Raw genomic sequence first — 43,168 nt, 5'->3', positions numbered from 1 at the left:
GCAGCGCCCCGTCCGGTGAAAAGCCCTCTAGGCATACCAATTGAGTCGGTCAACTAGAAAATTACAGAAAAACGACAAAGATCCGAACCCACCCCCTCGCCCACGCCTTCGCCCGAAAACAAAAGCTTCCGCCAAGCGACGCGGCGCATCCCCCACACCAAACTAGCGCCCCGGCGCGTCCCCAACAAACCAGGAAACCGGTCGGCTCCAGACCGTCGGCCAAATCTCGTCCAGCCTCAGAGGATCATAAAGGCTGGTCATATCCCTTGTGCGAGGAAGTCATGACGGCTGGAATCCTGATCTGAAATTTCAGGCCCACTTCCGATGGCATGATCTCGATCGTGCCGCGATGCGCATGAACGATCGCCCGTACCATGCTCAGCCCCAGTCCATGCCCCGGTTTCGATCGTGCGGGATCCAGGCGGACCAGACGCTCAAAAACGCGCTCCCGATCTTCCGCTGCTATGCCCGAACCATTGTCGCTGACGATCAGGACAGCTTCATCGTCGCCGGCATCCAGGGAAATCATGGCATCGGCGCCATCACCAGCATGGGCAAGGATATTTTCCAGCATGTTCGCGACGGCCCGTTTGAGCAGTTGGGCATCACCCCATACCGCGACATCCGACAGCGATACGCTTATCGTTCGATTTTCATCGTCGAAGGCAGGACGATAGGCTTCGACGATTTCACCGACAATCTCGGAGAGGCGGAGAGGAATGAAGCGCTTGCGCGCGGCCAGTCCCTGCACTTCGGAAACGCCCAGCAGCCCCGCAAACAGGTCCAGCAGCGCGTCCATATCGGCAATCGTCCGCTCCAGAATATCGGTGGTGGCGCCATCCAGCCCGCTGAGCAGCAGGACTTCCATGTCCCGCCTGATACGTCCCAGCGGTGTCCGCATATCGTGCGCGATATCGCTCGACACCTGACGCAGCGATCGCATCAGTATGTCGATCCGTCCCAGCATCGTGTTGAGGATGATGGAAATGCGATCGAACTCACTGCCTGAACCGTCGATGGGGATGCGGCGGGTATAGTCGCCCTCTATGATGCCCTGGGCGGTCCCGCTGATCAGAACCAGGCGACGTCGGACGAGGCGGCCGAAGCCGATCGTGCTGACCGTGCCCGTCAACAGGATGACACCAAGCCCCATCAGCGCCGCCATGAGAATCCGATCATCGGCCCGGCGGAGCGCGTCGCGGTCGCCCGCGATCACGATCTGGCCACCGTCGGGCAATCGGCGGCTGAGCGCTTGCGCAACGCCTTTGGACCCATCCGGGCGGCGGATCGGCAAGAACTCGGTCCAGCCGCTCGGCGGGATATGGGGGATCAGATTGCCGGCGATCCGACGTCCGTCCGCATCGGCCAGGGCATAGAGCATCAGACGCCCATCCTGGCCCCGATCGGCAAGATAGCCCGTATTATATGTCCCGGCTCCGTCGCGCATGCGCACAAGCCGCGCCAACGCTACGGAACCGCCCGTAGCGTGATAATCAAACAGCGCATCCATCTCGAGTTCGAGACGATGGTCGATCTGCGCCTCGATCTCATGATGGGAGATGAAGATGGCGGCTGCTGCCACGGCCAGTATCACCAGGCCGGATATGCTGGCCGACAAGATGGACAGGCCCTTGATCGTCCGGGGCATGAACATGTCTATGACTCGCTGCTGACGATCATATAGCCTGAACCACGAATGGTGCGGATCAGATTCTCGGCCCCGCCCTCGTTCAGCTTCGTGCGCAGGCGACTCATATGCGTCTCGACGATGTTCGTCTTGGGATCGAAGCCAAAATTCCACACCCGGTCGAGCAGCATGGTCCGCGTCACAAGCCGGTCCGGATTGCGCAGAAGATATTCGAGCAGACTGAATTCCCGCGGTTGCAGATCGATGGTCCTGCCAGCGCGCCTGATCGTCCGGCGCACAAGATCCATTTCGACGCTGCCTACCCGTAGCAGCAGTTGAGATTCCGCCCTTTCCCCCGGCGGCGGCCGCCGGGCAAGAGCGCCGAGGCGTGCTGCAAGCTCTGCAAAGGCGAAGGGCTTGATCAGATAATCGTCCGCTCCGCCCTCAAGACCCGCCACGCGATCCTCGATGCCCGACATGGCCGACAGGATGATGGCGGGCGACTGGCACCCGGCTTCCCGCGCGAGCTTGAGCATGGTCAGGCCGTCCAGCCCGGGCACCATGCGATCCAACACCAGAATGTCGAAAGCTTCCGCCAGAGTCCGGGCGAGCGCCGCCCTGCCCTCGCGCTCGACGACGAGATGGTGCCCCAGTTCCTTCAATCCCCGCGTGAGATAGTCCCGCGTCTCCTGATCATCTTCCAGCAGCAATATCCGCATCGCACCCGCCCGCTCATTCCCGTCCTCCATGCGCCAAACCGCCCCCATTTAACATTGGCGTTTCTATACCATTTCCCAATGTTGTCCGAATTGATGGACCTGCCGTGCCGTATCAGTAAACACGCGCCATCTGCGAGTCATTATTATTATCGTTCGCAACATGGGGTTGAAGTGGCGGGAAACAGAGACATCTTCGGAGGATATTTCTGCATCCGCGCTGCCCTGATCACGATGATCGGGAGTGATGAGGCATGAAGTCCGGCCGCGCGCTCAATCGGCGCAATGTCCACGAAAAGCAGGTCATCGCATACTTGCGGGGCAGCGGCGCGTTCGAATTGCGCAATGTTACCGACGGTCGACAGGCGTTCGCATCGTTGATCGCTTTTGCCCGCAATCGCGGCGTTGCCATCTTCCCGCCGGGCGCGCGCTTCATCAGTGATGGCGAGGTCGAACTTCTTGCCAATCTTGCCGCCGCGCAACGGCAGGCCGGTCGCGCCTTCGTGGATGTCGACGAGCAGGAATTTGAAGCGCTGCTCCGATGCGCGACGGTGCTGCTCGAAGCAGGCATCCGACTCCCGATGGCCGGATTGCAGTGCGTGGCGCTTGGCCTGCCCGAATCCGAGAAGATGCTATTTACGAGGGATCGTCCAGCGACCGGGATAGCCCGCGCCCGCGCGCTTTCCCTCGTGCGCTCGCGCGAGGTCGCAAGCACCAACGAATTCTTCAGGATCGGCGTATCGCGCCAATATGTAAGCCGCCTCTGCAAAGACGGTCTTATCCAGCGCATTCGACATGGCTGGTATCGCGCCATGCCAATTCCGCCTCGCGGTCCGTCCGATCCATATCTCCACGCATAATTTTCAAAAGAGCCGGGCCAACCGGCTCCTTTTTTTACGCCAGAAAGGGGCAATAATGAATTCTTCCAACACGCGCGATCGCGCGCCTGCATCAACCAGCTTCCTCGCCTTGAGTTGCGTTGGCCTGTTCGTTTCGGCCGCGCCTGCAATCGCCCAGAGCAGCGATCAGCCCGCCGATGAAAGCCAGGCCCGCAAGCTGGGCAGCATGGTCGTCACCGACACGGCGATCGACGAGCAGGGTTACAAGGTCGACAAGGCGGATTCGCCCAAATTCACTGCGCCGCTGGTCGACACGCCCCGCTCCATCACCGTCATTCCCGCATCGGTCATCAAGGACACGGCATCGGCGTCCCTGACCGAAGCGCTGCGCACTGTGCCGGGCATCACCCTGGGCGCCGGCGAAGGCGGCAACCCGCTGGGCGACCGGCCGTTCATCCGGGGTTTCGACAGCCAGGCCAGCACCTATCTGGACGGCGTGCGTGACGTGGGCGCGCAAAGCCGCGAGATATTCGCCGTCGAACAGATCGAGGTGGTGAAAGGGTCGGACAGCACCACCGGCGGGCGCGGCGGCGCGGGTGGTTCGCTGAACCTGGTGTCCAAGACGCCGAAGTCGGATCGCTTCGTGGCGGCGAGCGGCAGCCTCGGCAATGCCGACTACAAGCGCGCGACGATCGACATCAACCAGTCGATCAACGAATTTGTCGGCGTGCGGCTGAACGCCATGTGGCACGATCAGGACGTTGCCGGTCGCGATGCCATCTGGTCCAAGCGCTGGGGTATTGCGCCGTCGATCAAGCTGGGTCTGGAAGGCCCGACCAGCCTGACGATCAGCTATTATCACCTCGATACCGACGAGCTGCCGGATTCGGGCATTCCCTATCTCTACACCATCGGCAACGCGCCCGCAGGCGTCACCGAGACCGGCCCGGCGCAGGATTTCACGTCGTTGGGCGGGACGCAGATCAGCGTGCCGCGCGGCGCCTATTATGGCCTGAAGGATCGCGACTTCCGCAAGACCAAGGTCGACAATTTCACCATCCGTGCGGAACATGATTTCGGCGGCGTGACGCTGCGCAACACGTCGCGTTACGGCCGCAGTCAGCAGGGCTATGTCTGGACTCAACCCGACGATCAGCAGGGCAACGTCGCCAACGGCCTGGTCTGGCGCCGCAACAACAATCGCTACAGCGAGACGGACGGTCTGCTGAACCAGACCGACCTGTTCGGCGAATTCACCGTGGGCGGCATCAAGAACAGCTTCGCCGCCAGCGTCGAGTTCAGCGAGGAAAAGGCGGCCAATGGCAGCTATGTCTCCAATGCAGCGCTCGGCACGGCGATCGCGACCGGCACGACAGCGGACGGCGGCCGCTGCGGTGCGGCGTCGCTCGCCCGCTACAACTGCACGACACTCGCCAATCCCAACCCGAACGATCCGTGGGTTAGCTACGCCAGCGATGCGTCTTCGGTAGTCTCGCCGATCGAACGCAGCCTACGCAAGACCTGGACCCTGTCGAAGACGACCACCAAGGCCGTCTCCTTCTTCGACACGATCAACCTGAGCGACAGCCTGCTCATCAATCTGGGCGGTCGTTACGATCATTATGAAACCAGCGTCAGCCCCGGCCTGACGGCGACGTCGACCGCGAACAGGGTCTATTATGACCGGACCGACGACCTGTGGACCTATCAGGCCGGCATCGTCTTCAAGCCGACCGCCAACAGCAGCATCTATGCCTCGACCTCGACGTCGGCGACGCCTCCCGGTTCGTTCATCGCCAATGGCGCGGAGGGCAATGCGCTCAACACGACAAGCCAGGCGCTGACCGACGCGCTCAAGGTCGAAAAGACGAAGTCCTATGAAATCGGCGCCAAGGCCAATTTGTTCGGCGACAGCTTGTCGCTGACGCTGGCCGCCTTCCGCACCGAGACGAAGAATGCCCGCGCCACCAACGACGCTGGCACCGTCGCCTTCATCGGCGAACGCCTCATCAAGGGCATCGAGGTCGGCTTCAACGGCAACATCACGCCGGAATGGAACGTCTTTGGCGGCTACACCTATATGGACTCGGAAATCGTCGATGGCGGCTTCACGGCGACGACGGTGAGCGGTGTCACTCTCTATGCCCCGTCGGTCAACACCGGCAAGCAGTTCCCCAACACGCCCAAGCACAGCCTGACCGCCTTCACCAACTACAAGATCACCCCGGCCTTCACCGTGGGCGGCGGCGCGATCTACATGGCGAAGGTCTATGGCGGCTATTCCGACACCCGCACCATCACCAACGGGGCGGTCGTGATCACCAAGGAACTGGCGCGCATGGTGCCGAGCTACTGGCGCTTCGACGGCAATGCGTCCTACAGCTTCAGCGACGCGATCAACCTTCAGGTCAACGTCAACAACGTCTTCAACAAGCGTTATTACGACAAGGCCTACTCCGCCCATTATGCCAATCAGGCGGCCGGGCGGACTGCGATCGTAACCCTGAACATCAAATACTAAGCCTGCCCCGTTTCTCGGAAGGCAAGCATGGCCCGCCCCATATGCTGGGGCGGGCCATTCCCATGAAAGTCCGCATATGACCAGCCAGCCCCGTCTGATCGCCATGACTCAAGTCGAACGCGAAGCCGCCCTTGCGGGACCGCCGGAAGATGTGGCTGCCCTGCTGCTGGAGGCGGCAGAAGCGGGCCATGACGAGGCGCAGTTGCTTGCCGGCCAGATCCACCTCGATGGACGAGGCGTCGGCCGCAATCCCGCTGAAGCGCTGCGCTGGTTCGGCTTGGCGGCAAAAGCGGGCAATGCGATGGCGATGAACATGGTCGGCCGCTGCTGCGAACATGGCTGGGGCACCGCCATGGACAAGGGGCTGGCCGCCCAATGGTATGCGTCGGCCGCCGATCATGGCCTGGATTGGGCCATGTATAATCTCGCGACCCTCTACACGCTGGGAGACGGGGTGAGCGAGGACAGGGAAGAGGCGCTGCGATTGTTCGAGCGGGCTGCGGCGCTCGGCCACGCCAAGTCGAGCAACATGATCGGAAGCTTCTACGAAGATGGCTGGGTCGTCGAACGCAATCGCGTGACGGCGGCCGATCATTACCGGACCGCCGCCGAGGGCGGCGATTTCCGCGGCCAGTTCAACCATGCCCGGATGCTGGCCGGCGCTGGCGACATGGATGGCGCACAATATTGGCTGGCACAAATGACTCAGACGGCAACGCCGGCCTTTCGCGAAAAGGCCCGAATCTGGATGACGGCGCACGGGTTCGACCGCGCAGGGTGATGAAGTTAAGCCTCAAAGACCGCCTATTTTATGCGGAACCGTAACAGGGTCAAACGGCGGTCTTGAACCGTTCCTGCGAGGCGAGACGGACACCCGCATTGGGCGCGCCATACCCCTCGTAATTTCTGCGTTTCACAAATTCGAAGAAGAACCGCTTCTGAAAGGCGCGACTGTAGAGCTGCCAATATTCGCCTTCTGCGCTGCGGTCATATAATATATGTGCGGCCGCCAGTTTTCCCCGCATTCCAGCATCGAAGCCATAACGCGCCGACAGGTCGCAATAATAATTGTTGGAGATAGGCAAGGTTTCTGCCTTGCGCTCTTCCAAATCCCTGGCCTTGTCCACCAGACCCGATGTTGCGAAGGCGACATGCTGATAACCGCCGCCGAAATTATGTTCGACGAAACGGGCCGATAATGTCCCAACCGCATCCGAAGCATTGAGCGTCAACCGAAGCGCGCCGTCTGCCGATTGAAGTGGTTGGCTCAGGACCAACCCGGATGGATCGATGACATCCGCCTGCGAACTTTGTTCGAGCCCGAACAGCGACCGCCAGTAAAGCTGCCAGGACAGATATTCCTCGATCCGAACGACTGCCGCCAGATGATCGATCTCAAGGAAATCCGAATCGGCGTCTACCCCGGTCGGCGTGAATTCGTCCGCCCACATGGCGTCGACTTCCCCTTCCCCGACCAGATAGATCAGACTGCCTCCAATGCCGCGTAGCGCGGGAACCGCCAGATTGCCCGGCGCATCCCGATCATCCACCGCATGAATGCCCAGATAGGCTGCGCGGGAGGCGACGGCATCCCGGTCCGGTACGACCAGCCCGACGGCACAGATCGATGGACCATGCGTGACGGAGAAGCTGTGGCCAAAGCCCGCCTTTTCTCCATTGATTATCAGATTGACCGATCCCGCCTGCCATCGCGTCACCGCCTTGGTATGATGCACCCCGGTCATGCTGAAGCCGAGCGATCGGAACATTTTCTCCAGTTCCGGGACGTTCTGCGGCTCGACGGCAAATTCCACAAATTCGGGACGCAACCTGGCTGGAGGCGCCGGGACAGAGGCAACACGACCTGACAGGCGTCCGGCAGCATCCTCGACATGGCGCAGCGAGCGCAGTCCATCCGCAGCGATCAGGTCGGCCGACCATCCCCGGAAACGATCGTTGAAGATTTCCAGTGACAATGGCCCCTGGTAGCCGGTTTTCAGTATCTCCGCGACATAGTTGCTGACGGCAAGGCCGCCCTGACCCGGGAAATTGCGGAAATGACGGCTCCAGTACAGCAGATCCATATCGAGCATCGGCGCGTCCGCCAATTGGACGAAGGCGATCTTCTCGCCGCGAATGGCACGGATACTGTCGCTGGGGATACCGCGTGCAAGCGAGTGAAAACTGTCGAGGATGATGCCGATGGCGGGATGATCGACTTCCTCCACGATCGCCCAGGCATCGCGATGATCGAAGACATGGCGCCCCCAGGCGAGCGCCTCATAACCGACGACGATGCCGCGTTTGGCCGCGCGCTCCCCCAGTTCGCGCAGGTCTGCAACGATACGGCTGCGTTCGCCAAGGGCTTGGGGTGCACAGTTGGAACAGACCAATATCCGATCGGTTCCCAATTCCGCCATAAGGTCGAACTTGGCTTCGACCCGGTCCAGCGCCTGTTGTCGCAGGGCGCCGGGCATCCCCTCGAAATCGCGAAAGGGTTGGTAGAGCAGGCAGGCAAGGCCCAGGTCGTCCATCAGCGTCCGGACTTCGCATGGGCTGAGGGGAGAGGCGATCAGATCATTCTCGAAAATCTCGACCCCGTCGAAGCCAGCAGAGGCCGCAGCGCGCAATTTCTCCTCCAGCGTGCCGCTCAATGAAACCGTGGCGATGCCATATGTCATGCGCGTCTCCCTTGTCCGATCAGATCAGACTTTCAGTTCACTCCGAAAGCTCGCGGCCATCCGTTCGGGATCAGCCTTCCTTCCCGTAAAATGCTCGAACGCGCGGACCGCCTGATAAACGGTCATCCCGCTACCGTTGAGCGTAGTGCATCCCGCCTCCCGCGCCTCCGCCAGCAATTGGGTTTCGAGCGGGAAATAGACGATATCCGTTACCCAGAGCGCGGGCCGCAGCAAGGCACGAGGGATGGCGGAGCCGGGATATCCCTCCATGCCCAGCGGCGTTGCGTTGACAATGCCATCGGCCGCCGCGACGACCGATGCGAGGTCGCTTCCGACAACCGCCCTGTCGGCTCCGTGAATAGCGCAGAGGGCAGCACAAAGTTCTTCGGCGCGTCGGCGGTCCAGATCGAAGAGGGTCAACCGACCGACGCCAAGGTCCATCAGCGCATGCGCCGTTGCCGCCCCGGCTCCCCCGGCTCCCATCTGAACCACCTGGCCAAATCGCGACGCAGGCGGCAGACCCGAGCGGAGATTTTCGGCAAAACCATAGACATCCGTATTATAGCCAATGCGCCTTCCGCCGCTGAACACCACCGTGTTGACCGAGCCGATCTGCCGCGCCTGGGGCGACAATTCGTCGAGATGGGCGATGATCGCCTGCTTATAGGGATGAGTGACATTGACGCCCGCAAAGCCCGCAAGTTGCAGGGCGTCGATCAGGCGAGGGATATCCTCCGCATCCATCCCCTCCGCCGCAAGATCGAAGAGGCGGTAGATCAGCCTGATCCCCTGCGCATCCGCTTCGCTTTCATGCAGCCAAGGAGACAGGGATGCCTGAATATCGCGACCGATAAGACCGGTCAGATAACGGGCAGCGGCGGAACGGGACTGGGTCAAGATCATGATATCCGGTAAGGGAGAAAGCCGCCTCCACCGCACAGGCGGAGGCGATGACAGGTCAGAATTTGAACTTCGCACCGACATAGAAGGAGCGCCCGACCATATCGTAGGTGCCCGCGTCGGTGCCGTTCTGCGAACTGGCGACGAAGGGAATGGCCTTGTCGAACAGGTTGGTGATGCCGCCACGCAGCTGAAAATTTTCGGTAATGTCCAGCGTCGAGAAGACATCGAACAGATTATAGGGCTTTACACCCACCTGTTCCGCTGCGGGCGTCGTGATCGCGCTGATGTCGCGCAGCTTGCCCTGATAACGCCAGCGCAGACCGATACCGAAGACGTCGGAGCTGTAACCGACGGTGGTCAGCGCCTTCCACTTGGGCAACGGGCGACCGGGCGTGCTGGTGCCGACAAAGTCCTGCGACGATGTGCCGGGCAGGGTCTGAACCTTGTAATGGTTGAGCCAGCCGATCGCAGACGAGGCATAGATCTTGCCCGATCCGTCGCCGATACCGGCTTCGGAAAGCCGGAGCGACCAGTTGACCTGAACATCGACGCCATCGGTGTCCAGCGCGCCCAGATTGAGATAAGGCTGGGCAATGGCGACTAGCTGCCCGGTCGGATCGCGCTGGATCAGCTGGCAGAATTCATTGCTGTTGGAATAGCTGCTGTTGGATCCGTCCAGATTATAGCATTTGGCAAGCACGGTGAGGCCGTTGATGGTCGATATGACATTGCTGATCTTGATGTTGTAATAGTCGATGGACAGCGAAAAGCCTGACAACCAGGGCGAGGAGAATTTCGGGTTGAGGACGAAGCCGACGTTGAAGGTGTTCGCCTTTTCAGGGGTCAGCGCGCTGTTTCCCTGAATATTGCCGCCCGTCGCCGTGGTTGCAAACTGATAGGCGTCGATCGCGGCGGCCGGGATACCCTGCGCCAGGCAGAGGTCACGCACTTGCGCCCCATTGACTCCGGTCCGCGCCGACGAGCGAACATCGCACGGATCGCCGATTGCGGCCGGTGGCGTGCCGATCGCCAGCTGCGATCCGGTGACAGGCGAGAACAACTCGCCGATATTGGGAGCACGCACCGCGCGTTGATAGCTGCCGCGGATCAGCAAGGCTTCGACCGGCTGCCACCGTGCGTCGAACTCGTAGCTTTTCACGCTCCCGGTCGGCTTGTAATCGGAATAGCGGAACGCCGCGCCTACGCCCAGTTCATGGAAGAAGGGCGTATCCGACAGCAATGGTACGTCGATCTGCGCCGCAAATTCCTTGACGCTGATTTCACCTCGCGCCGGGTTGGAGCCGACCACGGACTCGACATTGTTGGAAACCAGGTCGGGACTGGGATCATATTTATAGCTGTTCTTGCGATAGCCGGCGAGCAGCGCCAACTGGACCGGCCCGGCGGGAAGGTTGAACAGCGGGCCGTTGACCTGCCCCTGAAATTGGGTCTGGGTCAGCCTTTCGCGGCTGTTGACCGTGGCGGTGACATAATCCTGGCATTCCTGCGACAGGCTGGTGGCGTTGGTGATGCCGAAGGGATTGAAGCCGCCAGCACAGAGCGAGGCGCCACCATCCGGCGCGTTGAGCAAGGTCTGCACACGCGACTTCAGCACGGCGTTGAACATCGACTGGTTGTGGACCGTCTCGTCATAGGAGGCGAAGGCGTCGAACTTCCAGGAGCCGGCGATCGTCCCCTTGAGGCCACCCAGATATTGCTGGACCCGGTAATTCTCGTCCCAACCCTTGTCATCGATGCCGACATAGCGCGCACTCCAGCGGAAGGGCGCCGTCGGGTTCGCGCGCGATGCCAGCAAAGTGCGCAGATCAGCGGGAATGAGGGGGTTAGTGACCGGAATGCTGGTGAAGGGCGCGAACTGCGTCAGGCTGCTGCCGCTTTCCGTCGTGACGGTGGAATCGACATAGAGGAACTGGCCATAGGCGGTCAGCGATTCCGTCAGGTCGAACTCGCCCTTGGCAAAGGCGGACTTGCGCTCGAACTCATTGAGGATCTGGAGTTGTGGCCCCACCGGCATGCGAACATTGCCGCCGACCACGGCATAGGCGCCCATCGTCGGCCCTTGATAGTTGATCGCACCGGTCTGGACGAACAGCGATCCATTATTGTTGAAGCCCAGGTTCAGCGTGCGATTGATCGGCGTCGTTAGGCCATATTGGGCGAACACGCCGTTGAGCGCCGTCTGGCTCGGCAGATTGAGCGCATCGGGTACGAAGGCGCCGCTGCCGATGAAGGACGACGGCACCTTATCCGAGAAGAAGCTGCGCTGCGAGCCGGAAAGTGGATCGCGATGGCCATAGCTGAGCGCCAGCATCAGCCGGCCGCGATCGTCGGCAAACTTGGTGCCGAGCGCGAGCGATGCATTGAACTTGCCATAGTCGCCACGGAAACTGTCACCATTCTGGATGTCGACGCGAACGCCGTCGAAATATTTGTCGGTCTTGAAATTGACCACACCTGACATGGCGTCCGACCCGTAAATGGCCGATGCGCCGCCGGTGATGACGTCGACCGATCCGATGATCGATTCCGGCAGGATGTTGATGTCGACATTGCCGTTGATGTCCGACAGCGGCAGGCGGCGGCCGTCGAGCAGGACGAGATTGCGGTTGGATCCGAGGCCCCGCAGGTTGAGCGTGGCGCGTCCACCAGCGCCCTGACCGCCGGTGCCGGCATTGCCGGACGGCGTGAAGCCGGGAAGCTGGTTCAGCGAATCCTCCAGCGTGATCTGTCCGCTCTGCTGCACCAGTTCATCGGAAACCGTGACGATCGGGCTGACCGCGACATTGTTCGGACGCGCAATCAGCGATCCGGTGACGACGATGTCGGCCGTGGCTGGCTCATCCACAACATTCCCGGCGCTGCTCGCGACGTCGGCGGGCACTTGATCCTGAGCCCAGAGCGGCGTGGTGAGCGCGCTCAGGGCGATGGCCGCCACAGAACTGCCGAGGCGCAACTGCATATCCAAACCCAACTTCATCCTGTCCTCCCATTTTTATTACGAACTAGTTCGTACACTGATTGACATGCACTGGATGACGAAACTTTCTTCAGTCCAGTTCGACCCGGCGCACATCCCCCACGATGAAAATATAAGCCGCAGCCCCCACCAGTGCGAGCACGCCGATAAAGGCCAAAGCACCGTAGAAAGAGCCGGTCTGCCCGACGATCAGGCCCACAACGATGGGCGTCACGATCCCTGCCAGATTGGCGCAGAGATTGAACACGCCGCCCGTCAGGCCGATGAACTGCCGGGGCGCCACATCCGAAATCAGCGTCCATCCCAGATTGACCATGCCTTGCCCGAAAAAGGCGACGGACATAATCGCAATCACCAGCGTATTGCTCTGCACGAAATTGGCCGCCACGATAGTAGACGCCAGCAGCAGCCCGGCAACGATCGGCAACTTGCGCCCAATATTGGCCGAACCGGTACGCCGGATCAGCAAATCCGAAACCTGCCCGCCCAGCAACACCCCTGCCGACGCCGCGATATAGGGAAGCACCGCGAAAGTACCCGACTTGAGCCAATCCATCCCGCGCTCCGTCGCCAGATAGGTCGGGAACCATGTCAGGAAGAACACCAGCGTCGAATTGCCGCAAAACTGCCCGATCGACGCGCCCAATATCTGGCGCCGCGACATAAGCCTGCGAACATTAGCCCAGGAAAAAGGAATCTTCTCCGCCTGGCTGGAGACGGCCAGGCCGCCACCCGCGCGGATATATTCCAGTTCCGCTGCATTGACATGCGGGCTTTCGCCCGGATCGCGATAGCGCGCATACATGAGCAGTCCGAAAGCCACACCCAGACCACCCGCAATCAGGAACAGCGCCCGCCAGCCGAAACCGCCAACCACCCAGAACAGCACTGGACTGAAAAAGGCGAGTCCCGCATATTGCCCGACAGCGTAGACCGAATTGGCGCGCGCCCGCTCATCCTGCGGGAACCAGCTGCTGAGGATACGGCTATTGCACGGATAGCAAGGCGCTTCCGCAACGCCCAGGGCCAGCCGGAAGCCGAACAACATTCCCACATTGGCTGCAAAGCCATGCAACAGGGTGAAGATGGACCACAAAACCAGCGATCCGGCATAGGTGATCCGCGTCCCCAGTCGGTCCAGCGCCAATCCGCCAGGAATCTGCGCCGCAGCATAAGTCCAGGAGAAAGCGGAGAAGATGAAGCCCATCATCTCCGGCGAAATCCCCAATTCTGCCGTCAACGACGGCGCGGCCACGCCCATCACGGCGCGGTCCATATAGTTGATGAGCGTGGCGACGCTGATCAGCGCCAGTATGCCCAGCCGCGCCTTGGTCGGCCGCAGCATGCCGGTCGCCGCCCTCATGCCGCGTTCCGCCGGTCGATCCGGAGCATATGGCGCACTGCCAGCGCATAGCCATCCACGCCCATCCCCGAGATCATGGCCGTCACCGAACGCGTCATGATCGAACGCGAACGCCACTCTTCTTCACGCCTGTGAATATTGGAGAGATGGACTTCGATGATCGGGCAATCGCACATTTTGAGTGCGTCCAGTACCGAATAGCCGGCGTAGGAAAAGGCGGCGGGATTGATGACGATCCCGAAGGCTCCAATTCTGGCCTCATGCAGCCAGCCGACCATCTCATGTTCGGCATTGGTCTGGCGAAAGATCAGGCCCACGCCCGTCCCGTCCAGTTCCCGCAGGCAGGCGGCCTTCACATCGGCCAGAGTATCACGACCGTAAATCTCCGGCTCCCGCACCCCCAGCAGATCGAGATTAGGTACGTTCAATATATGAATGAAACGCTGGCCCATGATCGGCCCTATCCTCCCCACGCCAGTCGGGAAGCATTGCCCGATCTTGCAGAATCATCCTTACGCCGAACCGATCACCTCGGCAAGGAAAATGTACGAACTAGTACATGCAATATCATGGCAATGACCGGATTGCGATGCGGTCCGCCTGATAAGAACCCAGCCACAGTTCCCGGCCGACGATCACCGCTGCCGACACGCCGTTGAAGACAGGGTCGGGCGCGCCATAAGCGAGCAGGGAAAAGCGCCGCGTCGTCACGTCGAGTTGCGCCACGGCATAACCGCGATGACAGTCCATGCCGTCGGCCACGCCATGGACGATCTGCCGCAGCCCTCCGCAGGCCGGCTCATCCCGCACCATGCCCGCCAGCAACAGCCGGTCACCATCCCAATGGATGTTGTCCGGCATGAATTCCGGCGCCTGCGCCCGCCATAAGGGCTGCGCCGTGTCGCGCCGCGCATAGGCGACGACTTCGCGCGATCCAAAGGCGATCACATAGAAGCCGCTATCGTCCCGCGCAGTTTCCAGCCCGTTATTGCCCGGCAATTCCGTTCCCGGCAACAGGCGGAACATGCCCTCGCCCGGCCTGCGTTCGTAAACGCCGCCGGTTGCGCGGCCCAGCACGAAATCCGTGATGCTCGTCCCCGGCCGGGTGAGTACGGTCGCGACGACCGCACCGTCGCTATAAGAGGCGACACTGTTGGCGACATGCCCGTCCGGCATGGCCAGACAACCTTGCCAGCGCAATTCCGGCGAAGCCAGCGGATCGCGATAATCGACGGCGAAGACCTCGATCGCCTCCCGCCCGCCATGATTGACAACCAGCAGCCGCGCCATGCCCGGCCCGATCACGCGCAGACTGAGACCGCGTGCCATAAACCGGGCGGGATCGGGCGGTGTCGCGCAATCGGAATAAAGCGGATCGCGTGCGACCTGTTCCGCCGAACCGCTGAACCACAGGGAGGCCCCGTGCGTCCGGCTGTCGATGATCTTCAATCCCGCGCCGGGCGCAAAGCCGCTCGCGATTACCCAGGGCGAGTCTGGAATATGAGCCAGATCCTCTGGCTTCACCGTACCGCAAATGAAGGAAAACTGGGCGGTAGACGAGCATGTGCCGAGGACCTGTGCCGCCTTGGGCACGGACGCGCACCCGCCCAGCAACAGGAGCAGAAAGACACAAATGCGCCTCATGTCACTCGATAGACCCGTATACGGACAGAGGGACGAGGCATATCCTCCGTCGGCGCCCCCAGAGTGCCGACAAACATTGCTTGATTGAGCCAGCTATGCGGTCCTTCGGGCGCCTCGAAACTGGGAATGGTCCGCAGATAGCGCTGCGTCGCACCCGGCACCCGGCTGTTGGTCAGCCCGACATTGCGGACATGGATCAACGTGCCGTCATCGGCTTCCATCATATAATCGGCCTCGATGACCGTCCAGTTATCAGATCGCTGCAACTGCCAGTCGGCGCCGCCGCCCAGCACTTTACCCCGTATGCACGGCCCGGCGAAACTGCCGCCCGTGATCGGCACACGCCGCCGCGTGCCGATCGGTGTCCGGCCAACTTCCACCGTCGGCGCCAGCGTGACGATGGCTTCATAGACGAATTCCAGACCCGGCTCATCCCCTGCCGGCCCCGCCGCGCGCGCCGGTCCGCGCGAACCCAGTACCAGCGCGGCGCCGCCGCCCGCCAGCAAGACGCGCCTGCTCATGTCGGCCATCGCGCTCAATCCCTGATCCTTCGCCGTTCCGCCGATGTCGGCAGTGCACCGTCCTTGAGCAAGGGCAATGTGCCGGAATGCGGCCAGTCGATCATGCCGCCCTCTTCCCCAAACACATGGACGCGGGGCTGCGACGCTTTCCACGCAGGCCAGTCGTTCCCGGGACGTCCGCTGCGCGCAAAGGCCAGCAGCCGGTCCATCATGTCCGCAGACAATTGTCGATCATCCGCCGTCCAGTCGCGGGTCATGCGGAAGAGATTGAGGCTGTCCAGCGTCCCCAGCCAGAAGGGCACGTCAGCGGTATGATAGGCACCCACCGTAGCTGGATCATGATCGGCAAAGCGGACGCCCGGTCGGTAGGAATGGGTGCGGGTGAACAAATAGGTGTAGACTGGCACCTTGCCCCTGACGGACTGACCCTTCGCCCAATCGAACATCTGCAGGCCGACTGTCGAGTCTCGCTCGACATCGCGCGCCGCGCGGAGCGCCTCCTGAGGTGTCCGCGCTCGATAAGCCTTCAAAATCTCCGTAGCATGATCGGGAAAGGCAGCCCGCACGGCCTCCTCATAATCCTCGACATTCGTGACCGATCCCAACGAGCGAAAGCTTTCATCGCGGGTGAAACCTATCATGACCGGAACATCATTCTGCCGCCCGGCGGCAAAGGCGGCCTCCGGCGACACTGGCACAACGCGTCCGTCCAGCACGATCGGCCGCCGCTTGACAGATGAGGCCTGGGCGATCAGCCGGTCGGCGGGCACGTCTCGCATTTCCTCGATCGACGCCGCACCCAACGCCGTTTGCAGCGCCATGCCTTCAGCCTCCGCCTCGGTCAGCGACGCAGGCGGCATCAGCCCGCCAAAAGCGCCGCCGCTCATGCCGACAACGCGATGAAACAAGCCTTTGGCGGCCGGGCTCGCCTGCAACAGCGATATCGACATCGATCCTGCCGACTGACCCGCGACCGTCACATTATCCGGGTCGCCACCGAAAGCGGCGATATTATGCTTGATCCATTGTAGCGCCGCGATCTGGTCCTTCAGGCCATAATTGCCTGAACTCCCCTTGCCTTCCGCCGTCAGTTCGGGATGCGCCAGGAAGCCGAGCGGCCCAAGGCGGTAGGATATAGCGACGATAACCGCGCCCTTGCCCGCCAAAGGTTCGCCGGAATAATTAGCCATGGAAGCCGAACCGACATTGAACCCGCCGCCATAAATCCAGACGATCACTGGATGGCGCTTGCCGACAGGGGGCGGCTGCGACGGCGCCCAGATATTGAGATAGAGGCAATCCTCGCTGGTCGCCTCCTCCCCGAAATAATGATTGATGTTGCGCCCCCGCAGCGCCTGAATGCATTCGGGCGCCGGTCGGTCGGCATTCCAGACTCCCTGCCAAGCCGCATGTGGCAGTGGATCACGCCAGCGTAGGTCACGCATCGGCGGCGCGGCGAAGGGCACGCCCAGCCAGGCCCGCACGCCCGAGGCAAGCGTCTTACCCGCGACCAGTCCCGCTTCGGTCCTGACAGGATCACCGGCAGGCCGCTCGACCACCTGCGCCGAGGCCGCCGGGGCCATAGCCAGTAGAAGCAGCAACAGCGGCAGGGACCGCATCAGCGCGCACCTTTCAACTGCGCGTCGAAGAAACGGAAACTGAGGTCCAGCGCCCGCAGGCTCGCCGTCCGCGTCGTCGCCGCATCCACGCCGATCCAGCTATGACCGACGCCCGGAATGACATCCAGCGTAACCGGGACTTTCGCGGCCTTGAGCTTCGCGGCCAGGTCCTGCGACTGGGCCACCGGCACGGTCTTGTCGTCCGCGCCATGGATCAACAGCATTGGCGGATCCTTGGCATCGACATAGGCAACAGGGCTGGCGGCAGCGATGCGATCGGCCGGACAATTGTCCTTGCTGCAGTCGAGATAACGGTGTTCGGCCCGGAGCGTGCCGTCCTTCGGCATGGTCGCAAAATCATAGACGCCATACCAGCCGACAGCCGCCTGCACGCAATCGCTGACGCCTTCATTGCTCTTGTCCGCGCCCGTTGGTCCATGGCCGCAATCGAGCGCCGCCAGAGCGGCAAGTTGCCCGCCCGCCGATCCGCCCCAGATGGCAACATGCCCGGCATCGATCCCATAGCGGCCCGCATTGGCTTTGAGGAAACGTATCGCGGTTCGGACATCATCGATTGCAGCGGGAAAAGGTGCCTCTCCCGACAACCGATATTCGAGCGATGCCACGACATAACCCCGTGCCGACAGATCGGCCAGCACGGCGGGAAAATCACTGAACGCACCCGATTGCCGCGTATGCCCCGCCATCCATCCGCCGCCATGGACATAGATGACGAGCGGCAGCGCGGCCGCGGCCTTAACCAGGCGATAAAGATCGAGCGTGATCGGGCGATAGCCGGGAATGGTGGAGTAGGAGATATCCGCGCTGACGCTGACGCCATTGGCCAGCGAAAGGATGCGTTCCGGCATCGGATCGCCCAGCGCCGGTTCTGGCCCAGTGGCGAGGCGGGCAATCTGCGCCTGCGCTGTTCCGGCCAGAACCCCCATCGCGATGATGGCCGTCAAGGCCGTGCCGATCCGCTTCCGCATATCTCTCTCCCGATTATATCGATTTTTGAGCGAACTATTTCGTACATCACTAGCCAAAGAAAAGATATGAGGCAAGGCGCGTCAGCGCCGGCACCAGCTTTCGATCACATCGATTATGCTCATGCGCCGCCGGGCAAGTGCCTTTGGCGAATTCATGTCCCGTTCGAAACCATAGGAAAAAGTATAGCGATTGGAGACATTATAGAAGCAAAGCGCACTGATCGTCATGTGCAGTTCGACCGGATCGATGCCTTCGCGAAAGTGCCCGCTGGCGACGCCCCGCGCCAGAATGCCGCGCAACTGATCGACCACCTTGCGATTGCGTTCGCGAATGCCCGGCACCTCGCCCACATGCGCGCCGCGCAGGATATTCTCGTTCATGACCAGCCGGACGAATTCAGGATGCTGGTTGTGATAGTCGAAGGTCACGCCTACCACGTCGCGCAGCGCCGCGTCCGGTGCCAGATGATCGCGCCGGTTGTCGGCATCCACCTCGCGCACAGCCGTGTAGGCGCGTTCCAGCACGGCCCGGTACAGGCCTTCCTTGCCACCGAAATAATAATAGATCATCCGCTTGGACGAATTCGTCCGTTCCGCAATCTCGTCGATCCGCGCACCGCTCAAGCCCTTGTCGGCAAACTCCTCGGTCGCCACTTCCAGAATGTTGAAGCGCGTTTCCTCTGCCTCCGCTGCACGCGCAGTCCGGCTGCCTTCCATGTTCGTCGGCGCCGATTTGGCCACTTCTTTCATCCTCTTGCCTGGATCAGTTCGGTATCGTCATAGCCAGCTTGATCCCGGCACTCCACCGATAACATCCACCATCCCTACCTCCTCGCGGTGGCCACCCCTGGGGCCGCAGCGCCCGGCAGTGAATTCGCCGGACTGAGCACATCACCTATCGAAATGCGCGACGCAAGACCTCCGCAACCGCAAATGTTCCGCTGCGGATGAACGGCTTTTCCAATGGCGATGGAGCAAGCCCATGCAAGCGCTGCGCCCATATGGGCAGCAGATCGATGGCAGCCCGTGCCACAAGGCGACCTGACACAGAAGCGAGAGATACGCCGGTGCCGGATCGCAGGATCAGGCGTGATACTTCTTCCGTTCTGGCATCGACGGCCAGGTTTGGCCGCATATTCGCGATGATCGTCTGGGCTTCGCGCTTGGAACGGGCACGGGATCGGCGCCCATCGTTTCCCCGATGACCGCGATTTCGGTGAAATAGCGATCCTGGTCCGCCACCCGCATCATAGGTTCGCCATAGCGGATCCACGCTTTGAGGAAAGAATAGGCCTCCACTACGTGAACCCAGGCCAATAGACTCGGGTCATCGGCGCGATAGGGCCTGCCGTCGGGCATCTGCCCGGTAACAAATCCATGTACGGCGCGAACACGCTCGATCGCCCGCTTCGCTTGCGCGCGATCACCATAGGTCGTTATCGCGATGAACCGCGCGGTGCGGCGGAGACGGCCCTGCATATCCTCGCGAAAATGCGAATGATCCCATACGCCGGCGAGCACTGCAGGATGCAGCATCTGCATCAGCAAGCTTGCAATACCGCCCGTCATCATCGTTCCGACATCGCCATGGACCCGCCAGATGACGGAGTCCTGCCCGAACAGCGCATCGGCACTTCGCTGCACGGGCCGTTCGCCTTTGGCCCTGTCGTTGAACATGTCGACGACCCTTTGCCGGACGGATCGCTTTATATCGTTCGACAGGGCATGGATCGGGTGCATCGCAGGGAAACGGATAACGTCCGGTTTGGCTCCTTCGCGCGCAAGCCATGGCTGCATCAAGGCGGGGCGGGTGCAGGACATCTCTTCCCTCCGCTGCAATTTGCCGGATACCCTATGGTTAAGCAGAACCAATGTGGGGATGAGCGCTTCTCGTTGGCTCGGTATCCCAGCATGACCTAGCCGTTCCCCGAGCAGGAATTTCGGGGGCTTCATGACACGACCAATTCGCCACATGGTGACACTTGCCCTATTGGGATCTGCCGGCTGGCACAGCGGCGTGCTTGCCGCCGACGCGCCAGAGCCGGCAGCCGGAGCCGAGATCGTCGTGCTGGGCAGCCGCAGCGCCGACCGTACCGTGGCGCAGAGCACCGCGCCGATCGACGTGGTCGGCAATGATGCCCTTGTTGCAACCGGCGGCGCGGCGGGGCAGTTACGCGATGCACTGTCGGCGCTGGTACCCAGCTTCAAGGTCGATACCGGCTCCAATGCCGCCTATAACACATTCGGTCGCCCAGCCGGCCTGCGCGGCCTGTCCGGCGCGCATGTGCTGGTGCTCGTCAATGGCAAGCGTCGCCATCCCAGTTCCATTCCCTTGCCTACCACCGCGCAGGCGTCCGGGGCCAATGCCGTCGATCTCGACCAGATCCCGATGAGCGCGATCGCCCGCGTCGAGATTTTGCGGGACGGCGCGGCCGCCCAATATGGGTCGGATGCGGTGGCCGGCGTCATCAACATCGTGCTCAGGAGCGACGCTTCAAGCGGATCGGCGACGATCTATGGCGGCCAGCGCTACGAAAGCGACGGGGAACAGGCGCAGATTCGCCTGAACCACGGTTTCCGCCTGCCGAACGATGGGTTCCTGAACCTGTCGGCCGACTATTTCTTCCAGGATTTCGCCTTCCGTCCTGGCCTCGCCACGGTGCAGATTTATCCGAAGATCAACGGTCAGCCCGACCCGCGCGAAGCGACCCGCGATCGTCACCTGACGCGCGGCGGCTTGGCCCGGACCAAGGCGCTCTACACCGCCTATAATGCCGAACTGCCGCTGAGCGAAGGCGGTAGTACGACGCTCTACAGCTATGGCACGCTCGGCATCCGCAACATCAAGAACGGCCAGACCTACCGCCTGCCTAACAGCACCAGCTATATCCCCGAACTCTATGACGATGTGATCCAGCCGACCGGCCGCTTCCCGGACAAGGATTTTCAGTTTCTGGTGGGCCTCAAGGGCAAGGCGGGCGCTTGGGACTGGGACGTTAGTTCCACCTTCGGCCGTCACCATGCCGACAATGGCATGGAAGATACGCTGAACCCGTCGCTCGGGCCGGACAGCCCGACCCGGTTCGACACGTTCGACGCGATCTTCGACCAGTGGACCAGCAATGCCGATATCCGGCGCGGCTTCGACATCGGCCTTACCTCGCCGCTCAATGTCGCGATCGGCGCGGAGTTCCGCCATGAACGCTATCAGACGATCGTGCAGGATGAGGCCGCCTACGCCAATGGCGGCTATATCTACCCGGTCGGTAGCCCCTTTGCGGGGCAGGCGGCCGCGATCGGCGCGCAGGGAGGCATCACCATTCTGCCGCAGGATGCCGCCGACCTGCGCCGCAACAATATTTCCGCTTATGTCGACCTGTCGACCCAGCCGCTGCCGGGCTGGGACGTCGGCGTCGCCGGCCGGTTCGAACATTATGACGACAACGCCGGCAATGTCGTGGTGGGCAAGTTCACCACCCGCGTCGAACTCACCCCCACGCTTGCGCTGCGCGGCACGGTCAGCAACGGCTTCCGCGCGCCGTCGCTGACGCAGCAGGGCTTTGCCAGTGCCGCGCGCGGCTATTCGATCGTCAACGGCGTTATCACCGGCCTCACCACCACTCGCACGGTCAAGCCAGACAGCGCGGCCGGCATCGCCCTGGGCGCCAAGCCGCTGAAGCCCGAAAAGTCGGTGAACCTGTCTGGCGGTCTGTCCTTCACCCCTTCGCCGGGCGCGACCCTTACGGTTGATGGCTATGCCATCTGGTTGAAGGACCGCATTTCCCAGACAGGGCAGCTGTCCGGCGCGGGCGTCAACGCCATCCTCGCCGCCAACGGGCTGGAGACGGGGCAGATCGTCAACTATTATACCAACGCGATCGACACCCGGACGCTCGGCGTCGACGTGGTCGGCCAATATGCTCAGAATCTGGGCGATTATGGCAAGATCAATTGGTCGCTCGGCTTCAACTATAACCGCACCAAGATCACCGACATTGCCGATACGCCGGCCCAGCTCGCCAGCCTCAACCTCACCCTGTTCGACCGGGTGGCCCAGGGATATATCGAGGTTGGCAATCCCCGCACCAAACTGATCCTCGGTGCGCTCTGGGACACCGACCCGGTCAGCATCAACCTGCGCGTGCAGCGTTACGGGTCAGTCCAGCTGTTCACCGCAGGCGCGGTCAACGACCAGCATTATGGCGCGCGCTGGATCACCGACCTGGAGGCCAGCTGGCACTTGGCCCCGACCGTCGACTTCGCGGTCGGCGCCAACAATTTGTTCGACGTCTATCCCGAACGCAGCACCATCGCCGACAGCAGCGGCTCCCAATATTATGCGTCGAACAGCCCGTTCGGCTTTTATGGAGGCTTTTATTATGCCCGCGCGACCTGGCGTTTCTGATCAGGCTTTCAGTCGGCGCGCGCTCCTCGGCGCGGGCATGGGCTTGGCTGGAGCGCTCGCCCTGCCGGGCTGCGCCACGGCGAAGGGGCGCAGGCTCGGCATTTCCACGACCAAGGAAGGCTATCAAAATTTCTTCGAGGCCTCAGGGCAGGCAGATACACCCTATGCGGTGAACTATGCCATCCTGCCCTTCGACCTGTCCTTGCAGGCGATCAGCAGCGGCGAACTGGACGCCGGCTCCAACTTCACCGACATCCCGCTCACCATCTGGGGCGGCTCATTGAAGGACTGCCGCATTATCGCACTGATCCGCTCCGATGCGCAGGCCCGGCTGCTTGGCCTGGTCGCGCGCGGGGGGCTGGCGGCCCGCTCGCCCGCCGACCTCAAGGGGCGGCGCGTAGGCTATCTGCGTTGCTCCAACTATCACTATTATCTGCTGCAATTGCTGGAGCAGCAGGGCCTGAAATGGAACGATATCGTGCCCGTCAGCCTCGCGCGTGATACGCTGCCGGCGGCCTTCGCGTCGGGCCAGCTCGACTTCTGGGTAACACAGGGGATCGAGACGATTCTGGCGCAGCGCCATTATGGCGGTCGGCTGATCGCACAGGCGCAGGGCGACTATGCCGGCAATGGCGTGGTTATCGCCAACCGGGCTGCACTGGATAATGCCGACACGGCCCGCGACCTGGGCGACTATCTGCTGCGCTTCCGCAACGTGATCGACTGGATGGAAAGCCATGACGATCCATGGGCCGATATCCTGTCCAAGGCGACCGGCATCGACCGGGCCTATTATCTGGAATGGCGCCACCTGAAGAAAAATCGGACGCGGCTGGTCCCGATCGACAACAAGGCGATCGCCGACCAGCAAACCGCCGCTGATCTGTTCCGCCGTTTCGGCGTAACGAGCATGCGCTTCGACGCGGAGCAATTATGGGATCGGCGCTTTGGAACCCTTCTCTCCTGACGCAAGGGACCGGGGGTGGGCGAACCCACCCCACATGTCTCACAGCCCGTCAAGGCCCTTGCTGACCAGCACATTCACCGCCACGCGGCGGTTCTGCGCCTTGCCTTCAGGGGTATTATTGTCCGCCAGCGGGTCCGCTTCGGCCATGCCGGTGGGCGTAAGCATGCGATAGGGTTTCCAGCCGCAGGCCTGCTGGAGTTAATTGACGACGCGACCGGCTCGCTTTTCGCTCAATTCCTGGTTGAATTCATCGCCTCCCGTAGAATCGGTATATCCCACGACAAGCAGCAGGGCATTGCTCATGCCTTCGGCAGCGGTTGCGGCAGCGCAGAGGTCGTTCTTAGCCTGAGCGGACAGCACAGCCTTGCCCGTGTCGAAATTCACGTTGGTCGTGCTTTTTACATTATACTGATCGATCTCACCCATCCGACCACGCAGGGCTTCTGTTGCCGCAGTCTGCTCGTCAAAGCGCTGGGCCGTGCCACTGTGGATCATGGACGCGGTCTTGAGATCCTTGTTCTGAAGGTTGATCTGGCTCGCCACCAGACTGTCACCCGATTGCCATGTCTTGACCGTAACAGGCAGGCCATTGAGCAGCGAGGTCGCGGCGAGCCTGCTTCGGTTGAGACCGAAAAAGCCCTTGCTGGCGCTGATTCGGGTGTCGTCGTTTATGACGATCACGGATTTGGCGCCGTCGGCAGCCGTGACCTGCATCTTGTCGCCGCTGCGCGCGGAAATGATGCCCTTGACCTCCGGCCCTTCGGTCTTCTCGGCCGGCGGCATATATACGGTCGCGGAAACGTCGGCCGAGGGCGGCTCCTGCGTCTGGGCAGACAGGCTACCCGGCGATGCCGCGGAAAGCAGAGCGAGCAACAAGAGGCATTTAGGGCTTTTGGAAAAGACACTCATCACGTTAATCCTCCAGAAATTCGGTCAGTCGGGCCTGCATGGCTGCAGCTTCTCGTCCGACTGCCGTCCGCGTGATGGCGTCTTCGGCTGTCAGAACCCCCTCCATTTAGCTTCATAAGATGTTCGGACATGGCGTCGCGAATGATCACCATGAATGTTCTGCCTGTTTAAGTTAACCTTTCTGATACATGAACAGGATAGCTCGCATGATGATTGCGCAGGCAATTGGAGCCAGCCGTGCGACGAATCGATGGAGTTAATGGACATTCGTATCAGGTTAAGTTTCCCAACGGGCTTTGACCGCATCTTTGAGGCGAATGGACATTTACCTTCCTTAAATTCTCGACCCTTATGAAATAGCGGTTTCGCGGAAAATATTAAATCTTTACAAAACATTCACTTGCATTCGTCTTTGCACCTTCTTTCGAAAAACCCGGTCCATCTGGCATAAACGGAAATGGGCGCAGACCCTCCGGCCTCTGGCCGGGTTCTACCGCGATACAGCCGGCCGATAGCTGGCAGGATTTGGCAGGCGAACATGATATAGTCGCCGCTGGTCGAGGACAGGACAAGAAAGGTTTCGGAATATGGACGACGACATCATTAATACGCCCGATGGTCCCATGACGTGGGCCGAATGGAAGAAAAAGAACCCGGTACAAATTCCGTCGCGCCGTACAAAGGGAAAGAATCTCCCGAACAAGATCAAGCTGCGCACCGGTGAGAAATGACCCGCCCTCCTGCCTTCGACGACCTTTCCTTATCGGTCCAGTTTTGCAATTTGAACGGTTCGTGCTAAAGGCATTTTGCTGAACGTCGCGTTTTGACGGATATCGGGCCGCTTCGGCTCTCCTTTGTCCCCATTTTTGCTTCTCAAAGCCGGGCTGTGCGGATTCTCGCCCGTGCCCGTGGACCTGCGACAAGGAGACTCTTTATGACCACAGGAACTGTCAAATTCTTCAATGCGGACAAAGGCTATGGCTTTATCGCGCCGGAAACCGGCGGCGATGACGCCTTCGTCCATATTTCCGCAGTCGAGCGCGCCGGCCTGCGCACCCTCGAAAAAGACCAGCGCGTCACCTATGATCTGGAAAAGGATCAGCGCGGCAAGACCTCGGCCGTAAACCTTCAGGCAGCCTGAAGATCGCGCGCCGGATGGCTGAAGCGATCCGGCCGCATTCGGCCTATGGCGAAGACAGGATATTTCTCTGCATGAAAAGATATAAGGAACCGCAGTTTCAGGAGCGCATTGCTGCGGCGACGCACGCCCGAATAGCGGTTCTCCAGCAGCTTCGTGACAGGCCCCCAGTGGATCAGGCGGCAGCGGCAGTTCGGGCGGAGCAAAGACTGACAAAAGAAGCGGCTGCGCGTGAAAAACGGCAGAATGCCATACTGGCGGCCAAGGAAGAAAAGGCTGCCAAACGTGCGCGTGCCCTTGAAGCTGCAGCGGCAATCGCGGCTCGGCAAAAGCCGGTACTGACCGATGCCGAACGCAAAGCTGCGCGCGATGCACGCTATCTCGCCCGGAAGAACCGGGCATAATCTTTAAGATGCGTCAGGCGCTGCGCCGGGGAGTGGCGGCACGAGGGAAGCTTCCCCACTGCGCCCATGTCACGGACGTGCCCGCGCGCATCATCTGCAAATAACAGGCGGCAGGAGCCGCAAGGACTTTCCAATGAATAGTGTTTCCCAGACCCCCAACCGCCTGCCTTTCGGCAGGATGCCCCATCGGCCCGTAGCGCCCGTTTCTGCAACCCTGTCCAGAACCGAATTGAAGCGGATTGTCGCTGCAATGCTGGGCTGAACCAGCATCGACATGCGGCGCGCCTGCCGCCGATATCTCCATCATCCTTAGGAACCTTCATGAGCCGAGAAACAGTCCGCCCCTTTTTGATCTCCAAGGACGAGGAAGGGAATTTTCGGCTCACTGTGCGCGAGACGCGATATAATTCCCAAGGCTATCCGCTTGTGACATCGCAATTGCAGGATGAAACCTTCAGCAGCGCGACCGCGGTACGCAATTTCGCGCGCGACACATTCAATGCGCAACCCGGGCAATATTCTACTCGGTAAAAGGCCGATCCAGCCAATGAAGGGGCGCAATTTGACAATAAATTCTGAGGCTGTCGCGCTTCCGGTCGAACTGATCGATACGGCGGACCTTCCCGATGGAGGCACATTGCGCCTGTTGCGCAGGGGCGACGATTACTCGATTCGTTTTCGGGATAATGAACTGATGGGAAATCAGGTTCGCCATTCCGAAGAATCACTTGCCATCCTGGCGTGTCAAAGACTGACGGACGAGGCAAGCCGGATCCTCATTGGTGGCCTAGGCATGGGGTTCACGCTCGGCGCGGCGTTGAAATCTCTGCCATCCACCGCTTCGGTCACGGTTTCCGAACTTGTGCCCGCTATTGTCGAATGGGCACGAGGACCCTTGGCCCATCTTTTCAACGACTATCTTGCGGATGCCCGGGTATCGCTCGAAATGGGCGATGTCCATGACGCCATTGTCAATGAAAAGACTGGTTTTGACGCCATCTTGCTGGATGTCGACAATGGGCCAGACGGATTGATTCACCTTGCCAATGAACGGCTCTATTGCAATTGGGGGTTGCGTGCGGCGCATGCTGCGTTGCGACCCAAGGGTATCCTGGCCATATGGTCCGCCTATCCCGACGAGGACTTTGTCGCTCGTCTTGAAAGTGCCCGTTTCCAGGTCGATGAGGTCAATGTAGCGGTTCTGGTCGATGGAGAACATGCATCACACATCATCTGGTTTGCGACCCGGCTAGAATGATCCGGGCAAGCAAGATCGAGAGCCGTAAATTGCCGAAAACAGACACTACTGGCGCAGCCTGATTGATGCAGCGATACGATTCATATGGAAGTTTTTAGGCTGGCGCCGTAACGACAACGACCCGAAAATGCGCGCGCCGGTCAGACGAAAGCAACTGAATCTCACCCCGATAGGCGTCGAGCAGTGACCGGGCTATCGCATGGCCAAGGCCGGTGCCACCCGCTTCCCGCTTGCTGGTGAAGAAGAGGTCGAAAATACGATCCCTGTCCCCCATCGGATTACCGGATCCGTCATCCACGAGATCGAACGACGCAACGCCATCCTGTGTCCTGACCAGGATATCCAGCCGCGAAGCCCCCGCCCTGCCGCGCATTGTCGGCAAGCGTGGTCAGCACGGTTTCCAACGCCCCTGCATCGATGGCCAGTGGAGGAAGCACGTCAGGCAAATCGAGATTGACGGCGAAACCATCGCTCGACAAAGCATCCCTGACCGACGCTAGCACCGGTCCCGCCTCTATCCGCATATCGTGTTCGCTTACGAGCACATCCGCCCGTGCCAGTTCCATCAAGCGCCGCACCAGACGCGACAGCCGCTCGGCATCGGCCGCCATATTGGCAAGGAAACGATCCCGGTCGGCGGGCGCCGTCTCCGCACCATGATCCTGCAACAACTCGATCGCGCCGGAAATGCCGGCCAACGGCGTCTTGAACTCATGGCTGACCGAGGAAGCGAAATCGCGCAAATAACGGGAGCGCTTCTCGACGATGTCGGCCATCTGCTCGAAAGCATGATAAATCGCCTGGATTTCGACCACCTGGAGAGAAGGGTGGCGCGGCACGACCTGACGCCCCGAGGCCAGTTCGCGCGTCGCCCGGCTCGGTCCCTCGATCGGCCTGACGATGGCGCGGGACAGGGCGCCAGGCTGCTTCCAGGCGGGCGCCCCATGGTCCAAATGCCTCCATACTTAGAAACGGGTGCGCAAGGTCACGCCATATGTCCGCGGATCCCCCAGCGTCCCGGTAATCGCGCCGGTGTTGCCGGCGGAAAGGCTCTGATAATAATCCTTGTTTAACAGGTTGCGGCCCCAGATCTGGAGATCGACGCTGCCATCGAGCGTACGGATGCCGATGCGGGCATTGAGCAAGTCATAACCGGCGATCCGCGAATAACGCGACAGGCTGGCCGTGGTATAATAGTTGGATCGATAGCTATAGTCCGCGCCGAGATAGAGTTCGGCATCATGGCCAAGCCGGCTGCCGATGCCCGCCTTCGCCTCCCCGCCCGTCGATACGGCCCATTTGGACACGCCCGGCAGCCGATCGCCGGACAGGTCGCAGAATGTCACCCCATTTGTTTCGATTGGACAGGGCGCGTTGGGATAGCTGACATATTTGGCATCGGTATAGGTGCCCGATCCGTAGAGCGAGAGCCAGGGCGCGGGATTCGCCTGCACATCGGTCTCGATACCACGGGTGCGCACTTTGCCGACATTGGTGAAGTAGGAAATATTGTTGCGATCCGGTGCGGTGTCGACGATCGTCGTCTGATAATCGCTGACATCGGTCCAGAAGCCGGCAAGGTTCGCGGTCAGCTTGCCGCCCAGCCAGCTGGTCTTGAGACCCAGCTCGTAACTGTTGATCGTTTCGGGCTTGATCACCGGATCGACGGCGAATTGACCGGTGGTGATGATATTGGCGAGGTTGAGCCCACCAAATTTATTGCCCCGACCATAGGTCGCGTAGAGGAGCGCGTCGGGCGTGACCTTCCATGACAGGGTAGCCTGTCCGGAAAGGCGACCTTCCTTCGTCTTCGCCTCATAATAATTGGCGACGCCGTAACGGGCGCGGATCGCCTGCGCGGCCGCCCGCTGCGCGTCGGTCAGGCCAGCCAAGCTTGCACCGGTCGCTTCCTGGTCGAACCAGCCGGTCTTCGTTTCATAGGTGTAACGCAAGCCCGTGGTCAGATCGACCGTCGGCGTAATATGCCAGATCGTCTGGCCGAAAGCGGCATAGCTGTTCGTCACCGGCCTGGAGTGGCTAAGCACCGTATAATTGTTGAGCGCGGCGGCGCCGACGACCGGATCGACGCTGGGTGCCAGGAACCAGGCTGCGGCATCCTGCCCATAGGCGTTGAGCGCTTCAGCCTTGATAGACTGCCAGAGATAATAAAGTCCTGCGATATAATCGACCTTGCGCTCCCCTTCCGAGGCGATGCGCAATTCCTGGCTGAACTGCTGCTGATTGTTGCTCTGGTGGAAATCCGTGCCGGCGTCCAGGCGCGTGCTGTCGCCATCATTGTGCGGATACCAGTCCCAGCGACGCCAGGACGTGACCGATGTCAATATATGGCCCGGCAAGGTCAGGTCGGCGATGGCCGCGACACCCCCCTGCCGCATCTTGTAGCGCGGATTGCCGTTCACATCGACGATACGGTCGCCGGGTGCTGCAGTTACGGCGTCCACGCCCAGTCGCGTCACTCGATCCGTATAATTATTGGTGAAATTGGTGCCATTGTCATAGGTGCGGATCACACCTGTCAGTACGGAAGCGGCAGTCTGCGATTTCTGAAAGCCATAGTCCCCGATGACCCGAAGCTTGAAATTATCACCAGGCGTGAACAGCAATTGTCCGCGTAGGCCGAAATCATGATAATCCTGCGTCTTGCTGCCATCATAGCGATTTGTGACATAGCCGTCTCGATCGGTCTTTGACACATATAGGCGCGCAGCGAGAAAGTCGTCGACCAGGGCGCCGCTCGCATAGGCGTGGAGCTGGCGGAAATCATAATTGCCATAAGTCACGTCCCCGCCGAATTCCGGATCGAAAGTCGGCGATTTTGTCGTGATGACGACTGCGCCGGCGGAGGTATTCTTGCCAAACAACGTACCCTGCGGCCCGCGCAGCACTTCGATCCGCTCGATATCCGCAAGGTCGAATACCGCCTGACCCGGCCGGGCCAGATAGACCTGGTCCATATAGACGCCGACCGCAGGCTCCAGCCCATCATTATATACCGAGACATTGTTGCCCAGTCCGCGGATATTGATACTGGTGTTGCGCGGATTGGTGACTGTCACCACCAGGCTGGGGCTAAGCGCCTGAAGATCACGCAGATTATAGGTGCGCGTTGCGGCCAGTTGTTCCCCGCCATAGCTGTTGGCGGCAACAGGCACATCCTGAATCTTTTCATTGCGCCGTCGCGCGGTGATGATGATCTCGCGCCCGCCGTCCAACGCATCGATGGCCGCATCTCCCGCCGCAACCGCCTCCGCAGCCTGGGCAGGTATCATGGCGGTTGCGGCTGCAACGGCGGCGAGGACGACGAGAGAGGTGGAATTAAGCAGCATGGTTATGAGGCCCCCTTTTTGGCGACTGACAAGGTTGAGTCTTTCTCAATGGGGCGAGTAGAGAATTAACTGGACTACTGGCGAGACAGTTTTTCTATCAATACAGTAGACAATTGATTGCTTCGAATTCGCTATCCGCTCGCTTAGGCCCTGACTGTCATTCGGAATCGGATCAGGGAGAAGATCGGGTGAATAAGTATCTGAAATTATCTATTTTTCTCGCCGCCACGGCGTTATCCAGCGCATCTCCGGCGCGTGCGCAACCCGTCGCCCCCGCTGTCGCGCCCGCACCGGCGGCCCGCCAGCCCAATTTCCTGCTGATCGTGGCGGATGATCTGGGATGGTCCGATCTGGGTTCCTTTGGCGGCGAAATCCAGACTCCCAACCTGGACGCCATTGCAACGTCCGGCGTGCGGTTCACGGGTTTTCATACCGCCCCCACCTGTTCGCCGACCCGTTCGATGCTGCTGAGCGGAGTGGATAATCATCTGGCTGGCCTGGGCAGCATGGCCGAGGTTCTACAGCCCGACCAGACCGGTCAGCCCGGCTATGAGGGTTATCTCAACGATCGCGTCGCCTCGATTGCCGAACTGCTGCACCAGGGCGGCTACCGGACCTTGATGTCGGGTAAATGGCATCTTGGCCTGACGCCCGAACGCGGTCCGGCCGCGCGCGGCTTCGAGCAATCCTATGCACTGCTGCAAGGACTGGGCAATCATTTCGGCGCCGACCAGAATGAGGCGTGGAAAGCGATCAATGCCGCGCCGACCTATCGCGACAATGGAAAGCTCGTCAGCTATCCCAAGGGCCGCTTCTCGGCGGACTATTTCACGGATCGGTTGATCGGCTTCCTGGAGGCAGGCGCCCGGGACGCTCGTCCCTTCTTCGCCTATCTGCCCTATTCGACACCGCACTGGCCGCTTCAGGCGCCGCCGGAAGTGATCGCCAAATATAAGGGTCGCTATGACACCGGCTATGAAGCGTTGCGGGAAGCTCGTCTCAAGCGACAGAAAGAGCTGGGACTGGTCCCTGCGGATCTGGCGCCCCACGATTGGCAGGATGTGAAGCCCTGGGCAGCACTGACACCCGAAGAAAAAGCCATCGAATCCCGCAAGATGGAAGTCTATGCGGCAATGGTCGACCGAATGGATCAGAATGTTGGTCGGGTGGTCGACGCACTGAAGACGCTCGGTAAATATGACGACACGGTCATCATCTTCCTTGCCGACAACGGTCCCGAAGGTAATGTCATCGACGCACCGCACCAGGCCCTGCTGAAACCGGAAGGCAAGGCACAACTGGGCATCGACAACAGTATCGGAAATATCGGGACGGCGACATCCTATGTCGGTTACGGCCCCGGTTGGGCGCAGGCCAACAGTTCGCCGTCCTGGCTGGTGAAGGGCTACCCCACCGAAGGCGGTACGCGCGTCACGGCCTTCGCGGCCGGCCCCGGCGTTGCCGGACGGCGGATCGCCACGGGCTTCCTCAGCGTGACCGACATCGCCCCGACATTGCTCGACCTAGCGGGTCTCACCCAGCCGTCGACCTTCTCCGGCCACGCCATCCTGCCTTTTCAGGGGCATAGCCTGCGCCCTGTGCTCGACGGCGGTGCGAAAGAAGTCAGGCAACCGACGGAAGCGATCGGGACGGAACTGTTCTACCGGCGCGCGCTGCGCAAGGGTGACTGGAAGGCTGTCTATCTGCCCGCATCGGGCAGCGCCTATCCGCGCAACAGTGTCGGCACGGGCACATGGCAGCTTTTCAACGTCGCCCGGGATCCGGCGGAAGCCCATGACCTGGCAGGAAGCGAGCCTGCCAAGCTTCAGGAGCTGATCGCAGACTGGAACGACTATGCGAAGGACAAGGGCGTGATCATACCGTCCGCGAACAGCGCGAAGAAATAGGAAGATGGCGCCGGACGACCTGCGTATCCGCCTGCCTTACGGGTGGGCAGCTTGCAACGGCCGCTCCGGCACCGGCATGGCTGCGATATCTTGATCGCCCATGGGCGGGGCGGCTGAGATATCGCTACAGGCAATTTGACGACCGGCCGGCGTCAGTTCGATGGCAGTTCCTTCCGGTCATCGCGACGGCGCCGGATCGCTTTTCAGCGCTGCAACATCTGCGAACCCGGACCACCTGAACAACTTTGCCAGCCCAACGCCGACCGGACGCCGCGACATGCCAGAAAAACCGCGCCTATTTCGCGGCGTGCGAGCCGCGGCGCTTCGCCCAGGAGGATTCGATATGCTCGCGCATCGCACGCGCCGCGGCTTCCGGATCGCGGGCGACGATCGCATCGTGGATGCGACGATGCGCGGCCTGGGTTTCCCGCACATGATCCACGCTCAACCGCCCGGCATAGCCATGGGTATTGAGCGCCTTACCCTGGATCCCGTCGATAATCGCCTTGCTCAGCCGGTCGCCCGACATGCGCATGATGATATCGTGAAACTGGACATCTTCATGCACATAGGCGGCGGGCATTTCGACCAATCCCTCCAGTTTCTGTATCTGTGCGGTCAGTTCAGCCACGCTTTCAGGCGTCGCCTTCTTCGCGGCCTTCGCGGCCATGGACGCCTCCAGCGAGGACCGGATTTCCGATAGATTGTCGAGATAGGACAATCCGTCTTCACGTCGGAACAGCGCAGCCAGAATCATCGGGTCGAGCAGGTTCCAGTCGCGCGATTCGCGCACGATGGTCCCGCGTCCCTGTTGCGACACAACCAGCCCCTTCTCGGTAAGCGCGGTCGTTGCCTCGCGCACCACGGTGCGGCTGACGCCATAAAGGTCGCAGAGCATATTTTCCGGCGGCAGCGCGGTGCCCGCCGGATACATTTCGGTGACGATCGCATTGACCAGATCCTCGACCACCGCTTCGGCCAGCCGCGGACGCCGCCGCAGCCGCTGCGTTGCCGCCAGGGCTCCACCGCCCAGTCTATCCTGCATGTTTCTTCACGCCTTTTCTCATTCCCGCGCCCTGCACCGCGCCTTTTCGACGGTGGACCCGATTGACAAGCGTCGTCAAGACTTGTCAAACAACATAGATAATACATAATATGACTCGTAGCCGGCTGAGCCGGAGGGTAGAGGACATGGTGATGAAGATTACAGGCTATCGCAGCCTCACAGCCTATCATGACTGGCAGCGGCCGGTGGGTGACGTAAACGGCGTCGTCGAATCCGGCGTGACCGAGGTGCCGGTGCTGCTGCTTGAAACCGACGGCGGCCTAACCGGGCTGGGTCTGGGCCAGCATGCCGAAATCGATCGCCTCTTTCCGGCTGTAGAGGGTGCGGATCCGCGCGCGGTGTCCACCCTTTATGATTCCATGCTCGCACAGGTATTCAAAAGCGGCCATGCCGGCACGACCTTCGGCACGATCGCCGCGATCGATATGGCATTATGGGATCTCAAGGCCAAGATGGCCGACGAACCGCTCTGGCGCACCCTCGGCGCCGGGGACCGGTTCGTGCCGGGCTATGCTTCAGGCCTGTGTTACGGCCTGGATGACGATGCGTTCGCGCGCCATTATGACGCCTGGGCCGATCGCGGCTTTACCGCCGCGAAGATCAAGGGCGGGCGTGATCTCGACCGTGACATCGCTCGGCTGGAAAGGGTGCGCAACATCCTCTCGCGCAACAGTGACCGCCCTGCCCTGATGCTCGACGTCAATGAAGCCTGGAACTGCAAGCAGGCGATCCGCCATCTGAACGAGATCGAGAAAAGGATCGACCTCACCTGGATCGAGGAACCGGTGCGCCGCTGGGACGCGGTCGGTCATGCGGCAATCTCCCGCGCTGTGAAGGCCGCGGTCGCCACGGGCGAAAATCTCACCGGCCTGGAACAATATGCACCATTGTTCGACGCACGCGCAGTCGACATCGTGCAGTCCGGCAGCATATGGGGCATCACCCACTTCCACCGCGTCGCGATGGCTGCCCATGCGCGCGGCCTGCCGGTGTCGCCGGTCGCCTATAATGCCAACCCGGTCGCCCATGCCGCCGCGGCGGTGCCCAACATGATCGGTATGGAAGTGCAGGATTTCGGCTTTCCGACCGGTTTCGACGTGGATCAGCAGATCATGGACGGCGGCATCGTGCTGGGCGACCGGCCGGGTCTGGGAATCCTGATCGACGAAGCCGCGATCGCACAAAGCGTTGCGGGCAATGGCTGGAATGTTCGTGGCGGGCCGCATCGACGACCACGCGACGCAGGGCTGCGCCTCGTCCCCGAGAGCCGCCGGGCAGCCGACTGATGCGCAGCCTGTCCCCGTCTCCCGCAGAACAGCCATCGTCAGCCTGGGTGACGGGCGCGGCGCGCACGCGGCTGCAACTGTCGCTGATGGTCAATTTCTTCCTGCTGATGGCGCTTTACAGCGGCGTCCTCGGTGTGCTGCTGCCTAACCAGATCGCCGAACTGTCGCCGGGCGCGAAAGAAACCAACCTCGCGCTGCTGTTCGCCATCACCTCCATTTTCTCGACACTGGCCACGCCGATCGCAGGCGCCCTGTCGGATCGGACCCGCAGTCGCTGGGGGCGCCGCGCACCATGGATCGCCATCGCATCGCTGATCGGATCGCTCTGCCTGTTCGGCGTATCGTGGATGACTGGCTTCTGGTCGCTGATGGTCCTTTGGGTCATGGCGGCCGTGGCTTACAACTGCATGCAGCCGGCGATGACGACCCTGATCGCAGACCGCTTCGCCCCCGTCTCGCGCGGCGCCGTGTCGGGTATTGTCGGCGCGGGCATGACCGCTGGATTGACGGCGGGCACGGTTGTCGCGGGCTATCTCGCCGGAGAACGCATATTGGCCTATGGCCTGTTCGCTGGCGCCATAGCGGCATCCTGCATCGCTTTCGTCGCGCTGAATCGCGAACCGCCAAGCGACGCGACGCCCCGTCGACCGATGCATTGGGGCAGTTTTCTCAAAAGCTTCTGGATCAGTCCGCGCGAGCATCCCGATTTCGCCTGGGCCTTCGCCAGTCGCTTCACCATTTACATGGGCTATCAGGCGGTCGCGGCCTATCTGCTCTACATCCTGCGCGATTATATCGGGCTTGGCGACGGCGAGTCGAACATCGCCATAGCCAATATGGCGCTTGTCACTCTGGTCTGCCTCGTCATCTCTTCGCTTGTGTCCGGCTGGCTCTCGGACCGCTGGCAGCGGCGGAAGCCATTTGTCATATTGGGCAGCCTGATCATGGGCGTGGCCATGTCCGCGCCGTTGCTGGCGCCCTCCATGGCCGGAATGTGGGTTTACGCCGGGGTGATCGGCATCGGCTATGGCATGTTCATGTCGATCGACATGGCGCTGATGACGCAGGTGCTGCCGAAAAGCGCGTTAGGGGACGAGGGCAAGGATCTGGGCGTGCTGACCACCGCGGTCAACATCCCGCAGATCATCAGTCCGGTCATGGCGGCCATTTTGCTGACCCTTTTTCAGAATGACTATCGTGCAATCTTTATCGCCGCGCTGCTGTTCGTGTTCGGATCGGCGCTCTGCGTGCTGCCGATCCGCAGCGTTCGTTAATTCATATTATGTATTACGTAATTTGACATATGCATTGGCTTGCGCCATAAGCGACATCAATAAACATAGGGAGAGTGGAAGATGAGGAAGGTGGGTAAGGTCCGTCTTGCGACCATGGTGGCGGCATCGGGCCTGGCACTGGCCATCGGCAGCGCGGCCACCGCACAACAGACAGCCGCAGCCCAAGGCAACGAGCCGACGACAGAAGACATCATCGTCACCGGCATCCGCGCCAGCCAGAAAGCATCGATCGACATCAAGCGCGACTCCGTCGCTGTGGTCGACTCGATCGTTGCGGAAGACCTGGGCAAGCTGCCCGACCAGAATGTCGCCGAATCCCTCCAGCGCGTGGCCGGCGTAACGATCGAGCGCAACCGCGGCGAAGGGCGTTACATCACCGTTCGCGGCTTCGGTCCCAAGTTCAACGCCGTCACCGTCAATGGCCGCACGCTGGCTACCGACAATAATGGCCGCGAATTTTCCTTCGACGTGCTGCCGTCCGAAATCATCGCCGGCGCCGACGTATTCAAATCGCCCCAGGCCAATCTCAACGGCTCCTCGATCGGTGCCACCGTCGACGTCCATACGCTTCGCCCGATCGACCAGAAGGAACAATTCGCCTTCAGCGCATCGGCTGGACAAATGTGGGCGGAACTGGCCGACAAGTTCAATCCCGAAGTGTCCGGCGTCGCGTCCTGGCGCAATGCCGACCGGACGATCGGCATCTCCCTGTCGGGCGTCTATACCAAGCGCGATACGCGTAACGACGAATTCACTATCGGCGCGGGCCATGTGCGCCGGTCGAGCACCGACTCCTACTATCGCGCCAATGGCGTGAATGGCGCGCGCATCGGACCGGGCGTCGCGCCCTTCACCAATGTGTCGATGCCCTCCAACCTATCGCCCTTCTTCTTCGAGCGCGGACTGGAGCGTTATGGCTTCTCCGGATCTCTCCAGGTCCGTCCGACCGACACGCTGACGGTGACGCTGGACGGCCTCTATTCCAAGGCCAAGTTCACCGAGCAGCAGACCGGCCTCGCCTATGACTTTTCGGGCGGAACCCTGGTCGAGCAGGTCGTCGAGGATGGCGAAGCCGTCTATCAGCGTTATCAGGGCGGCTTCGTCGACCAGATCCTGCAATATGACCAGCGCAACGTCACCACCGACCAGTTCGGGGTCAATGTCGAATGGAAGCCGGTCGACACTTTCAAGCTCAAGCTGGACGCGTCCCGATCCAAGGCCGAACGGCGCGGCAAGGAGAATAACCTCTTCACCACCATCCGCCGCAAGAATATCGACCTCTGGTTCGATCGGCGGGGTGGCAATCCAATCTACGACTATGGCTTCACCAGCCCCAATTATCCCAATGCCGCAACCAATCCGCAGGGCATTACCGCCCATTATTATATCTGGGGCGGCGGCACCGACGTCGACGACAAGATCAGCGAATATCGTGCCGATACCGAATGGAATGCTACGTCAAACCTGACATTCTTCGCCGGCGGCATGATCGCCAACCGCAAGAAGACGCTGACTGCCGACGAAATGCCTTTTGGCGAGCAATGCGCCTATTGCGGGTCCGACCGTGTGCTGCCGACATCCCTGTTCAGCCCGACCAACCGCAACTTCTTCCAAGGTGGCGGCCCCGACAATATCATCCGCGACTGGGTCATCTACAATCCGCAGCAGCTGGTCCAGCTGATTGACCAATATGCGGCGCAGGACGGCAAGGCGTTCAACCCCGCGGTCTTCTCGCCCTCGGCGTCCTCCGTGGTCGATGAGAAGGTACGGATCGGCTATGTCATGGCTAATTTCGAAACCAGCCTGGGGTCGATGCCACTGACCATCAATGCCGGCGTCCGGTATGAAGATACCGACTATACCTCATCGGGCGCGTCCCGCACCATCATCAGCGCGAAACCGCGCGTCGATGCAAATGGCAACCCGACCGGCCAGAACGACATCATCGTGTCGGGTGTGGTTCCGGTCAGCTTCCGCGGCAAATATCACGACTGGCTACCGTCACTGAACCTCAAGCTGGAGGTGGCCGACGATCTGATCCTGCGCCTCGCCGCGTCGAAGGTGATGACGCGCCCGACGCTGACCGACCTGTCGCCGCGCCAGACGATCCAGACCAATCCGGGCAATGAGACGATCCGTCGCGGCAATCCGGACCTCCTGCCCTTCCGCGCCAAGCAGGTCGAAGCGGGTGCCGAATGGTATTTCGCCGACTCCTCGCTCCTGTCCTTCGCGGCCTTCTACAAGAAGATCGACTCCTTCGTGACGCTGATCACCACGCCGCAAAAGGTGGATGAGGTCACATTCCAGGTGACGGTGCCTGGCAATGGCAAGGGCGCGACCGTGAAGGGCTTTGAGGTCGGCTATCGCCAGGCCTTCTCAAGCCTGCCCGCGCCGTTCGACGGACTGGGCGTTCAGACCAGCTTCAACTATACAAAGTCGAATGCCCGTTATGAAAATGCCGTCGCCAATGTGTCCTTCGGTCTCGAAGGCCTGTCCAAATATAGCTACAGTCTGGTCGGCTTCTACGAGAAGAGTGGTATTCAGGCGCGCGTCGCTTATACTTGGCGCGACAATTTCCTTCAGGTCGCGTCGGGACGCAACGGCGAACCGGAATATTTCAACGCCTATGGCCAGCTCGATGCCGGCCTGTCCTTCGAGGTGACGCCCAACTTCACCATCTTTGCCGACGCGATCAACCTGAACAACGCCAAGGAGTTCATCTACTCCGTCAGCGAGGATCGGACGAAGGAATATCGCAAGACCGGTCGTCGCCTGTCGGGCGGCGTGCGGGTGCGGTTCTGATACTGGGGGACGGGGCAAACATGCTCCGTCCCTTCATCATGCAAGGGAATCATCCATGACATTCGGCTGGGCTTCTCTATGCGCCCTTGCATTGGCGTCGCTGCCGGCCACGAGTTCCACCCAGCCGGCCAAGCAAGTCACGGAAATCCTGCCCCGGTCGCGCATCATCATACTCACCGATGTCGGTTCCGACCCGGACGACATGGAGTCCATGGTGCGTTTCCTCCTTTATGCCAACGAGTTCGACATTGAGGCACTGGTGCCGTCCACTTCGCGGCATCTGAAAGACAGCGTTCATCCAGAACAGATATTGCAGCGGATAGACGCCTATGAACAGGTACTGCCCAATCTCAAGGCGCATGCGCAGGGCTGGCCAAGCGCAGAGGCCCTGCGCGCTGCGGTAAAGCCGGGGCGACCCGAATATGGCATGGCCGGGGTCGGCCCGGGCAAGGACACGCCTGCATCCGAAGCGATCATCGCTGCCGTAGACAAGCCAGACTCCCGGCCGATATGGATCACGGTCTGGGGTGGCGCGGTAGACCTCGCGCAGGCATTGTGGAAGATCCGGGAAACCCGCAAGCCGGACGACATCGCCAGATTCGTGGCGAAACTGCGCGTCTATTCCATCTCGGACCAGGATAATGCCGGCCCCTGGGTCCGTCGCTATTTCCCCGACCTGTTCTGGATCGTCAGCCTGACCGCGCACCGCCACTATAATCTCTCCACCTGGGGCGGCATATCGGGCGACCGCATGTATTATTTCGACGGCCCTGACTTTACCACCGTCTCCAAGGAATGGCTGCGCGAAAATATTCAGATCGGCCCGCTTGGCTCGCTCTATCCCAATTATGAATTCATGATGGAGGGAGACACGCCCAGCTTCCTCTACCTCATCCCCAACGGCCTCGGCCATCCGGAGCATCCCGATTATGGCAGTTGGGGCGGGCGCTATGGCAAGATTTCGGAATGGGACGGCATCTGGACCGACACCAGCGATCTCGTCACCGGTGCGGATGGCCGCACTTATCAGACCAACAAGGCTACCATATGGCGCTGGCGCGACGCCTTCCAGAATGACTTCGCCGCGCGCATTCAATGGTCGCTGCAGGCAAGCTACAAAGGCGCGAACCATGCGCCCCGGCTTGTCTTGAACGGGGTTGCAGGGAATGCGCCGGTCGAACTGACGGCAAAACCCGGCAATGTCGTGCACCTTTCCACCGCCGGATCACGCGATCCTGATGGCGACAGGGTCGATTATGCCTGGTGGCAATATCGCGAATCCGAAGCGACCAATCGCAGCCCACGCGTGGAATTGCAGCGCGGCGATCCGGTCGAAACCCGCTTCGTCGTTCCTTCCGTCGAAGAACCGACCCGCTTCCACATCATTCTGGAAGCCCGCGATCACGGCAAGCCTGCCCTCACTTCCTATCGTCGCGCGATCATCACCATATCGCCCGGCACCGACCCGCCGGTCCGCCCTTAGCGGGAGCAGTCATTCGGGATGAGCCGCGACATTGTTGCCTCGGCCGATCCAAACTATGGTCGGGCCATGTCGACCGCGTCTGTTCCCAGTTTCTATCTTTATGGCGAGCCCCAGCGTAGCGTGGCTGAAGGTTTCGTGCATGTCGAAAGCCTGGACGATCGCTCGCGCCCGAGCGAATGGACGATCCGGCCGCATGTCCATCACGATCTCAACCATATCATCCTGATCGCCGAGGGCGGCGGCGCGATGCAGGCGGAGGCGGTTCAGCTCTCCTTCGAAGCGCCCTGCCTGCTGCTGATCCCGGCGGGAATCGTCCATGGCTTCACCTGGCACCGGGAGTCGCGCGGGTATGTTACCACCATCGCCGCCAGCTACCTCCGTCATCTCGTCACTCGAGACACCGACCTCACGCCGCTCTTTGCCCGTCCCCATGCCGTCATGCTTCCGCAAGAGGATGGATCGGATGCCGAAGCCGCGATTGCGCGGATGACCAGGGAACTGGGATGGTCCGGCCCCGGCCAGCGTGCTGCCGTCGAGGCCGCGCTGTTGCTGCTCATGGTGCTCGCTCTGCGCCATGCGACGCTGGCGGAGGCTATGCAGCAGGGCACTGCTCGACAGGCTGCGCTGGTCGCGCGGTTGCGCGAACGGATCGAGCAGCGCTTCCGTCAACGCGAGTCCGTTTCTGATCAGGCCAGGGCGCTCGGAACCAGCCTCACCGCCCTGCGCCAGGCATGTGCACGCGTCGCCAATAGTTCGCCCGCGCAGATACTTGACGATCGCGCCCTACTGGAAGCGCGTCGCCTGCTCGTCTATTCGCAACTATCGGTAACCGAAATCGCCTATGCCGTGGGCTTTGAAGACCCCGCCTATTTTTCCCGATTTTTCACCCGTCATATCGGCCAGTCGCCCAAGGCCTGGCGTGACAGCCGACGGCAATCCTGACCATGGCAGAGGAAGACACGCTTTCGATCCGAAACATCCTCGATCGCGTCCGCACGCCGGCGAACAATCCGGTCGCCCGCGCCCGCCACATGGTCGAGCAGCATGTCCCCCCGGAACGGCGCGGACCGGGTTGGGACCGTCATTGGCGCGAACTTGAGGCATATCTTGATCTCCCCGGCCACTGGTCGCTGCAGGATCCGGCAGGAATGAAGGACGAAGAATGAGGATATCGATGTTCGAACCCTCCGATCGCGCAGTTATTGACCGCCCGCCTTTTGCGCTGCTGATGCGCGTGGCACCCTATCAACCATAGGCGGCTGTAGCGGAGGCAAGAACCGCGTGATTCCTCGCGCCCGGCGCAACGATCGAAAGCGCGTGCCTGACCGATCCCACGGGCCGGATTGACCTGTCATAAAACGGCAGAAAATAGCCCGGAGACGATGCCTCCGGGCCAGGAGAAAGGCTGCTCTATCCGAGCGTCCTTCGGGTCGCTCGGTTCTCTTACGCCAAGCAGCGCGCCTCGGCCGTGATGTAGATCACATCTTCCCCAGGATCTTTTCGTCCTTACCTATTTTCCTTGCGGGACATTGGGTTATGCCGGAGCTAGGATCAGCAATGACGTCAGGGGCACGGATCTTGGATCGGGAAGACCAGATTGAAGTGATGAGCGCGGTTTTTCGGTGCGACCGAGACGCCGCAGAGTCGCTTCGACATGTCTTCATTCCCCAGCGCAGCGCCGCAAAACAGATATTGGCCCGCCAGGGCGAGGCCTCCTTTCACTGCTGGCTTGTCATCGAAGGATATGTCGCCATCCAGACATTCGGGCTGGAAGGGCAACGGCAGCAACTGGCACGACATGGTCCCGGAGAATTTTTCGGCGCCTATCCATCGGCCACGACATGTCGGGCGGAGATCGAAGTGCTGGTCGACACGCTCCTGCTTCGTGCCGATACCCTTGCGCTTGCAGCGCTCGTGGCCACGGATGCCCAGATCGGCGCAGGAATGGCCGGACTGCTCGCCCGCCAGCTCGATCATGCCTTGGATCGCATGGCAACCCGGTCGACCTATAGCGCCGCCGGGCGCGTCTATAGCGAACTGTTGGCGCTGGCAGGTGAACGGGATCATGTCGCCCCTGCACCGCAAATCACCACATTGGCCATGAGCGCAGGTACGACCCGGGAAACCGCATCGCGGGCCGTGGCGGCCTTGATCCGCCGCGGGATCATAAGCCGGGAAGACGGCAAGCTGATCATCCACGCCCCTCGCATGCTCCGCGAACTGATCATCTAGGCTCAGGACCTATTAAATCGCTTGTCGAGCAAGCGATGGGTTAATTCAATGGCGGCGTGAGGAGGCGTCGTCATGAGTGATCTGATCTGGCTGTCGGAGGCGCAGATGCGCCGGATCGAGCCATATTTTCCTTTGTCACACGGGGTGCCACGGGTGGACGACCGTCGGATTATCAGCGGTATCATCTTCGTGATCAGGAATGGCTTGCGATGGCGCGATGCGCCGGCCGACTATGGTCCGCCGAAGAC

Annotated in this window: 34 protein-coding genes and 3 pseudogenes; 19 read left to right on the top strand and 18 right to left on the bottom strand. The window is 61.1% G+C overall.

The annotated features are described in order from the left end of the window. Positions 1–244: 244 nt before the first annotated feature. Together DM806_RS26010 and DM806_RS26005 are read right to left on the bottom strand one after the other, a co-directional pair. Positions 245–1,654, bottom strand: coding sequence for a sensor histidine kinase (locus DM806_RS26010; protein WP_179046032.1), 1,410 nt, complete (start codon positions 1,652–1,654; stop codon positions 245–247). 2 nt (positions 1,655–1,656) lie between these two features. Then, entirely contained in the window at positions 1,657–2,376 is a 720-nt protein-coding gene (locus DM806_RS26005) for a response regulator transcription factor (RefSeq protein ID WP_256869510.1), read from the bottom strand. A gap of 221 nt (positions 2,377–2,597) precedes the next feature. On the opposite strand from DM806_RS26005, the gene DM806_RS26000 reads away from it, so the two are divergent. The 3 genes from DM806_RS26000 to DM806_RS25990 all read left to right on the top strand — a co-directional run bounded on the left by DM806_RS26000 (position 2,598) and on the right by DM806_RS25990 (position 6,484). Beyond that, positions 2,598–3,203 (top strand): type IV toxin-antitoxin system AbiEi family antitoxin domain-containing protein, encoded by a 606-nt coding sequence (locus DM806_RS26000; RefSeq protein WP_179046031.1) that lies wholly within the window; start codon positions 2,598–2,600, stop codon positions 3,201–3,203. A 55-nt stretch (positions 3,204–3,258) separates the two neighbouring features. After that, the gene (locus tag DM806_RS25995; RefSeq protein ID WP_179046030.1) at positions 3,259–5,703 is read left to right on the top strand and encodes a TonB-dependent receptor; all 2,445 of its coding nucleotides are present in this window, start codon (positions 3,259–3,261) and stop codon (positions 5,701–5,703) included. A 76-nt stretch (positions 5,704–5,779) separates the two neighbouring features. After that, positions 5,780–6,484, top strand: a complete 705-nt coding sequence (locus tag DM806_RS25990; RefSeq protein ID WP_179046029.1) for a tetratricopeptide repeat protein — start codon at positions 5,780–5,782, stop codon at positions 6,482–6,484. A gap of 49 nt (positions 6,485–6,533) precedes the next feature. Here the strand turns inward: DM806_RS25990 and DM806_RS25985 are convergent, their stop codons facing one another. From DM806_RS25985 to DM806_RS27905, 11 genes and pseudogenes are all read right to left on the bottom strand, one after another. Next, complete coding sequence (locus DM806_RS25985) at positions 6,534–8,384, bottom strand: bifunctional sugar phosphate isomerase/epimerase/4-hydroxyphenylpyruvate dioxygenase family protein (RefSeq protein WP_179046028.1); 1,851 nt, start codon at positions 8,382–8,384, stop codon at positions 6,534–6,536. Between the two features lie 24 nt (positions 8,385–8,408). Then, on the bottom strand, positions 8,409–9,287 hold the full coding sequence (locus DM806_RS25980; RefSeq protein WP_179046027.1) for a shikimate dehydrogenase: 879 nt from the start codon (positions 9,285–9,287) through the stop codon (positions 8,409–8,411). 55 nt (positions 9,288–9,342) lie between these two features. Next, entirely contained in the window at positions 9,343–12,285 is a 2,943-nt protein-coding gene (locus tag DM806_RS25975) for a TonB-dependent receptor domain-containing protein (RefSeq protein WP_256869508.1), read from the bottom strand. Between the two features lie 70 nt (positions 12,286–12,355). Further along, positions 12,356–13,648 (bottom strand): MFS transporter, encoded by a 1,293-nt coding sequence (locus DM806_RS25970; protein ID WP_179046026.1) that lies wholly within the window; start codon positions 13,646–13,648, stop codon positions 12,356–12,358. Then, positions 13,645–14,100 carry a type II 3-dehydroquinate dehydratase gene (locus DM806_RS25965; protein ID WP_179046025.1) on the bottom strand — a complete coding sequence of 152 codons (456 nt, stop codon included), beginning with the start codon at positions 14,098–14,100 and terminating at the stop codon, positions 13,645–13,647. The genes DM806_RS25970 and DM806_RS25965 overlap by 4 nt, the downstream gene beginning before the upstream one ends. A gap of 115 nt (positions 14,101–14,215) precedes the next feature. Continuing rightward, entirely contained in the window at positions 14,216–15,292 is a 1,077-nt protein-coding gene (locus DM806_RS25960) for a hypothetical protein (RefSeq protein ID WP_179046024.1), read from the bottom strand. After that, the gene (locus tag DM806_RS25955) at positions 15,289–15,822 is read right to left on the bottom strand and encodes a DUF3237 family protein (protein ID WP_256869507.1); all 534 of its coding nucleotides are present in this window, start codon (positions 15,820–15,822) and stop codon (positions 15,289–15,291) included. Before DM806_RS25955 ends, DM806_RS25960 begins: the two co-directional genes overlap by 4 nt. 5 nt (positions 15,823–15,827) lie before the next feature. Beyond that, positions 15,828–17,432 (bottom strand): carboxylesterase/lipase family protein, encoded by a 1,605-nt coding sequence (locus DM806_RS25950; protein WP_179046023.1) that lies wholly within the window; start codon positions 17,430–17,432, stop codon positions 15,828–15,830. Next, positions 17,432–18,421, bottom strand: a complete 990-nt coding sequence (locus DM806_RS25945; RefSeq protein ID WP_179046022.1) for an alpha/beta hydrolase — start codon at positions 18,419–18,421, stop codon at positions 17,432–17,434. Before DM806_RS25945 ends, DM806_RS25950 begins: the two co-directional genes overlap by 1 nt. Before the next feature lie 81 nt (positions 18,422–18,502). Continuing rightward, positions 18,503–19,171, bottom strand: coding sequence for a TetR/AcrR family transcriptional regulator (locus tag DM806_RS25940; RefSeq protein WP_256869506.1), 669 nt, complete (start codon positions 19,169–19,171; stop codon positions 18,503–18,505). 145 nt (positions 19,172–19,316) lie between these two features. Next, a pseudogene (locus DM806_RS27905) lies at positions 19,317–19,963 on the bottom strand (oxygenase MpaB family protein). Between the two features lie 409 nt (positions 19,964–20,372). Here DM806_RS27905 and DM806_RS25930 point away from each other — a divergent pair. Then, positions 20,373–22,826: a TonB-dependent receptor plug domain-containing protein gene (locus tag DM806_RS25930; RefSeq protein WP_179046021.1), complete on the top strand. Its 2,454-nt coding sequence runs from the start codon at positions 20,373–20,375 to the stop codon at positions 22,824–22,826. Positions 22,827–22,863: 37 nt separating this feature from the next. Further along, the gene (locus tag DM806_RS25925; RefSeq protein WP_179046020.1) at positions 22,864–23,793 is read left to right on the top strand and encodes an ABC transporter substrate-binding protein; all 930 of its coding nucleotides are present in this window, start codon (positions 22,864–22,866) and stop codon (positions 23,791–23,793) included. A gap of 39 nt (positions 23,794–23,832) precedes the next feature. Here DM806_RS25925 and DM806_RS25920 read toward each other — a convergent pair. Continuing rightward, a pseudogene (locus tag DM806_RS25920) lies at positions 23,833–24,702 on the bottom strand (OmpA family protein). A gap of 587 nt (positions 24,703–25,289) precedes the next feature. On the opposite strand from DM806_RS25920, the gene DM806_RS25915 reads away from it, so the two are divergent. The 4 genes from DM806_RS25915 (at position 25,290) to DM806_RS25900 (ending at position 27,502) form a co-directional block, all read left to right on the top strand. Next, positions 25,290–25,433 carry a hypothetical protein gene (locus DM806_RS25915; RefSeq protein WP_179046019.1) on the top strand — a complete coding sequence of 48 codons (144 nt, stop codon included), beginning with the start codon at positions 25,290–25,292 and terminating at the stop codon, positions 25,431–25,433. Between the two features lie 203 nt (positions 25,434–25,636). Then, positions 25,637–25,843 (top strand): cold-shock protein, encoded by a 207-nt coding sequence (locus tag DM806_RS25910; protein ID WP_179046018.1) that lies wholly within the window; start codon positions 25,637–25,639, stop codon positions 25,841–25,843. A 14-nt stretch (positions 25,844–25,857) separates the two neighbouring features. Then, on the top strand, positions 25,858–26,244 hold the full coding sequence (locus DM806_RS25905; RefSeq protein WP_256869505.1) for a DUF6481 family protein: 387 nt from the start codon (positions 25,858–25,860) through the stop codon (positions 26,242–26,244). 547 nt (positions 26,245–26,791) lie between these two features. After that, a complete protein-coding gene (locus DM806_RS25900; RefSeq protein WP_179046017.1) occupies positions 26,792–27,502 on the top strand; it encodes a spermidine synthase in 711 nt (236 codons plus the stop codon). A gap of 94 nt (positions 27,503–27,596) precedes the next feature. Here DM806_RS25900 and DM806_RS27900 read toward each other — a convergent pair whose 3' ends face one another. The 3 genes from DM806_RS27900 to DM806_RS25890 are packed head-to-tail and all read right to left on the bottom strand — an operon-like array spanning position 27,597 to position 30,849. Next, a complete protein-coding gene (locus DM806_RS27900; protein ID WP_372859784.1) occupies positions 27,597–27,875 on the bottom strand; it encodes an ATP-binding protein in 279 nt (92 codons plus the stop codon). Next, a complete protein-coding gene (locus DM806_RS25895) occupies positions 27,793–28,455 on the bottom strand; it encodes a sensor histidine kinase (protein ID WP_256869503.1) in 663 nt (220 codons plus the stop codon). Before DM806_RS25895 ends, DM806_RS27900 begins: the two co-directional genes overlap by 83 nt. A 12-nt stretch (positions 28,456–28,467) precedes the next feature. Next, the gene (locus DM806_RS25890) at positions 28,468–30,849 is read right to left on the bottom strand and encodes a TonB-dependent receptor (RefSeq protein ID WP_179046016.1); all 2,382 of its coding nucleotides are present in this window, start codon (positions 30,847–30,849) and stop codon (positions 28,468–28,470) included. A gap of 188 nt (positions 30,850–31,037) precedes the next feature. Between DM806_RS25890 and DM806_RS25885 the strand changes: the two genes are divergently transcribed. Next, positions 31,038–32,756, top strand: coding sequence for an arylsulfatase (locus DM806_RS25885; RefSeq protein WP_179046015.1), 1,719 nt, complete (start codon positions 31,038–31,040; stop codon positions 32,754–32,756). 295 nt (positions 32,757–33,051) lie between these two features. Here DM806_RS25885 and DM806_RS25880 read toward each other — a convergent pair whose 3' ends face one another. Beyond that, the gene (locus DM806_RS25880) at positions 33,052–33,801 is read right to left on the bottom strand and encodes a FadR/GntR family transcriptional regulator (RefSeq protein ID WP_179046014.1); all 750 of its coding nucleotides are present in this window, start codon (positions 33,799–33,801) and stop codon (positions 33,052–33,054) included. A 152-nt stretch (positions 33,802–33,953) separates the two neighbouring features. Between DM806_RS25880 and DM806_RS25875 the strand changes: the two genes are divergently transcribed. The 9 genes and pseudogenes from DM806_RS25875 to DM806_RS27505 all read left to right on the top strand — a co-directional run. After that, positions 33,954–35,108: a mandelate racemase/muconate lactonizing enzyme family protein gene (locus tag DM806_RS25875; protein ID WP_179046013.1), complete on the top strand. Its 1,155-nt coding sequence runs from the start codon at positions 33,954–33,956 to the stop codon at positions 35,106–35,108. Then, complete coding sequence (locus DM806_RS25870) at positions 35,108–36,382, top strand: MFS transporter (protein ID WP_179046012.1); 1,275 nt, start codon at positions 35,108–35,110, stop codon at positions 36,380–36,382. The genes DM806_RS25875 and DM806_RS25870 overlap by 1 nt, the downstream gene beginning before the upstream one ends. A gap of 81 nt (positions 36,383–36,463) precedes the next feature. Continuing rightward, positions 36,464–39,205 (top strand): TonB-dependent receptor, encoded by a 2,742-nt coding sequence (locus tag DM806_RS25865; RefSeq protein ID WP_218647664.1) that lies wholly within the window; start codon positions 36,464–36,466, stop codon positions 39,203–39,205. 55 nt (positions 39,206–39,260) lie between these two features. Next, entirely contained in the window at positions 39,261–40,688 is a 1,428-nt protein-coding gene (locus tag DM806_RS25860; protein WP_179046011.1) for a DUF1593 domain-containing protein, read from the top strand. 66 nt (positions 40,689–40,754) lie between these two features. Further along, the gene (locus DM806_RS25855; protein ID WP_179046046.1) at positions 40,755–41,630 is read left to right on the top strand and encodes a helix-turn-helix domain-containing protein; all 876 of its coding nucleotides are present in this window, start codon (positions 40,755–40,757) and stop codon (positions 41,628–41,630) included. 2 nt (positions 41,631–41,632) lie between these two features. Beyond that, complete coding sequence (locus DM806_RS25850) at positions 41,633–41,854, top strand: hypothetical protein (RefSeq protein WP_179046010.1); 222 nt, start codon at positions 41,633–41,635, stop codon at positions 41,852–41,854. A gap of 370 nt (positions 41,855–42,224) precedes the next feature. After that, a pseudogene (locus DM806_RS27515) lies at positions 42,225–42,551 on the top strand (cyclic nucleotide-binding domain-containing protein); the annotation flags it as partial. Between the two features lie 126 nt (positions 42,552–42,677). Next, positions 42,678–42,920, top strand: a complete 243-nt coding sequence (locus DM806_RS27510; RefSeq protein ID WP_256869519.1) for a helix-turn-helix domain-containing protein — start codon at positions 42,678–42,680, stop codon at positions 42,918–42,920. 72 nt (positions 42,921–42,992) lie between these two features. Beyond that, on the top strand, positions 42,993–43,168 hold a 176-nt coding region (locus DM806_RS27505; protein ID WP_256869518.1), incomplete at its 3' end, for a transposase.

This window comes from Sphingobium lactosutens, assembly GCF_013393185.1.
GTDB lineage: Bacteria > Pseudomonadota > Alphaproteobacteria > Sphingomonadales > Sphingomonadaceae > Sphingobium > Sphingobium lactosutens_A.
Note: the sequence above shows the minus strand (reverse complement) of the source record. Positions and strands in the feature narration are given on the sequence as shown.

What these genes read in the sequence shown, in the direction of transcription:
- DM806_RS25940 (WP_256869506.1), bottom strand. Translation starts at nt 19,171, where the DNA reads ATGAAAGAAGTGGCCAAATCGGCGCCGACGAACATGGAAGGCAGCCGG.
- DM806_RS25910 (WP_179046018.1), top strand. Translation starts at nt 25,637, where the DNA reads ATGACCACAGGAACTGTCAAATTCTTCAATGCGGACAAAGGCTATGGC.
- DM806_RS25925 (WP_179046020.1), top strand. Translation starts at nt 22,864, where the DNA reads ATGGGCTTGGCTGGAGCGCTCGCCCTGCCGGGCTGCGCCACGGCGAAG.
- DM806_RS26010 (WP_179046032.1), bottom strand. Translation starts at nt 1,654, where the DNA reads ATGTTCATGCCCCGGACGATCAAGGGCCTGTCCATCTTGTCGGCCAGC.
- DM806_RS25955 (WP_256869507.1), bottom strand. Translation starts at nt 15,822, where the DNA reads ATGGCCGACATGAGCAGGCGCGTCTTGCTGGCGGGCGGCGGCGCCGCG.
- DM806_RS27510 (WP_256869519.1), top strand. Translation starts at nt 42,678, where the DNA reads ATGGCAACCCGGTCGACCTATAGCGCCGCCGGGCGCGTCTATAGCGAA.
- DM806_RS25945 (WP_179046022.1), bottom strand. Translation starts at nt 18,421, where the DNA reads ATGCGGAAGCGGATCGGCACGGCCTTGACGGCCATCATCGCGATGGGG.
- DM806_RS25930 (WP_179046021.1), top strand. Translation starts at nt 20,373, where the DNA reads ATGACACGACCAATTCGCCACATGGTGACACTTGCCCTATTGGGATCT.
- DM806_RS25870 (WP_179046012.1), top strand. Translation starts at nt 35,108, where the DNA reads ATGCGCAGCCTGTCCCCGTCTCCCGCAGAACAGCCATCGTCAGCCTGG.
- DM806_RS26005 (WP_256869510.1), bottom strand. Translation starts at nt 2,376, where the DNA reads ATGGAGGACGGGAATGAGCGGGCGGGTGCGATGCGGATATTGCTGCTG.
- DM806_RS26000 (WP_179046031.1), top strand. Translation starts at nt 2,598, where the DNA reads ATGAAGTCCGGCCGCGCGCTCAATCGGCGCAATGTCCACGAAAAGCAG.
- DM806_RS25890 (WP_179046016.1), bottom strand. Translation starts at nt 30,849, where the DNA reads ATGCTGCTTAATTCCACCTCTCTCGTCGTCCTCGCCGCCGTTGCAGCC.
- DM806_RS25915 (WP_179046019.1), top strand. Translation starts at nt 25,290, where the DNA reads ATGGACGACGACATCATTAATACGCCCGATGGTCCCATGACGTGGGCC.
- DM806_RS25875 (WP_179046013.1), top strand. Translation starts at nt 33,954, where the DNA reads ATGAAGATTACAGGCTATCGCAGCCTCACAGCCTATCATGACTGGCAG.
- DM806_RS25975 (WP_256869508.1), bottom strand. Translation starts at nt 12,285, where the DNA reads ATGAAGTTGGGTTTGGATATGCAGTTGCGCCTCGGCAGTTCTGTGGCG.
- DM806_RS25965 (WP_179046025.1), bottom strand. Translation starts at nt 14,100, where the DNA reads ATGGGCCAGCGTTTCATTCATATATTGAACGTACCTAATCTCGATCTG.
- DM806_RS25860 (WP_179046011.1), top strand. Translation starts at nt 39,261, where the DNA reads ATGACATTCGGCTGGGCTTCTCTATGCGCCCTTGCATTGGCGTCGCTG.
- DM806_RS25900 (WP_179046017.1), top strand. Translation starts at nt 26,792, where the DNA reads ATGAAGGGGCGCAATTTGACAATAAATTCTGAGGCTGTCGCGCTTCCG.
- DM806_RS25980 (WP_179046027.1), bottom strand. Translation starts at nt 9,287, where the DNA reads ATGATCTTGACCCAGTCCCGTTCCGCCGCTGCCCGTTATCTGACCGGT.
- DM806_RS25950 (WP_179046023.1), bottom strand. Translation starts at nt 17,432, where the DNA reads ATGCGGTCCCTGCCGCTGTTGCTGCTTCTACTGGCTATGGCCCCGGCG.
- DM806_RS27900 (WP_372859784.1), bottom strand. Translation starts at nt 27,875, where the DNA reads ATGCGCGGCAGGGCGGGGGCTTCGCGGCTGGATATCCTGGTCAGGACA.
- DM806_RS25905 (WP_256869505.1), top strand. Translation starts at nt 25,858, where the DNA reads ATGGCTGAAGCGATCCGGCCGCATTCGGCCTATGGCGAAGACAGGATA.
- DM806_RS25850 (WP_179046010.1), top strand. Translation starts at nt 41,633, where the DNA reads ATGGCAGAGGAAGACACGCTTTCGATCCGAAACATCCTCGATCGCGTC.
- DM806_RS25880 (WP_179046014.1), bottom strand. Translation starts at nt 33,801, where the DNA reads ATGCAGGATAGACTGGGCGGTGGAGCCCTGGCGGCAACGCAGCGGCTG.
- DM806_RS25855 (WP_179046046.1), top strand. Translation starts at nt 40,755, where the DNA reads ATGTCGACCGCGTCTGTTCCCAGTTTCTATCTTTATGGCGAGCCCCAG.
- DM806_RS25990 (WP_179046029.1), top strand. Translation starts at nt 5,780, where the DNA reads ATGACCAGCCAGCCCCGTCTGATCGCCATGACTCAAGTCGAACGCGAA.
- DM806_RS25970 (WP_179046026.1), bottom strand. Translation starts at nt 13,648, where the DNA reads ATGAGGGCGGCGACCGGCATGCTGCGGCCGACCAAGGCGCGGCTGGGC.
- DM806_RS25985 (WP_179046028.1), bottom strand. Translation starts at nt 8,384, where the DNA reads ATGACATATGGCATCGCCACGGTTTCATTGAGCGGCACGCTGGAGGAG.
- DM806_RS25960 (WP_179046024.1), bottom strand. Translation starts at nt 15,292, where the DNA reads ATGAGGCGCATTTGTGTCTTTCTGCTCCTGTTGCTGGGCGGGTGCGCG.
- DM806_RS25865 (WP_218647664.1), top strand. Translation starts at nt 36,464, where the DNA reads ATGAGGAAGGTGGGTAAGGTCCGTCTTGCGACCATGGTGGCGGCATCG.
- DM806_RS25995 (WP_179046030.1), top strand. Translation starts at nt 3,259, where the DNA reads ATGAATTCTTCCAACACGCGCGATCGCGCGCCTGCATCAACCAGCTTC.